We start from the raw sequence: 57,671 nt of genomic DNA, 5'->3' as shown, positions 1-57,671 counted from the left end.
AAGGGTTTGGAGCGCCTCCGTGGCAAGGCGATTTTCCACTCCGGCAGCAAAGCTTTGTGTTCCCCGAGGTGGGGAAAAATTCGTGGTCTGTGATGGGGGAGGATTTTGTGGTGGGGAGGAATCCGCAGGGCGCTTGGGGCTGCTGGGTGAATGTCGTGAATTGCCACGGGAGTGGGGAGGGGAAGGCGCTGGGGTATCCAGGGAAATCGTGGATGGCCATTCCGTGTGCCCCTCATTCCGCGGCCAGGGGCCGGGAATATCGAGCACAGGCACGGGGGCTATCGTCACAACTCCGTCCACACGACGCTCCACTCGGGCAAAATGACAAAATCCAGAGGCGTAAATTGTTACCCAGCGGGGGAGGGCGCACGGCACAAGTCATCCCGGCGAAGTCGCATCGCCGCACGCACTTGGCCCCCCCTCTCCGGAATGAGGCAAAACCGTGAAAAATGCGCGTTTGGCGGAATTTTTCACAAGTCAAAAATCACACCATAAGATACCAGATTTGAGAGGCCAAGATAAGCCATCCCACTGGAAAAAAGTGGACTAAAATCCCGCGTAAACCAGCGATTTTTAGGGTACGAGAGCGAGTCTTTCGTTTTCCTTCGATCATCGCTGATCAAAAGTCTGTCCGCCGGGAAAAATAACAGTAATTACTTTACAATAAAAGCACTCAATCCTCCTCACATCCGTTCCACCACTTCGATCCCCAATAATTCCAACCCCTGGCGCAGCACCCGCGCCGTTAAGGCGCACAGCGCTAGTCGCGTCGCCAGTTGCGTCGGCGTGTCCGCCTGCAGCACGGGGCAAACCTCATAAAACGCGCTAAACTGATTAGCCAGTTCAAACAAATACGTTGTGAGCTGGTGGGGGCGATAGTCCGCCAGCACCAGTGCGATCGCCTCGGGAAAGCGCAAAGCCGCCAAGGCCAGCGCCCGTTCCGCCGGATGCTCCAGTCGTAACTCCCCCTGACCTAAGATCTCTCCCGCTTGGTCCAAACTCCCCCGCCCCCCGCGCTCAAATATACTTTTTACCCGCGCATAGGCGTATTGCATGTACGCCGCGGTGTTTCCCTTTAACGCGCACATCTTGTCAAAGTCAAACTGGTAATCGCTTTCGCGGTTCTGGCACAAATCGGCGTATTTGACCGCGCTCAGGCCCACGATCCGGGCAATACCGTCTTGCTGAGCGGTTATTGGGCTTTCGGCGGCTGGGTCGGGTGTGATCTGTTCCCGGCGGGAGGCTAGTTCCCGCGCCGCCCGCTCGATGGCCTCATCCAACAGCGCGTCCAGCCCCTCGGCCTTTCCTTCGCGGGTTTTGTACGGTTTGCCATCCTGGCCGAGGACCGTTCCAAATTTGATATGCCGCAAGCGCACATGATCGAGATTCCAGCAGCGCCGTGCTGCGGCAAACAGTTGTTCAAAGTGCAAGCTTTGCCGATGATCCACCACGTACAAGATTTCTTCTGGCTGATATTGGTCCAGCCGGTATTGAATGGTTGCCAGGTCGCTGGTGGCGTACAGGTACGCGCCGTCCTGCTTGCGAATGAGCATCGGCGTGTCAAATCCGTCGAGAAACACGACCGTGGCCCCGTTGCTGGTCGTGGCGATCCCTTTTGCCAAAAGCTCCTCAACCAGCGGAGCTTGCCGCTCGTGGTAAAAACTTTCGCCCAACTGCGTGTCAAACTGGATATTCAGCCGCTGGTAAATGCGGTCGATTTCGGCCCGGCAGGCGGGTAAAAAGCGTTGCCAGAGAGCCACATTTTCCGCATCTCCCGCGTGTAGCTTGGCGGTTTCGGCCAAAACCGCGGCGCCGATGCCGGGATGCGCGGCGGCTAGTTGGCTTAGCTCGGCGGATTCTGACACCGTGGCGATCCGCTTTTGCAGGCCGCGCACTTCCTCGCGCAGTTCCGCCAGCGATTCGCTTTGCTGGCGTATCGCCTTCTCTTGTTGCTTCGCCGTTTTTGGATCGGGACTAACCTCGGCTTTTTGCCGCGCAAGTGCCGCCTCGCGCTGGGCCAGTACCTCTTGCTGCTTAGGCAGGTTGATTACGGCGGCATGGTAATCGACCAGTTGCCGGACCAGTTTGTACAACCGGGCCAGTTCCTGCACCGGTTGCCGCTCGAGCGCCGCGGCATCCACAAAATGCTTGTACCCGTACAAGATCATGCCAAACTGCGTTCCCCAGTCCCCCACATGATTGTCGCCAACCACTCGATGGCCCAAAAACCGTAATGTCCGCGCCAGGGCGTCCCCAATCACGGTCGATCGTATATGGCCCACGTGCATCGGTTTGGCCACGTTTGGGCCTGAATAGTCAATGACAAAAGTCCGAGCGGGGGATTCCCGCGGCACGCCCAAGCGTGGGTCGGACAGATTGGCGGCGACGTGGCGGGCCAGGACCTCATCTCGCAGGCGGATATTGATAAACCCCGGTCCGGCTATTTCCGGTGGGTGGCACAGCGCGGCAAAATTGGGATTTTTTTGCAAGCTGGCGGCAATTTGCGTCGCCACCTCACGCGGGGATTTGCCCAGTGTTTTGGCCAGGGACATGGCGCAATTGGCCTGATAATCGCCAAATTTGGGATCACCGGCGGGGCGCAGCGTTTCCAGTAACTCGGGGGTGGAGCCTCCGCAGTCGGCTAACGCGGCAGCTAATGAATTTCGTAGTTCAACCAAAATGTTCATAGTCACGCATCATAACTGTTAACCGCCGCGGCGAAAATGCACACTGGGCTAACCAGAGCCATGAAGAAGTATGGTTGCTCTGTAAATATTTGCCAAATAATGCTTTAGAATGAATAATCGAATAACGCGGGGCGATTATGCGGAATATGTGTATTGGGGGATGTTAATGGCCGAAAAAGCAGATCCTAAAAGAGCAACTTGCCAAAAAAACGTTCGCTACCCGGGTTGGTAAATTGTTAAAATGGGATAGTTGGGATGTTTGTGATTCTAGGCCACTTATATGTTAACGCTACTCGGGGAAGTTCCATGAACTCGATCAAAAACTGGCACTTTTTTCCCTTGGCTTGGGTCGTGTGTTGTGCGTTGGCGTTTCCAGTAGCCGCGCGGGCGCAATTTGAAGAGGAGAAGCCCGAGCAGTCGGACGCGGCACCCAAGCTGGATCAAAAATTGGTGCAACGGCTCAAAGTGGGGGCCAAGGTCGTGGCCAATGGCGGTCCCTGCGCGGGGTTGCGAATCACCACGCCGGTGCCCATCGATTGGCCCGAGCAAAAAGTAAAAGTGGTCGAGGAAAAAGCGACGCCGAATGTGCGGAACGTGACCTTTATCAATAATATCGCTGGCGGGGTGCGGCAAATGGTGATCACCATCCCCAGTCTCAAGGCCAACGAAATCGCCGAGGCCTATACGATCTATGAAATCGAGCGGCATTCACTGGTACCGCCAGAAAAGACTGACGAGCTAAAGATACCCCCCAAGCCTAGCAATGAGTTAAAAAAATACCTTGGCACCAGTCCGCTGATTGAATTGGGCGACCGGGAGATTATCAAATTGACTAAGGAACTCCCCGCCGAGGCGACCGGTTGGGCCCGGGTGGAAGCGATCTATGATTTGACGCGCGATAAGGTGCAATACAAGGAAGGCCCGATCAAGGGAGCGGCCAAGGCGGTACGGGACGGCACCGGCGACTGCGAGGAACTGACGTCACTCTTTATCGCCCTATGCCGATTGCAAAAAATTCCCGCCCGCACGGTCTGGGTGCCGGGACATTGCTATCCCGAGTTTTATTTGGAGGACGCCGCAGGAAAGGGAAATTGGTATCCATGCCAGGCGGCGGGGTCGCGGGCGTTCGGCGGGATTCCGGAACATCGCCCGATTTTGCAAAAAGGGGATAACTTTAATGATCCGGACCGGCCCAAGGAGCGGCTGCGGTATGTGTCGGAGTTTATGAAAGGGTCGGCGATTAAGGGGGGAGGCAAGCCGCAAGTGGACTTTGTGCGGGAGGTGTTGGCGCAATAGGTGGCCACTCATGGTGTAGGGCATATTGCTGATGTTTTCAAAAGTAGTCATGCACCAGTGATGACTTTCGTCGGAAGATTATTGTACTTATTGGCTTTGTAAATTTTTGAATTATTAACCAATTCCGCTGGCCAAAGGCCTGATTCATCTGTTTTAAATTAACAATTTGATAGCATTCGCATTTCCCATTTGTTGCTGCTAGATTGAATTGACAAGCAGTGACTCTATTATTTCATTCTTAATACACTCTTCGTTTCCATCATTATTATTTATGGTACGCTTTTTGCAAATTTTCCTGCTGTTTTGGTATGGTGCTTTGGCTTGGACAGTGAACTCATCCGCCGCCGAATTTCAGGCCGGCTTTGCCACGGCGGATATCACTCCTCCCGTGGGTTGGCGACGGGCCGGCAATTACACCGAACTGATCAGTACGGGCGTGACCGACCCGCTCTATGCTAAAGTGTTGGTCTTGGCCCAGGGAAAAACAAAAATTGTCATCATTGGCAATGATTTGACCTCGGTCCCGCGCGATTTGACCGCCGCTACCCGCAAATTAGCCGCTGAAAAGACCGGCATTCCCGCGGAACATATCGCCATCACCGCCACCCACACGCATGGCGGGCCAGAGTATTACGGCCCCCTGCGCGAGGCCCTGCACGCGCGGGCGCTGGCCGAGCACAATGGCACCGACCCGCGCGAACCGTTTGATTATCCGGCCAAACTGCGCGACACCTGGGTGGACCTGATCGCGCGGGCCAATGCCTCTTTGCAGCCGGTAAAGCTGTCGTTATCGGTGCCGCAGCAATTGAACATGGCGTACAATCGCCGCTTTTTGATGAAGGATGGGAGCACGGGTTGGAATTCGGGTCATTTTAATCCCGACATTTTGCGCCCATTAGGCCCGGTGGATCCCGACCTGCCGTTTGTGTTGGTGCGGGATGTCAATGATAAACCCTTGGGCGGATTGACGGTCTTTGCCATGCACACGGCCATTTATGGCGGTCCGCAATTTGGAGCGTGCTATCCCGGGCATTTGCAGATAGGCCTACGCGAACAATTGCAGTCGCCGGAGTTTATCTCGATCTTTGGGCAGGGGTGCGCGGGGGATGTCAATCATCTGGATGTCCGCGAGGGACGCGACCGCCAAGAAAACTATCACGCCTCCGTGGGGCAAACACTGGCAAAAACGATCGGCCAGGCGGTCCCTTTTGCCCGATCCGTCGCGCCGGATCTGTTAGCGATGAAAAGCAAGACAATCACCGTGCCGGTCCTCCCGATTACCGAGGTGGAACGCATGGAGGCGGAAAATATCATTAATACCCTTGATCGCAATGGCAAGCCGTTTTTGACAGTCGTGGATGCCTACCGCAAAATGTTTCAAATCGCGCATTGGCGGGATTATGGTGAAAATGTCCCCAAGGAAGTCCAGGCGATTCGGCTGGATCGGGACACGGCGATCGTCACCTTGCCGCACGAAGTCTTTGTGGAATTGGGCATTGCGATCAAGGCGGGTTCCCCCTTTAAAAATACGATTGTGATTAGCCTTACCAACGATGTGGATTATTACGTGCCGACGCGGCGGGCGTTCCAGGAGGGAAATTACGAGCCGACAACCTGTCCATTAGTGCCTGGTTGTGGAGAAAAGCTGGTGGCCGCGGCGCTGGAGTTATTAAATGAAATGGCGGAGTAGGGGGGAGCTGTATAGAAAGTCCCATCCACTTTTAGCTGATCCAACGAATCAAATAATGGCAAAAAGCGTTTCAGTAGAGTGTCTATTGAGTCTTAGACTGTGGGCCAACGGCCCAACCTGCGACAGCCAGGGCCGTTGGCCCACGGTACTATTGCCAGCAGAAGATGCGGATCCAGCGCGAGACATCATTTAGTTCAAACTTCGCCTTGACTAAAGCACCCCACCCTAGCTCACCGTCGGCCAATACTGATTTTCCGGCTTGTGAAAGTCCAAAATCTGTTGCCACGCCTGCTCGGGGTTGTCGGCGTAGCTAATCAGGTCCAAATGCTCGTCGGCAATGACCCCCTCATCCGCCAAATACTGAAAATCGATCACGTTTTTCCAGTATTCCGTGCCGTAAAGGATGATCGGAATCGCCTGCATCCGCCGGACTTGCCGCAAGGTCAAGGCGTCGGTCAGTTCATCCAACGTGCCGTATCCGCCGGGAAAAGTGACCAGCGCCTTGGCCCGGAGCAAAAAATGAAACTTGCGAATGGCAAAGTACTGAAATTGAAAGCAGAGCTCCGGCGTAATGTAGGGATTGGGGGCCTGTTCCTCGGGCAGGGTTATGTTTAGTCCGACGGACTTGGCTCCCACGTCGTGCGCGCCGCGATTGGCCGCCTCCATGATGCCCGGCCCGCCGCCAGTCACCACCACATAATCGCATGTTCCGTCAACCTGGCACGTTCCGGACACCAACCGGCTAAACCGCCGCGCCTCGTCATAGTAATGCGCATTGCCCAGTTGCCGCCGGGCCCGCGCCACTCGCCGCAACAGCTGCGGATTTTCAGGATCGGCGGCCAGGGAAGTTTCCAGCGCGGCCACGCGCTGCTCCGCCGCGGATTGTTCGATAATTTGCGTTCCTCCAAACACCACGATGGTCGACCGGATGCGCTGTTCCTTAAAGGCGACTTCCGGCTTGAGCAATTCCAATTGAAACCGCACCGCCCGCATGTCCTGTCGTTGCAAAAAACCCAAATCCTGATCCACGCGCAAATAACTGGCAGAGTCCAAAATCGCTTGCTGCAGCTTATGCAAATCAACGGGATCGGGTTGCATGCGGGGAATTGAACGGCAAAAGTTGGGGGGCGCTGGTGTGGTATAACGCGGCGAACAAAGTGATTGCAAACCCGGATCGCAAGTGGTTTAGAGGAGGCCGTACTGCGCCAGGGTCAGACGCAATTTTCCCTCGGTCGCCGAATCCAGCGGGGTCATTGGCAGTCGCAATTCCCCCGTATCCCGGCCGAGCAGCTTCATCGCCGCTTTGATGGGAATGGGATTCGTGGCCAGGCCCAGCAGATCGCGGCAAAGAAAAAACAGTTTGCGGTGCCATTCGCGCGCCGAGGTCACATTGCCCGCTTGCCAGGCCGCCAGCAGTTTGAGCATATCTCCGGGGACGATATTGCCCACGACACTGATCACTCCCTCCCCGCCAATGCTGAGCAGCGGGAGTGTCAGACTGTCATCACCGCTCAGCAGGGTTAAATCGGTCAGTGCGGCGATTTGCGACGCTTGGTCCAGGGAGCCGGTCGCTTCCTTGACCATTTGTATATTCTTGCTTTCGGCCATGCGGGCGATGGTTTCCGGCTCGATATTCTTGCCCGTCCGTCCCGGAATGTTATACACGCACAGCGGGAGCGCGGTCTCTTCCGCCAATGCCCGAAAATGTTGGTAAAATCCCTCTTGGGTCGGTTTATTATAATAGGGAGCCACAATGAGGGCGGCGTCGGCCCCTTGTTTGGCCGCCCATTTCGTCAGCCGCAGCGCCTCCCGGGTGCTATTGGAGCCGGTGCCGGGCATGACCTTGACCCGTCCCGCGGCATGTTGAATCACTTCTGCGATGACGCGCTCGTGCTCTTCGTGCGAGACCGTGGGGGACTCGCCGGTGGTGCCCACCGGCACCAGGCAATTCACCCCGGCGGCAATCTGAAAATCAATTTGAGTTCTGAGGGTGGCGTAATCGACTTCCCCATTGCGAAAGGGAGTGGTGATCGCCACGGACAGCCCGGCAAACGCGGCACCGCGGGTAGACATAAAAATAAATGAAAAAGATGATGATGTAAGAGGATTCCGTCTAGCGCGGGTGAGCCGCGCCCCGCCCCTACGAAGATACAGGCGTGCCTAAAGTTCACCCACATCTTAAAACTTTTTGTAACTGCTGATAAGGCGTGGCAAGTTGTTGACCATGGTTCTTGGTATGAACACAGAGCAAGTAGACTATTAAATCCGTTTTGCGTTAAACCGCAAAAAAATAACCACCAAACGCCAAGAAAGCCTGTCAGACAAGAAGCTAAACCAGCACAATATGAGTTTGGCACGGCTTTTGCAATTAATTAGTTCAACTCGATTGGGGCCAGCACAGAGAAGAGGCAAACGACTCTGTTACATGGGCCGGTTGAGTTGAGAGGCGCAGTTTTAGCTTTCGAAAACCAGTGTTTTGCTTGTGGGTACTGGGATTAACAGTCCAAAAGCCCTCGGAGAACAAGCCAAGCACCGTGGTTTTCGCACCACAACAAGGCGAGCCAAAATACCCCCCCAGTATTTTGGCTCGCCTGTTGCATTTTGTGTGTGCCTTTTTGCAACACATGTTCTTTTTTGCGGCATGCCTTAGAGGGATTTTCTAGCATGCAAACGTCGTTTTTGCTCAGAATGCGAATTTTCTTAAAAATATTTTAGTTTGACCAAATACAGAGCTTCCGCCGCGCGTCAAATGCAATAAGGCCCCCATTTTTTGCGAATATCTCAGTATGAACCGGCTAGGCTAGCTTTTGAAAGTGAGTTGCCCAGGCAAAATGGGGGGGCAATTTGTGGTCGGTCATCCGGTCTTTTGCGGAATTAAGAATTTGGGTCCTTTCGCTGGCCCGCTCGTTTTACCTTACCAAAAGGGATCCATGTTCCCTTTTGCAAGGGGAGATGGAAAGCTCTGGAAAACCGCAATTTGACCACTGGCAGAATGGTTATTTATCATAAATCATTGCCGTTTATAGTTTTGTGAGGTTGGCTCAGTTGCCGCCACAACGATTTGTTTGAATCACAAGGGTTATCAGCAGTGATGAAATCTTCCCGTCGAGCTTTACAACCGCGTTTGTTATTTAAAGGCGGCATGCTGCTGTTGGTGGCTGTTTGGGGTTTGGGCATGTTAAGTAACCCCCGCGAGCATGATCTCCTTGCGGAAGAGGTTTCCACCAAACCCGCCGCTTCTCTGATTAAAACGACATCAACCACCGGGGATTCTCCGGATACGGTGCCAGCGGCCCCCGCGGCAAAGGGGGAGAGTACCACAGAAAATCGTCCCAATCAAAGCAAGCAGCAGGGTTATGGAATTCCCCAAGTTGCCTACATCAACGAAATGATTCGCAAGGGTTGGGTAGATAATCAGGTTACTCCCTCTCCTTATGCGACCGATGGCGAATGGCTGCGCCGGGTTTACTTGGACGTATTGGGCCGCATCCCCACGGCGGATGAGGCTCGAGTGTTTCTGAAGGAACGTTCCGCTGATAAGCGGCTCAAACTGGTCAATCGACTGCTTTCCCCCGAATATCAAGAAGAGTACGCCCGTAATTGGGAAGCAATTTGGGAAGTCATGTTAATCGGCCGTCCCTCGCGCGAGGAAGACCAGCAGCGCAGCATGGTCAACCGCGAGGCGATGAAGCAGTATTTGCGATTGTCGTTCCTCAAAAATAAGACCTATGACACCTTAGTGTACGAGTTGGTCAGCGCCACCGGCAGCAACACCCCGGGGGAGGCCAACTCCAACGGCGCGGTGAATTTTCTTTCGGGCAAAATGGAAGAAAACGGCGTCCAGGCCACGGCCAAAACCGCACAACTTTTCCTGGGGATGCAGGTCCAATGCACGCAGTGCCACAATCACCCTTTTAATGAGTACAAGCAAAACCAGTTTTGGGAGCTTAACGCGTTCTTTCGCCAGACCAAAACCAAAGTCGACCGCGCTGCCCGCCGGATGGTGGAAAGCGTCACACTCGTCAATGAGGATTTTCGCGGCGAGGGGAACAGTCCCGAAAAAGCCGAACTGTACTACGAACTGCGCAATGGCGTGGTCAGCGTGGCTTATCCGATCTTTGTCGATGGCAAAACCGAAATTAACAAAAACGGCATGGTCAGTCAGGTCGACCGTCGGACCGAATTAGCGAAAATCATCGTTAATTCCCCCGAAATGCCCAAGGCCATGGTCAACCGCATGTGGGGGCACTTTTTGGGATATGGTTTTACCAAGCCCATTGACGACATGGGTCCGCATAACGCCCCCACGCATCCCGAATTGTTGGATCGCTTGGCGGCGGATTTTCGCAAGCACAGCTTTAACACCAAGGAACTGATCCGCTGGATCGTCCTCAGCGAACCGTATGCCTTATCCAGCGTGGGGACCGGCAAAAACAAGCTAGACGACCCCAGCCTGGGCGAAAAGCCCAAATTTAGCCGGTTTTACCTCCGGCAAATGCGGGCCGAGGAACTGTATAACTCGCTCATGACGGCCACCCAGGCGTACAAGGGTTCCGCGGACGAACAACAAAAAGCGCAGACCGATTGGCTGCGTCAGTTCACGGTGGCCTTTGGCACGGACGAGGGGGACGACGCGACGACCTTTAACGGCACGATTCCGCAGGTGCTGATGATGTTTAACGGCGATTTGATTCGCCAGGCGACAAACACGCGGGATGGCAGCTTTTTGGCCCGTGTCGCGCAGGATAGCAGTCTGAATGCCAAGGAAAAGGTGAACTATTTGTATTTGGCGGCCCTGACGCGGTATCCCACCAATGCCGAACTAAACGGCTGCAACCAAGTGTTGGCCTATCACAAAGGAAATGTCGTGACTGCCCTGCAGGATATTTGGTGGGCACTGCTCAACACCAACGAATTCATCCTCAACCACTAAAGCTGATTTCTTACTGCACAGTACACTTCAGTATCCACTGACCACGATCCACTCTTCTCTCTTCACCATCCACTCCCCACTTTCCACTTTTCCACCATGTTCAATGCCATTCCCGCGGGCATGTCCCGCCGTCACTTTATGAGCCATGTGGCGGGCGCTTCGGCGCTGATGGCCGCGCCGGCGATCAACTTTACCAACACCCTCATGGTCAATGCGCAGGATATGCGGCAAAAGCACAAGGCCGCGATCTTGTTATGGATGGGGGGCGGCCCCTCCACGATCGACCTGTGGGATCTCAAGCCCGGCGCACCCACCGGTGGCCAGTTCAAGCCCATCGCCACCAGCGCCGATGGCGTGCAAATTTGCGAACATCTGCCCGAAATGGCCAAGCTGATGAAGCATATGTCCATCGTCCGCAGTATGAGCACCCGCGAGGCGGACCATGGCCGCGGCCGCTACTACATGCACACCGGTTACGTCCCCAATCCCAATATCGAACATCCCGGCTATGGGTCGGTCATCGCCCATGAATTGGTCGATCAGGTTCCATATTTAGAGATTCCCCCCTTTGTGTCGGTTGGCGGCGGCAGCGTTGGCCCGGGCTTCTTGGGCATGACCTGGGCGCCCTTTGTGGTGAATGCCAATGGCGACGTGCGGGATCTCAATATGGGCCTGAATGGCAAGCAACTGGCCTTGCGGCGGGCGATGCTGGATTCCATGGAAAGCAATTTTATCGCCCAAAATCGCGGCCCGGCGGCGCTGGACCATCTGAACGTCCAAAAGAAAACCTGGAACCTGATGACCAGCAAGCAAATGGACGCGTTCCGCGTCAATAACGAACCGCAGGCCGTGCGCGACCGCTATGGCATGACCGGTTTTGGCCGTAGTTGCCTGATGGCCCGTCGTCTGGTTGAAGTCGGCGTCCCCTTTGTCGAAGTCGATCTGGGGGGATGGGATAATCACAACAATATTTTCCCGACGCTGCAGAATCAAAAATTGCCCGAAATGGATAAGGCCATGAGCGCCCTGGTGGGCGATCTGGTTGAACGGGGGATGTGGCAGGACACCGTGGTGATTTGGATGGGCGAGTTTGGCCGCACCCCGCGTATCAATGGCGCGGCGGGACGCGACCACTGGGCCCGTAGTTGGAGCGTGGTCGTTGGGGGCGGCGGGTTCAAGCAAGGCTTGGCCGTCGGTCAAACCAACTCCGACGGGACAGAGGTCACCAGCGAGGCCTACACCTCGCAGGACCTGATGGCCAGCGTGCTCAAGGCGTTGGATATTTCCCTGGAAACCACCTTTACCAGCAAGAACGGCCGCCCCATGAAAATCGCCAATAGCGGCAAGGTCATCAAGGAATTGTTTGCCTAGGGTTGACGGTAGCAGAACTCGCCAGAGTTCTAGGCAAATAGGCAAGTCTAGGAACTCGCCGCTGTTCTGATGTGGATTGCGTGTTTTTCGGAATTCTGGTGAATTCCGCTACGGGGTAATGACACGTCGAATTCCGCTACTTCACAGAGAATCATTCGCGCGGGACGCGAGGATTGCGGTTGGGGGAGTGGGGGGGCTTGACCAAAATCGCCCCCAGCAGGGCTTGGCTGTGAGTTTCGAAGGAAAGGTACTATAAGTGGCATGCGCGGAATTGAATGGCTGACCGTTGTTGCCGTGGCATTCGCCAGCCCGTTTTGCAAACCGCTTCCCTCCGCCGGAAAGGTCGCTGAACAGATGGAGTTCCAGTTGGTGGACTATCCTTTGGCAACCACTGTGCCAAAGATGGTTCGTAGGATTTTTGAATTGTTATAAATCGCTTTGCCATTGCGATTTAAAATAAATTATGAGCCTGCTCAACAGCACTGTTAAAATACCCTAGTCCTGGCATTGCATATTTCGCAGGCAAGCGTTGGCCATGTGGTCATGCAGGCTCAACAGCGTCAGTGTGCAAAAAACTGGCAGGCTGCGCGAAATCCTGTCAGGCATAGAATAAATCTCATAAGTGGTGATTTATCATGGACTTAGAGATGTCTAACTTTTGAGGATTTTTTTGATGGATTGAATCGTGGTGGTACGAAGATAATCCAAGCCTGCAAGATTTACCCGCCTGCCTTCTGTTCCCGCCTGATTTTTTGAAAACCCGCCGGCTATGTCCCGGCAGGGTTTTATGAATGCTTTTTGTTCAAGGATTGAACAATGTCGCCACTGGCTCGTTTACGTAGGATTGCCTTGTGCGCCGCGATTGGATTTTTCGCCCCGGAATTTAGCCAGGGTCAACAAGAGGTGGAGCAAAACGCCCGGCCCGTGGCCAGCGCGCCCCGTTTGGCCCCCTTGCCTGAGCCCTCCTTGTCTGTGGGGGAAGCTTTTGACATGGGGGATGTGGAGAGTTCGAAGGAGGGGGCGGTTGCGTTAGATACCGAATTGAATGCCGGGACCGAGGAGGAACTAGTAGAACCGGCCAGCAATCTGGAAGCACTGGATCATCTGGAAAATTTGGACGCGATGGCCCCCCAGGGAGTCGCGAATCCCACCGCTGGCGGCAGTGCAGAAGCAGAAAAACCCCCCGCTAAGAAGAAGCCCACTCCCCCGCCCCCTCCGCCATTTAAAGGGGTGTTCTATGACAATGACTTTGAGCAATTATCGCAGGACAAATTTTATGGACATCGGCTAAAGCGGTGGCAGCTCGGGGATTGCACTTATCTGGACTTTGGTGGCGAGTACCGCGCGCGGTATCACAACGAAAGCAATTTGCGCGGAACTAACTTTAGCAACACCAGCGATGAGTTTTTGTTGCATCGCGTGCGGTTGTATGCCAATGCCGAGATCGGCGAGCTGGTCCGGCTGTACGCCGAAGCCCTGGACGCACAAAGCAACTACGAGGACTTCCCCCCGCGCGTCATCGAGGAAAACCGCTTTGACGCGCAAAATCTCTTTGGCGATTTGTTGCTGTACAATAATGGCGAGGGAAAATACAAGGCCCGCGTCGGCCGCCAGGAACTCATCTATGGCGAACAGCGGTTGATCTCTCCCCTGGACTGGGCGAATACTCGGCGGACATTTGACGGGGCGAAGATTTGGTACGCCAGCAAGGAATGGAACATGGACGGATTTTGGGTGAGGCCGGTCCCGGCGTCCCAGCACGTTAATGGGGATCGCAACTTTGACAGCGCGGACGACAGCCAGGAGTTCATCGGGTTGTATACGACCTACAAAGGCAAAAAAGACCAGACCTATGATTTTTACTTTTTACGCTTTGCCGAATATGAAGGGCCCGGCACGCAGTTCTTTCCGGTGGATTATGATCCGATGCTGTTTGCCATGCGGTGGTCGGGGAAGCAGCTAGATTACTTTGGCGACGGGTCGCTGTTTTGGGACTGCGAGGGGGGGTATCAGTTTGGAGACTTTGGCCAGCAAACACAGTCCGCCGGTTTTGCCACCGCCGGCCTGGGACGCGACTGGAGCAAACGTCAATACAAACCCAAACTCATGCTGTACTACGACTACGCCTCGGGTGACCAAGACCCCAATGATGCAGTGCATGGGACGTTCTTTCAGTATTTTGGCCTGGTACACAGATACTTTGGTTTTATGGATTTGGTCGCGCGGCAAAACATCCACGATATAAACCTGCAGTTAACGCTGGCCACCGGCAAAAAGAGCACGTTCCTGATTTGGCACCATATCTTTTTCCTGGATTCACCGCGGGACGCGCTGTATAACGCGGGCGGCACGCCGATTTTATTTGACCCCACGGGCAATGCGGGCAGCTATGTTGGCCAAGAGCTGGATCTGACGTGGCAGTACAATTTTAACCCCAACACCGATGTGCTATTTGGCTACAGCCACTTCTTTGCCGGGGACTTTGTCAAGAACCTGCGGCCGGTGGGAAACGAACTTGACTTTACGTATGTCCAGTTCACAGTCAGGTTTTAGGATGAAAATACAAATTTCAAGACAGGCTCGATCACGGCCACCCAGGTTGGCTTGCCAAAACCAAAAACCAGCATCCAAAAACCACTTTTCCTGTCCGCTCTTGCCCATGGCCCTCGCCTAGAGTTTCAGACAGGACAAACGCCTCAGACAGAAAAGTCCGCGGGATAAAAAAACATTTCCAGGGCGACCAAATGACAATTTCTGTCAAAATGGCAGGCTGACCAACTACCTATCCACGTCGTGGGCCCCGCTAGCGGTGTTAAGAGCACCCCTAACATCACGGACCGGGATAGATACTATATGACCCTCAAACGCAATCACGCCACCGAGAGTTATCTCTGGTGGCGTGCTGTGTTGTTACAAGAGTGAAATATGCTCGGTTACTGCCATGCCCCAAAAGTGGGCGTCTGGGGAATTTGCCCAATTTAGGCGGAAGGCCGACGATAATGCTGGTAAGCCAGGATGACTTCGTATAAATCCGTGCTAATGGTCACTCCGTCATTGGCAAAATCCACTAGCCAGGTCCGACGGCTTTGAACCGCGTCCGCCAGCATTGGCAGAATTTCGCCCAGGGGAACCGTCACGGAATGGGGGTGGTCACATAGGGACAGCCGGTTATCGGCGGAATCCTCCGGCCCACAGTAGACTTTGAGCGCGCTTCGCACCATAGATAGACGCATCCTTACGTCGACAGGGTTGTTTGTAAATTGCCGGAATTCACAGCATTCTGTGCGGGCACCCGCTATCGCAATCCTTTGCTTTGCGAGTGCAATTCCAGCCTGTGGGCGTATTCATCGGCGCTTATGAGGCGAAATATGAGGGAAAATTCCGAAATTTGCCATTTTAACAGCAAAAGGCTGCCAGCAACTAACAAATGGGATGCAATTTTTTCCCGGAGAGGGGGGATGGGACGCGCTGTTTGTGGGTAAACATTTCCCCTGCTTGACAATGCTAGCCTAAAAAGAATAGATTGCGGGACGATTTCGTAGGTAGAAATAATCCAAATTTGGCGTACTGCGCTTGGGACGTGGTCGTCGGGACAGTCGTCCCCACCTGATGACCCCCCATTTTGTTGTAATTCGGTGATCTCTCCCGATGAGCTTGACCACCACGATTGATCTGGCCCCTGTGGCCCATGGTCTTGGCCTGTCGTTACACAGTGTCGAGAATGTCGTTCGCTTACTGGATGATGGCAACACCATCCCCTTTATCACCCGTTACCGCAAGGATCAAACCGGCGGTCTGGACGAAGAACAGATTCGTCAAATCGAAGACCGGGTGACGAAGTTGCGTTTGCTGGCCGAGCGAAAGCAAACAATCCTCCGCTCGATCGACTCCCAGGGCAAATTAACGCCCGAGTTAGCCGCCGCTATCAGCGGAGCCGAAAATATCAAGCGACTGGAAGATCTGTATCTTCCCTACAAGCCCAAGAAGCAAACGCTGGCCACGCTGGCCCGCGAACGGCAGCTAGAGCCGCTGGCCCTGGAGATTCTTACCGGGGCGGAAGCGGCCCTGAATCTAGATCTGCGGGCGGCGGATTTTATCAATTCCGATAAGCAGCTTCCCACCGTGGCGGATGTGCTGCTGGGCGTGGGACACATTCTGGCGGAGGACTTTAGCGAACGGGCCGACCTGCGTGAAAAACTGCGCCGGGTGTTCAAAAAGTCGGGCGTATTGGTCAGCACCCGGATCGAGACGGACAAAAAGTCGGAAACCCCCAAGGAAAACTCCACGATCCCGCCATCTGGCGGAGACGCGCCCGAGAGTATCGATCAGGCCACGGGTGAACAGGCTAGCTCAGGGATAGCCAGTGCGGAATTGGCGAATGCGGAACAGGTCAACACCGCAGTGGCCGGTTCCGATTTGGATCAAACTCTGGCAACGGATCATCATGAGACGGGTCATCAGGCGATGGCAAGCGACGGGAATGATGCCGCGTCAGCCAAAGAAGTTGCGCCCGCGGCGGGGGATAGCGCAATTGCCCCTGATGTAACGGCACAAATCGATCAGGCCGTGGCATCCGTGGAGACGGCGGAGCAGGTCTTTGCCGATCTAGCGGCGGCGGTGCCGGTGTTGAACTCGGCACCCCTTGCATCCGCACCAACTGAACTGGCTCCCGAAACCGCAGTTACCGAAATTGCACCGACTGATCCGGCCGTCCATGATTTGACTGCCAGTGAGCCTATTGCCGGACAGGATGGAGCCGCCGCGATTGTGGCTGGTGAAACGCCGACAGAGGTCGCAGCCGCTGATCCCGCGGGTGGCACCGCCACAAACGCAGAGAGCGTGCCGGGCGCTGTTCCGGTGGGGAACGCGACGGAAAGTGGCGCAAAAAAAGGATCAGACAAAAAACCCGCTGGCAAGCGAGCGGATAGTAAAAAAGCCGACAAAAAGCCGGAAAATCCCCTCGAGCAGGAATTTCGGGATTACTTTGAGTATCAAGAGCAGCTTTCGCGCATCCCGCCGCATCGAATCTTGGCCCTTAACCGTGGGGAACGGGCCAAAATTTTACGCGTCCGCGTGGATGCCGACTTTGAAGCTTTGCACAAACTGGCCGAAAACCTGCTGGTTCCGCCCGAACATCCCCACGCGGACTTTTTACGCGCCTGTGCCAAGGACGCTCTCGCCAGGCTGGTCATACCCAGTCTGGAACGCGAAGTACGCCGCGAACTGACCGACTTTGCCGAAACGCACGCGGTTGATGTCTTTGCCAAAAATCTGCGCAACTTGCTGCTCCAGGCCCCGGTCCGCGCGCGGCGGGTCTTGGCGCTGGACCCGGGCTTTAAAAGTGGGTGCAAGATCGCCGTCCTGGACGAATTTGGCAATTTGCTGGACCATGGCGTGATCCATATCATTGGCAAGGCCGAACGCAAGGCCGAGGGGCGCGCCAAACTGGTCGAATGGATCAAGCAACATAACGTCAACGCCCTGGCCATTGGCAACGGCACCGCTTGCCGCGAGACCGAGGAATTTGTCGCCGAGATCCTGGCCGAAGAGCTTAAGGACGAACCACTGGCCTACATGATCGTCAATGAGGCCGGAGCCAGCGTCTATTCCACTAGCCAACTGGGCCGTGAAGAGTTTCCCAACTACGACGCCACGCTGCGCGGGGCGATCTCTATCGGTCGACGCATGCTCGACCCCCTCAGCGAACTGGTCAAGATCGACCCCGCCAACCTGGGCGTCGGCCTCTACCAGCACGATGTTAAGGCCAAGCACCTGCGGGCGTCGCTGGACGCCGTGGTCGAATCCTGTGTGAATTACGTCGGCGTGGACCTGAACACCGCCAGCCCCGCCCTTTTACGGTACGTGTCGGGGTTAAATCAACTCAAGGCCCGGCAGATTTATGAATACCGCACCCAGCAGGGGCCGTTTAAGTCGCGCGAGCAATTAAAATCCGTGCCCGGCTTTGGCGAAGCCAGCTTTGTGCAGGCGGCTGGTTTTTTGAAAATTGTTGATGGCGAACACGCCCTGGACGCCACTTGGATCCATCCCGAAAGTTATGCAGCTGCCCGGGAAGTCCTCTCGCGCCTGAGCTATGCCGAGGCCGACCTGGCCAAAAAAGAAACTGCCGCCGAATTATCCGAAAAAGTCAAATCGCTGGATGCCGTGGCGCTGGCCAGCGAACTGCATGTGGGCCAGCTCTCTTTAGCGGATATCTTTACCCAACTGACCCGCCCGGGACGCGACCCGCGCGAGGACCTTCCCCCGCCGATCTTTAAACGGGGCATTCTCAAGCTGGACGACCTGTCCGTCGGCATGGAACTGACCGGCTCGGTCCTGAATGTCGTTGATTTTGGCGCATTTGTGGATATCGGCCTGCACGATAGCGGTCTGGTCCATGTCAGCCAACTGGCCAACCGCTTTGTCCGCGATCCGCATGAGTTGGTCTCCGTCGGCGATATTGTCAAAGTCTGGGTGTTAGAAATTGATAAAAACCGCCGGCGTGTCTCCCTGACCATGATTGCGCCGGGGACAAAGCGATTTGACCCCCGTGCCCCGCGCCAACGTGAAGGCGGCCAGCGTGAAGGCGCCGGTGGTGAGGGAGCTCCCCGCGGAGAACGACCCCCGCGCGGACCACGTCCCCAGGGGGACCGGCCCCCACGTGGGGATCGTCCCCCCCGCCAGCCAGGAGATCGCCCCCAACCCGCCGGAGCAGAGGCTGGCGGACCCGGTGGAGAAAACCGCCCGCCGCGCGGCCCCCGCCCAGACGGAAATCGTCCCGGTGGTGATCGTTCGCGCGGACCACGTCCCGCGACGGCGGGACCTGGTGGCACAGGAGGGCCGGGAGGCGATGCTGGGTCTGGTGCACGGGGACGTGGTGGGAATCCTCAAACAGATAACGCCCCCCGCCAGCGGAACATGCTGGGCCCCCCTATTGAACAATTTCAAAAGAAATTTGGGGGGGGTAAAGGAAAATTTGGCAATAAATTTGGCAGCCGTCCGGGAGGCCCGCGCTCCGATGCTCCTGCCGCACCCCCCGTGGGCGAAGGGACCGCGGCAGAGGCTCCCCCCGGCGGAGATACTCGGCAGGAAAATCGCGGTGGACCGGATAACCGAGGTGGCATGGGCAATCGCGGGGGTCAGGGAGGATATCGCGGCGGTGATCGTGGTCAAGCGGGCGATCGGGGGCAATTTGGGGGACGTGGCGGCGGTGGTGGCAGGCGCTTTGACAAAGGTGGCCAGCGGGGAGGAGGCGAGCCGCGCACTTACGAGGCTCGATCGAATAAGCCCGTGGTCCCCCTGAGCGAAAAAATGAAGCAAGGGAAGGAACCGCTGCGGACTTTTGGGGATTTGCTCCAATTTGCCAAACTGCAAACGACGGAGGATGCCCCCGCCCCGCAAACGCCGCCAACAAACATACCGACACCCCCGTCCGCTTCTTCCGCCAGCGAACAAGCCGCGGTCCTTCAACCGGCGGATTCCGCGGGGACAGTCACCCCCGCGTCGGCGGAAGTCAATTCCGCCAACGCCGGAGAACCCCCCTCGCAAACCTAGGGGCCTGTATGAGCGACTTTGAATCCCGCCTGTCCCAGGCTATTCAGCGTGGCCGCCAATCGGCCCAAGCAAGCAAAGCCGCCGCGCAGCGCGCCGCCTTGACTGAGGAGCAGTTGCGGCGGTTGCATTCGCAATATCGGTTGGAACTGGCGGAACACATCGAAAGTTGCCTGAGCAAAATGGGGGATCATTTTCCCGGTTTTCGGCTGGAATCGGTCGTGGGGGACCGGGGGTGGGGGGCGGCCGCCGCCCGGGATGATGTGCAAATGGCCTCCGGTAAGGCCAGCACCGTTTTCAGCCGGATCGAGGTGACGGTGCGGCCTTATTCGACCGCCCAGGTGTTGGAGATTGGCGTGCGGGGGACGATCCGCAATAAGGAAGTCTTGCAGCGGTCACTCTATCATCCGCTGACCGACGCGCAAGTGGCGCGACTCATTGACCAGATCGATCTATGGCTGGTCGAATACGCGGAATTGTACGCCGCGCGGGGGTGAGGTGGCGGGGAAAGTCAGAAGTTTGAATGCAGAATTTAGAAGGGCAGGCAATTCAATTCCGCATTCTGCGTTCATCATTTTGCATTTGATTAGTTGTGCAGGATCGAGCCTAAGCGAGCATTACCGGGGGAAAGCTGGGTGCCATGTGCCGCCGCTGGCTTGTTATCATGCGCGGCTGTTCATAGAGGCTTGGTTAGAAGTTATCGTCTCTGCACCACGCAGTGGTGACGGAATGTAGCCGTGGGCGTCAGCCCACGGAATGCTTCTTTTCAAAATTTTGCCGCTGCCCGATGGGTACTCGATTTTAGGGTCAACTGAGTTGTTCTTGCACAATTTCCCAATGCCAATATGATTTTTTCGCGCCGCAAATGCACGTTTGATATGAAGAACTACTTCAGCGAGTACACAGACATTTGGACGTTTGGCACCAAAGAGCACTACAACGCTTTTGTTACTCAACTCGACAGTCATGTATCTGGAAGTACCTCGCACACTCAACTCGTAGCGGATGACCTTACGCCCAGCATGGACGTGCTTTAACTACCGACTTGTAAAGAAGCCATTCACCCCTTTCTACTACTTCAAAAGCGCTTGGTTTATCAACGAAAACGATTCAATATGGAATTGATGATAGGGGGCACCTCGGAAGGCTTCGCGTTCTTAAGAGACAAGTTCACGGAGCTCATCTCTACAGCAGGCGCAGATCCCAGCGACCACATTCACATCGACGACAGGTCCGAATTGCTTGCGTCTCCCTCCGTCTTTCTAAATATTCGCTCTCCAGTAAGCGTCTGGTCGGAAGAGCACCTAGGTCCATATTGGAAATACTGTGTCATGCCGGGAAGTCCCGATTGCATCCCATCCCTAGCGAGCCAATATTCTCCAGAAACTCGCGGTTACAAACTTTTCGATTATGGGGACCTCTACGGCAGATTACCAATTAAACGAAAAGCCTAAATAGTTCCCCGGGAAATTAACTCCTCAGCCCGACTAAGGCGAAAAAATAATTTGCCTATCAATTTACTTCGCCCCCTTGGGGCTGCTTAATTCTTTTATAAGGCTTCCGTGGGCTCTCGCCCACGGCTAGGATACTTCACCGCTACGCGGTGATGCCGATTCTGCCGATTTGACTACCCTGCCGCGTGACCTATATTTTTCCAGCTTTCCGCGGCCAGGCGCGGAGCGTCTCGATTTTTCTTGTCCAACCGGGATCGGCGGCTGTGAATCGCGAATGCGGCGGAATCAGGCGGAATTTGGCTTCCCTCGGTCTCGCGCTCCCCGGCGCGGCCGCGGCGATTTTCCCCTTGCGCCGGCGGCACATCTTGCACCGTGCCTGCTGGGCGATTGGCATCGGATTAATCCTGGCGGTCATTTCGCCCGTCGCGGGGCAGTCCCCGCCACCCACGGAGTTGAATAACGCCGCATCCGCGCTGGAAACCGCCGCGCGCGACTATCGGATCGAAATCTATAACGCCTTTCGCCATCAGCGCGGGGAATACAATCGCCGCCGCCAGATCGGGGCGGACTTACTAGCCGCTTGGGCGGCCGCCGGCCAGCCGGCGGACCGGGTGGACGAACTGCGCAATTGGTTTGAGCAGGCTCGCGTGGCGTCGAGCGCGGGGCGGGAATTGCCTCCCGTCCCCCAGATTCAACCTGATAAAACCACACAACCGCCAGCCACTCCTCCCCCGCCCCCTCCCTTGCCCCTGCCGCTTCCCGAGGCTCATCCCCGCCCCTCGCCCGCGGGCACAACCGCCGACCGGCTGGTTTTTCGCGGTAGTAGCCTGCCACGGCAGTTTGTTGGGCCTTCCTGGAGCCAGGCCGCCCGCACCTTGTTTTCGGCCATTCCCCTCGTCGCGCCAGAACCTGACGCGAACATTTTCCACACGCGGCCGAATTTTTTTCCGTCATGGCCCGGTTCGATTTTTCGAGATGCACATAACGATTCCCCGCCGCGAATTCGGGATTTGGATCGCGGAAAAAAATTGGTGGCCAAAATTTGGCTGACGCCGCTGGAGCTTCCCGCGTTGCCGGAGGCCACCGCGCCGGCCGCCGCAACCGCCGGGATCACGTTACCCGCATTAAATCCGGGAACTCCAGTCCAGTCGGATACAGTCGCCGCGCAGCTCAATGTGGCGGAATTAGCCGCGCGGATCACCGCCTATCACAAAGGGTGCCGGGGCGTGCAGTTGGACCTGTTGGAGCGGGGGGAATGGACTCCTGAACGGATCGAAGCCCTGTCTGAGATATTGACTGATTTGCAGCGGACGTATGACAACTTGCGGCTTTATTCTAAGTTAGCTCCGCCGGATTTGGCGGGAGATTTGGCGGCGTTGCGGCCACCCACGGCCCAGTGGCAGGCCCTGGCCGCCCAATGTCAGGCCGCCGTGGATCGCTTGCGAGCGACCACCAGGCTATCGGAAGGGGATCGCGCGGCGCTGGACCGGTTGCTTTTATTGCAAACCACCCTCGGGGAAAGGGGCCCTGAGTGAGACGAAAAGTGAGGGGCGCAAGACTATTTTAAAAAAATTGTATTGGCAAATAGTTGCGAGTTTTAATTTGTGATGATCCAACCCTGGCCATCCACCCCATCCGCGACCAAAATCTTAAAACTCCCGCAAGAGACCCGACCAGAAATCCAGCAAATTTAAGTATGGAAGAATCCATAGAATCGCAAAAAAAAGCACCCCGGATGACGATTCTCCGCATGCCCGCCAGCACGATCGGAGGCGGATTTTCAGAGAGGTAGAAATTGATCGCGGGACATTTACCGGCCGATCTCGGCATCGCTAAAGATTGTCGCATCACTCCGATTGCCGATTTGCTTAAAGACTTGAGGGCTAATGCTTAAGTCCAGCGATTGCGTCGTGGTGTCACAAAACGTGACATTGATCCCCGACGGATGAGCCGATCCAAACCGTGACTGGGCGTTGGAAGGAGTGGAGTTTGCCTGATCCCGTTCTGGTGGAAAATCGGTCGTGCGGACAATGGAGCTGCCATAGCCGGAGAGCGCGGGATAACGGTCCCCCGCGCCGTCCCCTGTTTCATACCGCGGAATGTCCAGGTATTTTTCGGCGGCAAAGAGGACTTTCCCCTCGCCATCCTCGATTTGGCCCCGCAAAAAACTTTGCCGCGGGGCGACAATCCCGGGAAAACCTGCGATCGGCGGCCAATTGTTGAACGTGTTGGCGGCGGTAAAGGAATTGGGAAATTGATTATCGGTAAGCTCGGTCACGACTGGGTTGCCAGCTAAATTTGCCCCGGCGTTGGCTGCGTAGTCAGACCGGCCCGCCACGGTGCTCCCCGGAGCGGCCTCAAAAAATCCGGTAACCAACAGGGGATAGGCCTCGGCCCGGCGGCGCGAGGGGCAATACAACCCGGCCACCACTTTTTCGATGCGCAGTTTTGTTCCCTGGGGAATGTTGTCGGCCATCGCCTTATACAGGGGTTCTTCCTCCATGTACGGCAGCAGTTGATAAATCCAGCCCCCCGGCTGTTTTTCTTGTAAAAAACCGGGACGGCCAATCCACAGATGCCCCCAACCCCCCGAAGGCATCCGCCCATTCCAGGCGGTGCTGTAGGTCTTTGCGGCTGTCGCCAGCTGCCGCAGGTTGTTTTTGCAATTGGTGGAGCGGGCGGTCTCGCGCGCGGAATTAATCGCCGGTAGCAACAGCGACATGAGCACCCCGATGATCGAGATCACCACCAGCAGTTCCACAATGGTAAAACCACGGTGAGTCCCGCAGCCGATACCTCCCTGGGTGGCGCGGCGCGCGGGAGTTGCTAGCAAAAGTGTATACGAACGCATGCGGTGCTGCTCTTTCCGGTCCTGCCAAGTTCGCCCCAGCCAGGGAGCGATGGGATAAGCCTTGCTCTTTTATTAGTTGTACCTAAGAATTTGTCATAGGGCAAGAAACCGGCCTGTTCCGCTTTTTCCACCAGGGAAGGGTTTGACCAGCCGGATCAACCCCCGTTTTACCAGGATCCGCCCATTCCTCGACAAACTCGTCTTCCCCGTGACAGGGTTAGAACCGCCCCCCTGCTGCACCGGCCCCCGCCGTTGACGAATCGTCCCAAATCCGCCAAGCTGTCTGCTAGAGCAAGGCACTCATGCGCGAAAGCCCCCTGATGGTTGGGTTGTCGCCGGGGCGGGAGGCGGGGCTTGTGAAAAAGTGGGCGGTTTTTGGTAAATCCTTTGCCGCGTATGGCTTACAGCAAGATTTAATTTAGAAAGGCCCGAACATGAATGTGACCAACACCCCGCCTGCGCTTGTGAACGCGGCGTACCGCGACTACCAGCGTCAGCGGCAGATGACGATTGGCGATTTGCTTTTGGAAAATCGGATTATTTTTTTGCAGGGAGAGATTTTTGACGGCAATGCCAACGAGCTGGTGATGAAGCTGTTGTATTTGCAAAGCGAAAATCGCAAAAAGGATATTCACTTTTACATCAATTCCCCCGGAGGAAGTGTCACGGCGACCTTGGCCATTTATGACACGATGCAAATTTTATCCTGTCCGGTGGCGACGTATTGCATTGGCATTGCCGCCAGCGGCGGGGCGGTGCTGCTAGCGGGAGGGACCAAGGGAAAACGCTTTGCCTTGCCCCATTCCAAGGTCATGATCCACCAACCCTACGGCCAAGTGGGGGGCCAGGTGACCGACATCGAAATTCAAGCCAACGAGATTTTGCGCAATCGCGAGGAGCTCAACCGCATCCTCTCGATGCATACCGGGCGCGATTACGATGTGATCGCCCGCGCGACCGACCGGGATAAATACTACACCGCGCTCGATGCCAAGGAATTTGGGCTGGTGGACGACATTCTGACCCGGCCCCCCCTGAGCGGCGGCGAGGAAGACGAATCCTAAGCCGGCTCCCGCGCGTCGTCGTTAAATCAACTTGGAACACATTTTTTCATTGAGAGCGATTTTATGCCCTTGATTCCTTTTGTCATTGAAAAAAGCGGCCGCGAAGAGCGGGCGATGGACATTTACAGCCGGTTGCTTAAAGACCGGATCATTTTCCTAGGCTCGCAGGTGAATGACGAGTCGGCCAATATCATTGTCGCGCAATTGCTGTTTTTGCAGTCGGAAGACCCCCGTTCGGACATTCATTTGTACATTAACTCTCCCGGAGGGAGCGTGACCGCGGGGATGGCCATCTATGATACGATGCAATTTGTCACGTGCGACGTGGCGACCTACTGCATCGGTCAGTGTGCCAGCATGGGGGCGGTGCTCTTGGCCGCCGGAGCCGCGGGGAAGCGCCGCGCGCTCCCGAATTCGCGAATCATGATCCATCAGCCGCTAGCGGGCATGGAAGGGACCGCCGAGGATATCATGATCCACGCCAAGGAATTCAAAAAGATCAAGGACAAGCTGAACCGCATTTTGATCAAGCACACCGGCCAACCGCTGGACAAGATCGAATCCGACACGGACCGCGACCGCTTTATGAGCGCGGAGGAAGCGCTGGAATACCGCCTGATCGACCAGGTCATCGAACACATGACCCCTCCGGGTGACAAGCTGGTCACGGCGTGAGAGAGGTTGGAAGAATGGGGATTGGAGAAGTGGAGGCTGGAGGAATGGAGTTTGCTAAGCCGCGACGCGCGTCCCGTAGGGGTTAGTTTTACTCGCCGATTTGCCCGTAGTGGCGACGTTTCGTCGCCGTTCTGGTGGAGCGGCTAGTTTTACTCGCCAAACTGGTCTTTGGTTCAATTCCCCTCCGACCGCGATCCGGTTACCGGACTAATCCCCGGTTCGCACGGCGCACCTTGGATCCTCCCAATGTCCTCATCACACTCCGTGTGATGTATTCTGGTAATGAAAACCGCTTTCCGCCGTGGCCGCATGGTGTGATTTGTGCCGTGTTTGGTGACACGGGCAACCCTCCGGAGGCGCGCTTCAGGGGGGCAATAAATGATAGAAAAACCACCTAGTGAAAGCCGAGGCGGACCTGCCCAGGGACGCTTTGTCGTCGGTGATCCGCCCCACTGGCCGGACATACTGAGGGTTTATCAGGGCTCAATCGCGTACTCCAGGATTGCTTTCATCCGCTGCGCGGCCCGGCCCGGGAATAAGTTTCTGAGGCAGCCGAGTGTCTCTTAGTTGCCAATGGGGAGTAACCCGTCAATCGCACCGACTCTTCTTTGATCAAAAACGGGGTTGACTCTGCCTCATTTTGCGCTTTTCAGCATATTCACAGCAACTTTTGCTCATAAATATCAAGCATTGGCAGCTTGGGTAAAATGCGCGGTTTGCCTAGTTGATAAAAACACTGCATTTTATGTAACCGTTAAAGTCCAGCATCAATGGGAAGCGATAGATGTGAGGGTGGAATTTATGGAATTAAGGGAGGGTAGCGCAATCATGAAATCAGCCGATATTTTGCTAGCAATCAGCTTAGCGCTAGTCCCTTTCGGCTCTCTCCGTTTAGCCGCGCAAATCAATGATACACAAATAGCGGAGCCGGCGGAATTTTCCCCGTCTCTCGCCCCCGCAGACCAGGTAACCGTCTCCACTCCTGTAACTTATGCGGCACTGGCGTCAAGCCAACAAGCGGGAGATGGTTATTCGGTTTCCCTGCTAAATGGCACTAGCCAGTTAAAACTTTTAGGGTCTTTCTCGGCATTGACGATTTTTAGCACGGATCGTCCCTTTGCTCCCGGACTACCGTTGTTTCTGTTGCCGGAATCTCCCTTTGGCCTGGAAACAAATACCTTTGACATTCACGCCCGTCAATCCAACATCGGAGCGATTTTCACGGGTCCCCCGGCGGGCGCATTCACCCCTTCGGCCACTTTTCTCGCATTTATTGCCAATGATTCGTTAACCGGCGACAGTTATGGGTTTCTCCCGTATAACGCTTATGGGGAGTTAAAGAACGAGGATTGGCGCTTTGCGGCTGGTTTGCAAAACGATGTTTTTAATCCGCGCAAGCCGACCTCGGTATCATTGGCTGTTATGTTTACCTCGGGAAACACCGGGTCATTCCGCAGCCAGGCAAGAATTGAACGTCAGTATGGCAGCGCTACGACGAATGCGCTGCAATTTCAATTTGCCATCAGCGATCCGATCCAATCGGTGATCGTGACTCGTGATACCAGAATTCAAGAAGACAACGGCTGGCCCAACATCGAAGGCAGAGTCAACGCGGGATTAGGGCCAATGGAGCAGCTCGTCGGGAATCGCACGGCACGCCCCCTCGAATTGGGAGTTTCGGGCTTTGTCGGACAATTACGAACGACGCGTTCCATTCTTTCGCCTCCTGATCCGCAAAGCCCGATCCGGGAAATCGCCGATTGTTGGGGACTGGGGATTGATACAGCCTTAAACCTTACCGATGCCATCGGTCTGCAGGGTGAACTTTTTACAGGCGCGGGTCTGGGCGAATATAACGGCGGCATCGGCCAAACCTACGATTCCGCCGCCATGCGGTCGATTCGTTCCAGCGGCGGTTGGGGGGAATTTTTTGTGTATCTTAACCCCCAGTTGCATCTCCATACCGGATACGGGATTGATGCTCCCCTTCGTCGTTCCGGAGATTCCTATTTGATAACAGAGAATCAAACTTGGTACGCCAACCTGGTCTGGAACTGTACCAAGAACGTACAAATTAGCAACCAAATCGATTTTCGCAGCACCCACTACCGCGATCCCTTATTGGATGCGAAGGGGGTGATTTTTTATACCGAGTTTTTATGGAGGTTTTAGATTTCAGTTGCTTACCTGGTCAAATGGAATTCGATCAAGCCGCCGAATTGGCGGGAAAGTGTACACGAACAACCCGGTTGGCAGCTTGTGTACCCAGAATTCAGGTTAATTCTCTTTTCAAGCGTATTTTTTCCGCCAGCGGTTTCTCTACGTTGCAAACTCTCCCAATAGAGCGAGTTTTGCCGCCGCACATTTTGCAGCTCTAGTTGCAAAGCAACTTGTGTTTGGTCATCCGCGGCCGGATGCTTGCTGATGGTTTCATCATTTACCCGCTTGATTGCGCCCTGATTGGGAGAGGCGGCATTGAAGTGTTCCGAGGACTTTACCGGTTGAACACGCCCTTCCAGCATGGTTCCCCAGACACGAATTTCATGAATCGATTCGGGTTTGACATCGAGGGGGTTTTGATTCAGTATGGTCAAATTCGCATTTTTCCCCACTTCGATCGAGCCGATTTCCTTGTCAAGTTGGATTGAATAAGCGGCATCGATTGTAATAGCGCGGAGGGCTTCGGCCACGGGAACTCGGTGCTCTGGCCCAGCCACATTCTGTTCGTAAGTTAACCTATTGGACGCCGCCCATATCAACTGCAGCGGCTTGGCTGGAGCCATTGGCATATCGGAGTGAAAGGAAAGGGAGCCTTTATGTCGCCGGACGTAAGCGTGCGGCACCATGTTTTGGGCCCATTGTTCCGTCATTCCCAGTTTGCCATAGCGTCCCGCCAAAGCCGTTACGTAATACGGATTGGAACTCACTATTCCGCCGAGACGAATCCACTTTTCAACTTGCTCGGGACGGGCAAACCCAAAATGGACCAAGACTGTCCGGTGGTCGCTGCGCGGATGGCGCTCCATGGCCTTCGCTAACTCCCCAATTAAAACATCCAGCCCGGCATCTCCGTTGTTATGCACATGGATTTGGTATCCGGCATCCCAGTAATTTTGAAAAGCATAACTAAAAACGGGAGGGTCCATGATCCATGCCCCCTTGTGTCCGTCCGTGTACTGATCCGTCATCATCATAAGCTGGCTAAAGATTGCCCCATCGGTGAGTAGTTTTACCTGTTTTGGCAGGTAGCGGGCGCGTCCATTTCCCCAGTCAAGTACTTTTTCGCTTTCTGCCAGCATGGTTAAGGGTTGGCCGGGGTTTGCCGCTGCCAGGCTTTTGCCGTCAGCCATAAAATAATGATTAAAGGGAGTGGTAGGCGCGCTATAGACGCTGTTAATCAAGTCCTGAATTGGCTTGGAAGGAAATCCACCTGGTTCGCAACAAGTTGTGATGCCGTTGCGGTGATAGTATTCCACGGTGAATTGCAGTCCCTTCATAAATTGATCCTTAGATGCCAGAATCGGAGCTATTTTTGACAGAATTGCCAGCGCGCCCTGCTCAAAAAAATGACCCCGCTCAAGATTTGATTGCTCCTTGGCGCTGTTTGGCATCCCGTTGTAATACAACTCATCGATTCCCGCGAGCCGCAATGCTGCGTCGTTGAAGTAGAATTCATGGCAGGAGCGGTGCCAGATAATGACGGGAAAGTCCGGTGCTAACTCACTGAGCAGCTTTCGCGATATTTCCCCATGCATGTAATGATGGTAACCCCAACTAATAAATGGCTGTGACAAATCGCCGCTTTCGCGATGATTCTTGAGCGCCAGTTGTAATCGTCGGCGATACTCTACTGGATCGCGAACAGCCGGAGAGAAACCGGATATTGTCTCCCAATCCTCGATCGAGATAACAATGGTGGCCATCGTTAATGCGGCTAGTACTGGATGAACGTGCTGCTCGACAAACCCCGCCGTCACAACCTTGTCGGCAAAGCTGCGATCCACTTTTGCATCCTTTTCGACAGCCGCCTGAACTTCCGTTAAGGATCCCACAGCGGTGAACTTGCCCTGCTTTATAGCCACTGCCTCGGCTTTGGGTTTTTGGGGATCCATCGTGATAAACTCGCGCGAGACATAAATGGTTGTGCCTTCGAATGGCGGCGGGACCACCTCTTTGGCTATGTCTTGCAGCGAATTTGTTTGGGCGCACACCCTGATGATTGATAGCCCAAATAAGACGATAGCCTGTGCGATGCAATATTTCATGGAAGTTAATCCGTAAGTGGGTCGCCTGGTTTACCGATTGATGGAATGAAAGGTGCGTTAACTACTGATATCCGCCGCTATTCCGCGGATTGAAAGGTGGCGACCACCTCACCATCGCTAAGCAGGTGGAGTTGCCCCCCATGCACATGAAACCCGTTGACAAGGCGCAGCGCCTTGGCGAATTCCTGCTCCACTTGCATCAATTCCGGGGGACCCGCCTTGCGCGTGGAAATCAATTCGCCCAGGATGACGCTTTCTCCCACCAGGGCATAGGAGCCGCGTAATTGGTTGACACCGCCAAAAATCGACAATTTTCCCTGGGCAAACTTCATCGTGGGAGGCGGGGCCGTGGCGATATCCTTTCCTTGCAGGGTTACGAGCGTCCATTCCCGGTTTGCCGCCTGGTTGACTTCCGCCATGTCGCAGACATGGGCGCGCCACTGGTACTTCTTTGCCGTGTCATTGATGACGGGGGCAAGCGGCTTATCAAGGTCCGCCGGCGCCGGAAAGATGGTCACTCCTTCTTTGATTGTTTCCACCACTTTAATATCCTTGATTGCCAGGGGCTCGACTTTTAAGGGATTTCGATCCAGGATCACCAGGTCCGCCAGTTTGCCCGCCTCCAAGGAACCCTTGCGGTCGGCTTCGCCGTATTGTTCGGCGGCCCAAATGGTCATGCACTTGAGGCCCTCGGCGGGGGTCACCCGCTGGTCGGAACCGACAGTTGTCCCGGCTCGCGACACGCGATTGACGGCGGACCACAGCATCATCATTTGGTCGAGCGGGGCCACGACAAAGTCCGTATGGTTGGTCGGCCGCAACCCCGCATCGATCGCGTCGCGCATGGGACTGATGTAGTTCGCTTGGTCCTGGCCGCGATTCGCCAAATGCGCATCGGCAAAGTAAAAGGTATGCAAGGTATAAAATGACGGGCGAATTTTGTACCGGACAAATTTTGGAATTTGATCCTTGCGCAGGAATTGCGTGTGAATCGTCGTGACGTTCCACGGCCGGCTAAAATCCCCCGCCCGGGCTAATTCATACGCCGACAAAAACGAATCAATCGCGGCGTCTCCGTTGCAATGCAAAATTAACGGAACATTCATATCGTAGACTTTTTTTACCATCTTGTTGGCCAAGTCCTGGGGAAAAGTTGGTTCCCCCCGCCAGTTTTTCTCTCCCCCCGGACCGCCGGTCAGATAAGGCGTGGTAAAGAAAGCCGTTCTGCCCTGGGGCGAGCCATCCAAGGTAATTTTGACGCCGCCGACTTTGAGTCGGTTCTTGTATTTGGTCCATTCAGCCACGGGCAAATCAGCGACAATTTTGTCAACGTCCGTGATAAAGGGGAAGCAAACCACGTCAATCAGATTGGCCTTCGCTTCGCCCGCCCGCTTCATCGTCATGTACTGCGGGTAATGCGTTGCCCCCTCGTGCGCTGTGGTCACTCCCGCGGCGGCGTAGAGCATTTGTCCCGCCCGCGTCCATTCGATTTCCTGTTGGCCGGTTAAAGGTTCGGACTGCTCAAAGATGGGCAAAAATGCGGTTTCCATGATCAATCCCCAGGGTTCGTCGGAGCCTGGCTTGCGGACGATCACGCCCCCCGGAGGCGTCTTTGTCGCCGCGGAAACTCCGTACTTTTTTAATGCCTGACTATTGAGCACCCCCCCATGCATGGAAACATGATCCACGCGCACGGGATTGTCCGGAAAGGCGGCATCCAGATCGTCGCGATTCAGTAATCGGCCCGCTGGCATGACAGTGTCGTCGTAGCCGTAACCTATGATTAACTCCCCTTTGCCAATCCGGCGAGCGGCGGCAAATCGCTTTAACTCGGCAATGATGCTGGGTACGTCCTTGCCGGGACCGGAAGGGGGAGCGTACAGCTTACACTGGTTCGCCACTAATAAGGAATTAATGTAATGCGAATGGGCGTCCAACAAGCCGGGAAGCAGGGTTTGCCCCCCCAGATCGACCAGTTTTGTGTCATTCCCCCGTAGTTTGAGCAAATCGGTCTTGCTCCCTACAGCTAGGATTAGTCCGTCTTTGACCGCCACGGCCTCGGCCGTGGGGTTTTCATCGTTCATCGTTACGATGTCCCCGCCATGAAAAATGATGTCCGCGGTCTGGGCGGTGACGGAACTTGCAAAAATCAAACAGCTCGATAGCAGGCATCCTAACAAACAAAGCTTCACGTGTTCCCCCTTTGTGGCCGATCCATTAAACATGTGACAATAGTACGATCAAAAAAATCGCCATGATGTTCCACAAGTTTACAACAATCGCTTTAGCAACTTCAATGGCATTCATCGGAAAAACAACGACCTCCAGATCTCCACCGGCACTCGGCTACCTCGTTAATCTGTTCCCCGCCGGCGAAGCCGCCAGAGAAATGCAGGCAACCACAAAAGAAATACAGCCAGCCAGCACTAACCCAGGCGGCCGCACAAGAAACGAAAGAGTAAAAAAGCTCTAAGTAAAAAGAATTACAAGCCGTTCGCTAGCCCCTCGGGTTGCTGTACAATAAGGATAAGTTGTGCCAATGGGTAATCCCCCCTCACGGCCGAGGAACAAGTTCCTAAGGTTGCGGTTTGCCGAATGATTTGTGGGGCTATCCGCTGAGAGACGAAACTAATTCAAACAAAAGTTAACACTCAGGGACAGTTATTGGCAAACTGTTCAGCACGCCCTACCGCGGGTTCCCCCATCAATTGCCATGAAACACGAGTCCGAAGCAGACAATCCGTACTCGCGGCGACCGAAAAAGTTATTTCCGGGGGCGTTGCCGATCATCAGCGCGTCCGCGCAACAACCCGAGTACCAAACTTTTCAAGCAGCCCTGTTCGCAAATATAAAACCCGCGGCGTACACAGGGTTGCTCGTGGGAATTATAACTTTTGGAATTACCAGCGTAATACTGTTATTGGTGTTGACGGTCTCTTTTTTTGAAAGTGATTTGCACTTAAGATACGCTCATATTTATTGGAGTATTGGCGCGTTAGTTCTCGGTTTTACGTTTTTCGGTCTATTCTTGTGCCTTGGCGTGGCAATCTGCTACCGGATCATCCGGAATATTCCGCAAGCAATCCGGTTCCTATTACAGAATCGAAAGTCGCCGGATATATAGTTTGCATACAGCACTCTGCTTTCTCGCCCTTTTAATTATAAAAATGGGAACCGCCATAGGGAGAAAGAGCTTGATTTATCCACCCTTACATCTAAGAATTACTTCCCGGCTGGCGTTTCTGGAACGCGGGTTGCCTGATAATGTTTTACTCTCTCCTCAACCACCGCCTCTAGCTCGAGTTGCATCCGCAGTCGGTGCTTGAGCGCGATCGCCTCGCGTTCAAAACCGTCCAGCGGTCCACGCAGGCGATGCAATATCGCTTTTCCCTCTGGATTTTCCAGCAATTTCAAAGCCTCCGCCGGCGTGCCCGCGGCGACCTGATACCGCACGCCGTCGATCACCACCTCGTACTTGCCATTTTGCGCGTGGATCTCGCTGGGCGTCACCATACCGATCGCGGGCGAAGGCGGAGCGTTCCAGATCGAGTCCCGCCCATAGGTTGAGATTTTGACCACGGGCACATCGATACGAGCGCCGCCGATGGTTTCGGAAAATGATTTTGGTTCCCCGCGGGGGGGGACCGTGGCCAGTTTTTGCCGCTCTTCCGTGGACAGTTGCTGGCGTTGGAGGATTTCACCCCGCAATCGCGTCGTGGGCGAGTCTTCACCCAAGGGAATCCACCGTACCGGGGTTAAAATGCAGGCTCCGTAGCCCACGTTATTTTCCACGGGCGTCAGCCAATAGACGTGAAACACCTCAATTTGCAGGGGATTGGCGGGGGGGGACAAGGGGGCCTCGGAGCAGCAAAACGACAATAGCAGAGAAATCCAAGTATACATGATGCATCAGTCCTAAGTTGGTCAATAGAAAATCCGACGATCGACAATCATCGGATTATAACCGTCAGCCTCAGTTGGGCTTGTCACGAGTTTGTAAAAGCAGAATGATTCAAAGTTAAATAGATTTTAATATGCTTTCTAGCCAAATATAGCGCAGCTAGCATTTTGTGGTGACGTGAACTTTTGCTAATAAATTACGGCATGACGCAACCGCGTTGCGGTAGATGGGGTACCGCAACGCGGTTCTGGATCATAGCCCACGGGTTGGAGCGCAGCGAACAACCCTGGGTCAGTAAAATAAACTAAGGTTCCCGTACTCCAACGGAGTTCCGTAAACTCTAGTTAAACTGGGTAAAAGCCGCGCTAGGATTAATTGCGATTGGTATAACTTACTCAAGCGATTCACCACCATCCACCATCCCCTCTCTCCTATCGATACGGCTTCCACATGGGCCGCTCCACCGGGCGGGTGGCGGTGCGCGCGGCGGGAGGTGAGCCACCCGATCCAGGATAAGCGGGGGCCTGATCGCCGCTATGGAGCGCGCTGGGGCTAAATGGTTGGGCGTACTGCGGCACGGCGGGTAAATTGTCCGGAGCGGCGGTGGCAGGGCGGCCCGGTTGCAGCGGCACAATGACAAAGCCATCGGGGACGACATTGGCATTGTTGTTTGTCGGCGGCACGACCGGCGGGGGGACAACCGGCTGAGCCGTGGTGTTTCCCGGCTGCGGAACTGTACTTCCTGGTTGGGGCACGGCTTCACGGGGAGGAGCGCCAAACCATTTGCGCCAGTTCCAGCCCGGTTGTTGACCATCAGGCGAATTATTGCTCGGCGACAGGCCCACGCTGGAACTTTGACCATCCGGCAGCGCGGCACCACCCCTCCCGCTGGATCCTTCCCCGGCCAAGCGCATGTTCATCAACCTGCGCCGTTCGGCCAGGCGTTCTTGCAGCGGCGGACGCGCGCCAGCAAGCTGATGCGGGCTGGGAATTTGTGTTCCCCCCTGGGTGGGGTCTTCCAGTTGAATATTAACTTCCGCGGGGGGAGTTTCAGTTAGGTTTTGGTCCGCGGGATAAAAGTTTTCCATTGGCCCAGGGGGCAGGGTGGCGTCGGGATTTTGCAGATTTGTGAATTCGCGGGAGGGGGCCGGGGGGGCGTTTTTTGCCGGGGCGGTGCGCCATTGATCGCGATTGGCGACCAGTGGTTGTTGTGGCTGACGGTCGCGCGCTGCCGGGCGGTCACGGGGGGGTTGGCGGTTGTCGATGCGGATGCGCCGCTTGGTTTCCAGTTGGCGGCCATCGCCCAGCGACATCCGCACGTACAAATCTTGCACCGGATTGGCGGGGGGTTGGTTGGGCCAGCGTAATTCCAAATGGTATGCTTCGCCGCCGATAAGGGATTGTTGAAAGAACGTCGCGGATTCCGCCGTGGAAAAATCCCAGCGGGCGGTGCGGGCGTTTTGCGTGGGATCGACCAGCACGACGGAAATTTCCCCCGGCACGTTCAGTTGCGCCCCCGAGGAGCCGGTTGGCGAAACCACGACCATGATCCCCTCGTCGCCGGGACGCTGGTCCACATTATGCCCCCCCGTCAACCGGGGATTTAACGTGATCCGTTCGACCGCCGCGGGATCAGCGACCGCCGCGCGGGGCAAGTTCATGCTTTCGTACAAGGTCGGCGGAGGAGCGGAAGGTTGGTCCGGGTTGGAAAAATCGCCTTGCTGAAAATTTTCGCTTTGAAAGTCCTCGACCGCGGGAGGGGGATCGCCAGCCTCCGCGGGAGAGTGATACGCCGTGCGGCGTATCGTACCCGTTGCCGCTGGCGTGGGTCGCGCGGATTCATAGCCAGTGAGTTCGCCATCCGCCGGAGCCAACCGCAGCGAGGAGGATGTGCCGTTGGGAGGAAATGTCGCGCCAGGCGTGGACGGCATATCCCCGGAATTCACGTTGGGAGCGGGACTATTGGGCAGCGCGGGGGCTTCGATGACCGGTTCGGATGGTTCAACATTGCGGGAATTCCCTCCTGGGCGCGGGCGGTTGTTATTTCCGCCATGACCCATTGCGTCATTCGCCCCCCCACTCCCCGCCAATTCCCGCCGCAGGGCGGTATTCTCGCGATGGCAGGCATCCAGCATCCGTTCGCGCTCGTTAAGCTCCGCCTCCAGCGCGTAAAGCTCATCTTCTAGCAACCGCTGCTCATTGTGCATGAGTTCGCGGTCGGTATCGCGCGTGCTGCGGCAACCAGGGGCAATCGCCAGGGAGAAACTCACAAGCAGGACCAACCCGCCAGGCCAATCCAGCCGCGGCGCGCGCGGGGAACTTCGCTTTGCGCCTGGGGCGAAAGGCGTGTGCCGCGAACTAAATCGCTGAATCAGGCTCGGTTCCACCACAAATTCCAAAAATTGATAACAGTGCGGAGCCATCGACTGCTTCCCCACCGGAGAGGGAGTGCGCCATGCCGCAAAAAAATAAACCGGCGGATTGTAACAGCGGAGTGGGATTTGCGAAAAGAGCGATCTGCGGAAAGGAACAGGGGATAGGGAACAGGGAATAGAAGTTAGGGGATGGAAATATTCCAATGCTAGCTGGGGTATTGTGAAAAATGTAACATGCTAGCTACAGAAATGGTCGCCCCATTGGCAATAATGTTGTTTTGCTAGAGCCTATTGCCAGTAGATTTCCCCTTTGTCGATCCCCTGAGTCCCCGTATGGCCAAGTCGCGTTCCACCGTTGCCAATGTTCCGCCCACAATTTTGCGTGAACTGAATGCCGGGACGCGGGCAACGCGGAATCTGGTCGAAGGGCTGGCGATTGACTTTCGGCTATTAATACAATCGCTGCATCAAGATTGGCCTCCGCGTGAACTGGCCCGATTAGCCCCGGGAATCCCGATCACCCGTCGCATGGCGGCGGCGGCGGAATTGCTGCTCGCTTGTCCGGAGTGGGACGCCTTTGACCAGTGGCGAAACCATCCGTCCGACACCGTGCGAGGTTGGATTTGCTTTGTCGTGGGGCAGTTACCCCGATTGACCCTGCGGCAGCGACTAGTAAAAATCCGCCCCCTGGCCGATGATAGCCACTTTGGCGTGCGCGAATGGGCGTGGCTGGCGGTGCGGGGGCATCTGGCGGCGGAGGTGACGGCGGCGATCCGGCTGCTGACCCCCTGGACCGAGTCTAAAAGCGAAAATCTACGGCGATTTGCCTGCGAGGCGCTCCGTCCGCGCGGCGTCTGGTGCGCGCATTTGGAGGAGTTGAAGGCCGAGCCAGAGTTAGCCCTGCCAATCTTGGAACCGCTACGAGCCGACGCCAGCTGTTATGTGCAAAACTCCGTCGGCAACTGGCTAAATGACGCTGGCAAAACCCAACCCCACTGGGTGCGCGACCTGTGCCGCCGCTGGCAACGCGAAAGTCCCGGCCCCCCCACTGATTACATTTGTCGCCGGGGCCTGAGGAATGTGGGGATGGAATAGTGGTTAGTGGAAGGGTGAGAAAGTTACTGTTGCCCCCGCCACCCGACGGGATGAATTAAAAATTATGAATTAAAAATGAAGAATGGGAGAGCAGTCATTCAGCCTTCTGCATTCCTGCTTCTGACTTTCCACGGGGGCAAAAGCCATCTTGCCCCCGCCACCTGCGCCTCTCGCCCCTCTCTTCCTAGACCCCTAGTCCCTGTCCCCTGACCCCTAATGAACCTACCGTGCCCAACTGCCGTTACCACAGCCGCAATTCTTCAAGTCGCCGTCATTGGTGTTGGCCGCATTCGCCTCCGCCCAAAGCCAGCCAGCCAAGAGATCATCCGTCAGCCACTCGGTCTGGTCGCTAAAGAGCGGACTGACGCCGGATTCATCCCCCAGGGCCGTGACTCCCGTGGAGAGCGGATTTCCCACACCAGAGCCAAAGTTACTGTCAATGGGCAGGTAATCCGCCGCATCGACCATGCCGCTAAAGTCGCCGTCCCCAAAAATCCAGCCAGACAGGCCACCCGCGGTACTGGTGCCAATGTTGGAATCGACCACTACATAGTCCGAGGCATCCACCTGGCCGTCCAGGTTATAATCGCCGGGGTAGGTGAATTTGATGAGGACCTGATTAAAGCCGGGGTTGGCCATGTTGGTGGAATCACCCAGGATTTCACCGTTAAACGGCGAGCCGTTGACATCCCCAAACTGACCGGCGGTATTATCCAGGGCCACCAGCAGCCGTTGGCCTCCCGTGCTGGTATAAAACGCGCTGGTGACCCGGGGGGCAAAGGATTCGTTATTGATGCCGTTGATGATGTAGGACTGCACCAGGCTGGTGAGCGCGGGATTTGGCCCCGGGGCGACATAGGTCAAGATCAGGTCGTTATCGTTCAGTTCCAGGGTGCCATCCAGGCCGATGCTTAGCGCGTCCAGCTTGACCAAGCCCGCCGCTCCCCCATGGGGTAAAATCGTGACCAACCCGCCATTGCCGGAACTATCGCTGGCGATCGTGAGCGAGCGTTGTTTGATGGAGCTGGTGGTGAGTTGCGCGTCGTAATCAACCGTGGTGTCGAGAGTGCCGCCGACGGCCGTGGTTTCGACCCGCGCGGCTTTGGCCGCCATATTTAGGGTATTCGTGCCGCCCCCCGCGTTAAAGGTGATGATCCGTCCGGCGGCGAGGGTGTTTTGTCCGATGACGGTCAGCGTGTCGTCGTCGGCTTCGCCATTGATGATCAGCCCTCCCGTGGGGATCGGGTTGCCAAACGTCATATCGACGATGATCTGGTCGTTCCCCGCCCCAGCGTTAACGGTCAGCGTGCCCAAGGCCGCTAAGGGAGCGGAAAAGAACGGCGTGCCGGTGGCGGCGGCATTGTCAAACACCTGCACGATGCCCGCCGTGGCGGCGGTACGAATTAAAATGACATCCCCCGCCGTCGTTCCCGGTATGATCGGTAGTCGTTCAATATCGACAAAGTTGATTTTGTTGTTTTGCGCGGTCGGTCCGCTGGTCAGTGTCAACCGTCCGTCCAGCACCGTCACATCGCGGGTACCTTCGTAAAAGCGAGTGACCTCGTTGGGCGTTCCCTGGACAAAAGTGGTCCCTTCGGCCTGTAAATCATAACTGCCGTCAAAGTTACTGGGATCGCCGGTGACGGCGAACACGCGATACACCCCGCGCGGCAAGCCAATTTCCCAACTGGCGGTGGGATTGGTGGGCTTTTGCATGTGATTCAGCGTGTCATACCGCTGGTCGGGATTCACCTCGCGGTCGCGGGTTTCATTATTTGTGGCATTCCAGCCATAGAAATAGCCGTTTCCACGATTGCCATACACGATTCCGGTATCGGCGATATAGCCATTGGGCACGGGAACCGTGGCGGGTTGAAAGTTCACCTTGACGGTGCCAATGATCTGATCCGGCGTGGTGGCGCTGGCGGTGTTGGTATACGCTGAATTGCCGCCGGCGTTATACGCCCGGGCGCGGTAATAGTAGGTTCCCCCCCCTAGCACGGTGGTGTCGGCAAAGCTGGTAATGCCCGCATTGGTGTTGCCCACTTCGGTCCAGCCACTGCTGCCATCCGGGGAACGTTCGATGCGAAAGCCGCTTTCGTTGCTGGAATTGTCCGTCCAATTTACAGTGATCTGCGTCGCGGTGTTGGCCGTGGCTGACAACCCGCTGGGGGCGCTCGGGGCCATGACCGGCGTGGTCAACAGCGCCGCTCCCGCCCAGTCGCCATGGTCGGAGCCATTGCCGTCCCCGGCGTCGTTGATGACCAGGCGCAACTGGTTATAACCCACGACGCTGACATCGACACTTTCCGACGCGGAACTGCCATTGAGCACATTGCTTTGAAAGAGCAGCGTGTTGTCCCCATACACCTGAAATACCACGGTGCCATTGGGGCCAGTCTCGTCATCGACGCCGACATCGCTGACAAAGCGGTCGTAGCCCCCCCCCGCCAGACTAATTATGACTTCGCCATTGGAATGCACGCCTAGCCCCTTGGCATAGGTCCGGCCGTTAAGCGTGATTGTGTTGCCGTCCGTCGCGCCGGTTTCGCCATTGCTGCGATCCCGTTCGACCGGGCCCCAGCCATTCGTGGGCGTGCCGACAAACGGCAAATCGCTGACAAAGACCACGGTGGTGGCGGCGTAATTGGCGGTGTAGGTGGTGTTATCCACCGGGGTGGTGATGGTCTGGGACTGGGACCCTCCGTTGGACCAATTGACAAACTGGTACGCCTGATTGCCGATAAACTGCAGCGATGGGGCAAACAACGTGCGCTGAATTCCCTCGACGCCGGTGACCGTCAGTGGCAAAGTCCGGGGAGCGCCATCCAGGTTGATTGTCAAACCCGGAATATTGGTATTGAACGTCATGTCGCTTTTGCGCGGCAGCACGTCGATATAGGTGCTCCCCTGCAGGCCGATGGAATCCGTCACCGACAAAAACACGCGATACCAGACATTGTCGGATGTCTCGCCCGTATTCGGTATGGTAAAGGATCCGCCGGTGACGCCGCTGGTCGTGGGATAAAACGGATGGCTGTGATCATCATGGTGAAAATCGATCCGCCAGGTAAATGCGCTGGCGGGGAGGTTGCCATCCTCGTTATCCGTGCCAATCCCGCTAAAATTGAACATGTCCCCGCCGGAATACAGCGTGCCATTGGACGGGAGCGTGATCGTGGGGACCGGCGGTTGATTGCTGGTCACCGTCAACGTGGCGGGATTGCTGGTCGCCATGCCAAAGGCATTGGTGACAATCACGCGGAACTGGGCGCCATTGTCGGCCAGCGTGGTGTTGCTAATGACCACGCCGCTGGCGGTCGCGCCGGGAATGTCATTCCAGGTCGCGCCGTTGTCATTGGACCGCTGCCACTGATGCGTCAGGGGAAGCGTGCCGCTGCTGGTCACGCTAAACGTGGCCGCAAATCCGACCGACGCCAGTTGGTTGGTTGGATGTTGCACGATATATGCCGGAACATTGGCCACGTATTGAATTTTGCCAATGCTACCGGTCCCCACCCCCGGAGCTCCCCCGGCCCCCGCCCCGCGCGAAATATAGTACATCGACCCATCGGGACCGACCTGCACATCCAGCGGAAAATTCATATTCGAGGCAAATGCCTGCGGCGGCGCCGTGGGATTCAGCGGATCAATCACCCGCATCCAGCCGCTGCAGAACTCTTGGACAAAATACTTGCCCCGATATTGGGCGGGAAACTGCAACGCATTTTGCGGGTAGAAGACCCCTCCGGTCACCGAGCACCCCTCGCCATGCGAATAGGCATAGATCGGGCGGGTAAAATTGGGGAATGTCGCCTGGTTAAAGTTCCCCTCGGTAGTCGGCCAGCCAAAATTTGCGCCAGCCACGCTAGCGTTGACTTCTTCCCAAGAGCCGGCTCCCACGTCGTTGATATAGAGCAACCCCGTTTCGGGCTGAATGGCCGCGCGAAACGGATTGCGCAGTCCGGTGTTATAAATTGCCCGGTTGATTCCCGTGGTTTGGTTATAAAACGGATTATCCGTCGGAATGCTGCCATCTGGATTGACGCGCAAAATCTTGCCAAACGGGCTGTTCAGGCTTTGCGGCAAGCTGGTGTTTTGGTGATCACCCACGGCGATGTAAATCTTATCGTCCACGGGGTTGTAGTGGACCGCCCCCCCCATGTGCCAAATGGGATTCCCCACGGTTGAGAGATTTGGCAGGTCCAACAGGATTTGCTCGCTCCCGGGGAGCATTTCGTTCCCGACGGCGGTGATCCGGCTTAGCCGGTTATGGCTGGCGGGAGTGCTGGCCGTATAATAGACATAGATGTGGCCATTGGTGGCAAAGTCCGGATCCAGCGTCAGGCCCAGCATGCCCCGTTCGCCACTCCCATCTGTCGCCAGGGTGGCAAAGGGGGTCGCCAACATGACGTCATTTTGCATGACGCGGATCGTCCCATTTTGGAACGCCACAAAGACCCGCCCATCGGGCGCGATCGTCAGCGCGGTAGGGCTGGTCAGCCCCGTGACCAGCGTGCTATCGGTAAAGCCTGTCGGCACCGTGGCTAACGCCCAGCGGTCCTCCAGCTTTTCAATGAGGGATTGGCGTTTGCGGTCCCGGGCAGGTGCTTTTCGGTTGGGTGGAAAGGTACAGGATTTTCGTTTGATGCGATTTGCCAAAATACTCAATAAGTTCATGGTGTGCGTATCCTCAAGGCAAAAAATGCAAAATCCCCCGCTAGCTAGCCCTTCCCTCCAACGCGCGATCCACTGTTAGGCCCATGGGAAAGCGCATTGACTCCGGTTGCAAAAATGCCGGAGATAGTGCAAGCAAATAAGACAAGTCTGCCCGCTTCACAAAAACGGAATATACCATTATCTTCATCCAAGCACCCCAATATAGCAATCATTTCGGACGAGATTGTGAAAAATATTCCTGGCTGATAAGAATGAATACCAAGCCTATTTACCCCTTTCCGGCTGACGACCTGCGGGGCCGCCCCGCATCATGCAAAATTACCCCCGTCGATCTGGAATTTTCCCCAAGTTAAACAGTCATGGCTCAAAACGACATGGACAACGGCAACGCGCTTCCCGATTTGATTAAAATCACAGAAATTTTTTTGATTCCTAGTAGTTTTTTAGTCGGTGCCTTGGGGACGGCGGATACAAATCCGCACCGGGCCGCGGTTTCAGCATTGGGCTTATTGATTAGTTTGCTTTGGCTGGTATGCGCCCGCGAATCCCTGGCCGAAGCCAAGCTATCCACTCGGGCCGAAGTTAACCCAAATCGACCGCTAAGGGTCATGATCCTCTTGCATTTATCAACTATCTTTGCAATTGGCTGGTTGATATCACTCGTGGCGCATCTGGCTTTGTGGAATCGCCCGCTAGGAAGCTAAGAACTGGCGGGATCGGTCCGAGGGGATTCGCGCCGGCTGAAAAACAGGAACCGGCGGGTTATGTCGTATCGGCACACGATTGAACTCCCCCCGGATTCTTGCGATAATGGCATATTAACTGCTATTTAGGATCGCCCGGAAACATACTTCCCCGGATGAAAATACTCCCCAGGAATATTCGGTTGTTGTTTGGCGGGTTTTTATCGGGAAGTTATTGATCGAGTGCCACTAGCGGTTTTCCCTAACACGTCATTTGTGATTTTTACATGCCGCCAGCCCCCGCCGAAAAACGGAGTTCCCTCCTCACCGAGTTGCTTCCCGAGCGGATCTTGATCATCGATGGCGCGATGGGCACCATGGTGCACGCCCGCCAGTTTGAAGAAGCCGACTATCGCGGCAGCCGGTTTCCTAATCCTAAAAAAGACCTCAAAAATCTGATCGATATCTTGGTCCTCACCCAGCCCGCGGCCATCCGCGACATTCACGCCGGCTATCTGGCGGCGGGGGCGGATATTATCGAGACCAACACGTTTGGCGCGTCGGCGCTGGGGCTGGCCGAATTTGAACTCCAGCCCCTCGTCCGCGAGCTAAACCTGGCGGCGGTCCGGCTGGCCCGCGACGCCGCCGACGAGGCGACCCGTGAAAATCCCCGGAGGCCACGGTTTGTCGCGGGGTCCATCGGCCCCACCAATAAGCAGCTTTCCATTGCGGGAAACGTCAACGATCCCGCCCATCGCGATGTCACTTTTGATCAAATGGTCGAAAATTACCGCGAACAGGTGGAGGTGCTGATCGAGGGGGGGGTGGATTTGCTGTTGCCGGAAACAGCGTTTGACACGTTGGTGCTTAAGGCCTGTTTGCAGGCGATTGAACAGGCCTTTGTGCGCAAGGGGATTCGCCTGCCGGTGATGGCCTCCTTTACGATTTTTGACGGGGGGCGGACGCTCTCCGCCCAGACGGTGGAGGCGGTTTGGAACTCGATCTCCAATCATGAACTGCTCAGCGCGGGAATCAACTGCGCCTTAGGCCCCGATAAAATTCGTCCATACCTCGAGGAACTCTCTCAGGTCACGCCCCGGTACGTCAGTTGTTATCCCAACGCCGGATTGCCCAACGCCTTTGGCGGCTTTGACGAAACGCCAGAGATGATGGCCGCGACCCTGGGCGAGTTTGCCGCGAATGGCTGGCTGAACATCGTCGGCGGCTGCTGCGGCACCACGCCCGAACATATCGCCGCCATTGCCGCGGCGGTCCGGCAGCATCCCCCGCGCCAGCCAGCAACGCCAGAGCCGTACCTGCGTTTGAGCGGGCTGGAACCGCTTACCCTGCGGCCCGAAAGCAATTTTTTGCTCATTGGCGAACGAACCAATGTGACCGGCTCGCGCAAGTTTGCCAAACTGATCCTGACGGAACAATACGAGGCGGCTGTCAGCGTGGCTCGCGAACAAGTCGAAAACGGCGCAAATGTCATCGACATCAACATGGACGAAGGGATGCTCGACGGCGAAGCGGCGATGACCCGCTTTCTTAACTTGATTGCCGCCGAGCCCGAAGTCGCCCGCGTCCCCATCATGGTCGATAGCTCCAAATGGAGCGTACTGACCGCGGGCCTAAAATGCCTGCAAGGAAAGGGGATCGTCAACTCGATCAGTCTCAAGGGGGGAGAGGCGGAATTTCTCGCCCAGGCGCGCACGGTGCGCGGCTACGGCGCGGCGGTGGTCGTGATGGCCTTTGATGAAGAAGGCCAGGCGGTGACGATCGAAGATAAAGTGCGCATTTGCCAGCGGGCGTATAAGCTCCTAACCGAACAGGTCGGCTTTCCCCCCACGGACATTATCTTTGACCCAAATATCCTGACCGTCGCGACCGGCATCGAGGAGCATAACCGCTACGCGATCAACTTTATCGAAGCGACCCGCCAGATTAAGGAACTCTGCCCCGGCGCAAGGATCTCTGGCGGCGTTAGCAATATCTCTTTCTCTTTTCGGGGCAATGACGTCGTTCGCGAGGCCATGCACTCGGCCTTTTTGTATCATGCCATCCGCGCCGGTATGGACATGGGCATTGTCAACGCCGGTCAACTAGCCGTGTACGAGGAAATCCCCGCCGAACTACGCGCGCGGGTGGAGGACGTGCTGTTTGACCGTCGGCCCGACGCCACCGAGCGTCTGGTCGAATACGCCGAAACGGTCAAAGCCCAGGGAAAAACCGCCGATCCCGCTGCCAGCACCTGGCGGGATGAACCACTCGAAGCGCGGTTGACTCACGCCCTGGTCAAGGGGATCGTCGATTACATCGAAACCGATGTCGAGGAGGCCCGGGGCCACTATCCCGGTTGCCTGGCGATTATCGAAGGGCCGCTCATGCGCGGGATGCAGGTCGTGGGGGACCTCTTTGGCGAGGGAAAAATGTTCCTGCCGCAGGTCGTCAAATCCGCCCGCGTCATGAAAAAAGCAGTCGCCTACCTGCTCCCCTTTATGGAAGCCGAAAAGGCCGCCGCCGGCACCACCGGCCAATCCCGCGGAAAAATCCTCTTGGCCACGGTCAAGGGGGATGTCCATGATATCGGCAAAAATATCGTCGGCGTCGTCCTGGCCTGCAATAACTACGAAGTTGTCGATCTGGGCGTGATGGTGCCGTGCGAAAAAATCCTGTCCACCGCCAGCGAATGTGGGGCCAATATCATCGGCCTAAGCGGACTTATCACGCCGAGCCTCGATGAAATGGTCCATGTGGCCAAGGAGATGCAGCGACAGGGATTTTCCGTGCCGCTGCTGATTGGCGGGGCCACGACCAGCGCCAAGCACACCGCGGTAAAAATTGCCCCGCAATACACCGCCAGCACGGTCCATGTACTAGATGCCAGTCGTTCCGCCCAGGTGGTCGAAAACCTGCTCAATCCGCAATTACGATCCGCCTATGACGAGCGTAACCGGGCGGAACAGGCGCAGTTGGCGGCCAGCTATCACCAGCGGCAAACTGTTAGCCTGGTCCCGTACGCGCAGGCGTGCGCGGGACGGTACACGTGCGACTGGCCGACGACGCGGATCGATACTCCGGCGTTTTTGGGTCGCCGGGAAGTCGCGCCGGAGTTGGCGGAGCTGATTCCCTACATTGACTGGTCGCCATTTTTTATGACCTGGGAGCTTAAAGGAAAGTACCCGGCGATCTTGAACGACCCGGTGGTCGGCGAGGAGGCCAAAAAGCTGTATGACGACGCGCGGGGTTTGCTGGACCGGATCGTGACGCACAAGTTGCTGACCGCCAAAGGCGTGTACGGCTTTTGGCCGGCGGCCAGCGATGGGGACGATATTGTGCTCTTTACCGATGAGAGCCGCGAACGGGAATTAACCCGCTTGCACACGCTCCGCCAACAGTGGGAGCGCAAGGGCCAAGAGACATTTTACGCCCTGGCTGATTTTATCGCTCCCCGCGCTAGCGGACGCCGCGATTATCTGGGGGCGTTTGCCGTCACCGCGGGTCTGGGTTGCGATGAACTGGCCCGCCGCTTTGACGCCGAGCATGACGATTATAACTCGATCATGGCCAAGGCCCTGGCCGACCGCCTGGCCGAGGCGTTCGCCGAATATCTGCACGCCGTCGCGCGGCGCGATTGGGGTTCCGGCCGCGAGGAACAATTGACCAATGACGACCTCATTGCCGAAAAATACCGCGGCATCCGCCCCGCGCCAGGCTACCCCGCCTGTCCCGACCACACCGAAAAGCGAACCATTTTTGACATCTTGGGCGCGGAACAGGCGAACGGCATGAAATTGACCGAATCGTACGCCATGTGGCCCGCCGCCAGTGTCAGCGGGTTGTACTTTGGACATCCGGACAGCCGCTATTTTACCGTGGACCGGATCACCCGGGACCAGGTGGAAAGCTACGCCGCGCGCAAGGGCATGACCGTGGCCGACGTGGAAAAATGGCTCGCCCCGAATTTGGGATACGGCAATTAATTACGAATTAAAAATTAACAATTAAGAATTGTGTAAAATCCGTAAACTGTTTATTTCATTCTTCATTTTTAATTCTTCATTCTTAATTGCAACGCCATGCCCGACACTGTCATCCTCTTATCCATTCCCGGCCTGCGTGAAAGCGATCTCGCGCGGATGCCACATTTGTCGCGGCTCACCAGCCATGGGGACCGGACCACGCTGGTTCCCAGTTTTCCCTGCGTCACCTGCGCGGTGCAGGTGAACATGACGACCGGCCAGCCGCCGCGCAAGCATGGCGTGGTGGGAAACGGCTTTTACTGGCGCGAGAAACAGCACCCGGAACTGTGGACCGCTTGGAACGACGTGATCGAGCAGCCGCAAATCTGGGATATCCTCAGCCAGCATGATGACAGCCTCACCAGCGCGGTCTGGTTTCCTTTGCTGAGCAAAGGGGCGGAGGCGGCGCTGGTTTGCACCCCCGCCCCAATCCATAATCCCGATGGCAGCGAATCGCTCTGGTGCTACACCAAACCGCAATCGCTGTATGGCGAGCTGCGCGACGCGATCGGGCATTTTCCCCTGCACCATTTTTGGGGACCGCTGGCCAATATCAAATCGACCTCGTGGATTGTCGATTCCGCCATCTGGGCCGCCCAGCGCGACACGCCCCACTTTTTTTATATCTACCTTCCCCACCTGGACTACGCCGCCCAAAAGTTCGGCCCCGACAGTCCCGAGGCGCACCGCGCCTGCGTCGATTTGGATGTGGTCCTGTCGCAGCTCACGCAGGGTCTGGATCGCGCGTACGAAAATATTCCCGACCAGGACCGCCTGCCGCCGCTGTACATCATTGCCAGTGAATATGTGATTTCGCCGGTCAACCATGTGACGTATCCCAACCGCGTGCTGCGGAACGCGGGACTATTAAATGTCCGCCCCGCGGCGGATGGCATTGGCGAAGAACTGGACCTGGCCGCCAGCGCGGCCTGGGCGATGGTCGATCACCAGTTTTCCCACGTTTTTGTGCAAAATGCCGATCCCGCCGTGCTCGAACGCGTCCGCGAGCTCTTTACCGGAACTGCGGGAATCGACGAGGTGCTGATCGGGGCCGAACGGGAAAAATACGACCTGGACCACCCCCGCGCGGGGGAGGCGATTCTGATTAGTACGCCCAACAGTTGGCAGGCGTATTACTGGTGGCACGATGACGCCCAAGCGCCCAGTTTTGCCCGCACGGTGGACATTCATCGCAAGCCGGGGTACGACCCGGTGGAACTGTGCTTTGATCCGGCGACCAAGAGTATCCCGCTGGACGCCACGCTGATCAAGGGTTCGCACGGCGCGCCGGCCCGGACCGAAGGTCAACGGGGAATAATCCTCACCAGTCAACCGGGCGTGCTGGAAGGCCCCCCGATGATGGATACCGACGTGTACGAACTGGTGCTAAGGCAGTTTGGGATTTGATTACCAGACCGTTTAGCCCGACGCACTTAGCCCGACGCGTTAGCAAGGGACTGGGGAGAAGATAATGGAGTTTGGAGTAATGGAGGAGTGGAGTTTGGTTAACCGCAACGCGCACAAAGCCGCCGATGGCATCGGCGGTCCGGAGGCGGGAGTCGCAAATACTTTGTTTAGTCGCGACGCGCAGCGGAGCGCGGGTTTTTGTTTACGGTAACTACCATCCCGCAGGGTTGACAGCCCTTAGCCGGTGTTTGAGCGCAGCGATACCACCGGAAAGCCATTCACACACGCTGCCCTTTTCTCTTTCTACCGTGAAGCGGTTGCATCCGCTAGCCCAGGTTCGCGCAGCGCACCATGGAAACTCAACCCGTAGCGGCTAGTTTTACTCGCCGAACTGGCGTTTGGCCTTTGATTAGCCCCGCCGCGCACAAAGCCGCTGATGGCATCGGCGGTCCGGAGGCGGGAGGTTTAGTCGCGCAGCGGAGCGCGGAGCAGAGAGATACATAGCACACAGATGAGCGGGATTCCGCGAGATTTGTACTGATTTTTCCCGGCGTGATCGTCACACGAAACTGGCAGATTGCGCCAACCGGCGGTATCCGGTTTGCATGGGAGATACCATTCACTATTCCTGCAAATTACGGTTGGGCGTGAACTTATCCCCTGGGTTAATCACTACCCAGAAAAAACGTTGCAATGTATGACAAGATTTATTATGGTAAATGTATCCAGCGATATAGCTTTTTTGGTTGATTGGATAACGTATTACTATGCGGCTAAAAAATGTCGTTACTCCGATCTCAACTTAAAGCCAAACTACTCGCGGGCATGTCGATGCCCACTGAGCAAAGCGCGCTGTTTGAATGGATCGAAACGAATCGAATGTTTGTTGACAACGATGGCGGGCGGATCGGCTTTCTCTACCCTGAGGTCGAACTCAAGGCTGGCTGGACTGATACCGAGCGTCCTGGTGGAAAGAACATTGAATACGGCGCTTCCGGAAACGCCTACGTTCACTATTGGTTTGGCCATAACCGCCCTGAAGTCGTCAATCGACTTTGCGTTTTTGCACAAACTGGAGCTGAAGGTTCAGTAGCCGCATTCTGGATCGACGACAATAGTGTGCAACGCATCATACACATGGGCTCTGGATCAGGCTCTGTCTTGTGTTATGTCCTGGCAAACAACGCACTTGATTTCCTTCGATTGCTTGCGATAGGCTATGATGAAATCTGCTGGAACGCAGAATATGAGTATCCACCTAACTCCCCAGAAAATGGGAATGAATTTTACGTTCCCCCAAACGCAAAATTTCAAGAATGGCTAATCGGAAAGTATGGCGTTACCATACCAAAACGTGCTTTGGAGATTGTTGAATACACTTCGGAAATCGGTGATCAAAAAACCCAAGATGATTTCTGCCGCTGAGTAAACGAGAACGCAGCATAGCAAAACCATCTACGCAGAGCACACGGTCGGCCCGTATTTATCATGGAATCCTTCGCGGCGCGTGCCGGGTGTTGGCGGTCGTTAGGAAAAATAGATGAGCGAACCAAAGACATCATGCAGAACCTGTGGTGTCGTGATATTGCAATCCACGGCGGATCGTACTGGAGGATTCTGCGCACCGTGTAAAAATGGAACAAAAAAGCAGGTAGTTCCCAAGAGACCGCCATTTGTATCTTGCGTAGTGACTTCAATGCTTCCAGAACACCCGCAGTTTCGAATGAATCCACAAGACCTTCTCACAGAACTTGAAACCACCCGACACATTGGCGATTCTTCTCATCCGAATAAACTCGAACTCGAGGCCCAAAGGGCTTTGTTACGACACGCGATCCGCCATCATTTAGATTGGCGACTGAACGACGATCATTGGGGGCGAACTGGTTTTGCTATACTTAAGCTCTTTGAAATTGGTCGAGCCACGATGCTATACAATCGAATAGAGTACCGATTTCACGATATCATAAAGGAAGAATGGAGCGACGTTTCTGGACCGCTTAGCGGTGAGGGTGGATTCGTGTATCGAACGAGAGATGGTGACGAGATTTTCCGGATCATGACATGGGTCTCATAATCCTTTTGCTCTTAACAATCCAATGCACCCGAGCTTCTGATCGTGCGGATTTTGAAATCAAAGTTTCTTGGCCTTAGCCGGGTTACATTGGTGTTAGGCCGCTGCATACGCCATGACTACTACTTGCCCAGTTTGTCAGACGGAGTTAGATTACGAGCCGTGGCGGGACGGCCGGGGTTCACAGGAGATATGCCCATCGTGTGGCATTCAGTTTGGCTACAACGACGCTCGCGAAGATTTGCGACAGCTCATTTATTCTTTGTGGCGAGAAGCATGGATAGATCACGGCAGACTTGCATTTCACGGCGAGGAGTGGCGTACCATCAGTGTTCGCATCGGGCAGAGAGTTCATGAGGACACGAATAACACCTAGCCATACACTGCAACGAACACGGCCAACGCGTCACTATTGTAATCCTTGCTTCTCACGGGTCTGGTCCCGGAGTTTGGGTCATTCGGAGAATTCGCATTTCATGAACAAAAATCCCACAGACTCTTGGCCATTTGACCAGCCTCGAAACTGCGCCACGCTTACGATGCGGCAGGTTTTGGATGGGACAGAGCCGATTCTTTTGGTAAGCCATGATGCCGACGATCATGGCTGGCAGTTTATAGGGATTTCCGACGCATCCTATGCCGACGGCAAGGTTGTGTGTCTGGAAGAGATAGTTCATCTCGATCCGACAGTTCTCGAAGTTGCGGACCTTCCCCCTGGATGGCGGGCTGTTCGAGAGCGTGTTGGCGGTGCATGGACACGACGGCAACGACCAGCGGACCTAGACGATGAGACAGAGTAACCATGCCCCCTATCCATGCATCGCAGCGATACCGGCCTGACGTCGGATGGTACATTACATTATTAAAAATGTGTGCAACTAGGCCGATGGTTTGATAGGTTATTAAATCCATGCACCTCATGTCAGTACACTATTTCAATTAATTTACACGCTAATCCTATGACATTCCCCGTCACAGAAACCTTTCCGTTTGGTGACATCGCAATGTCGTGTGTTTCTTCCCCATTTCTGGACAATGCCCTCGTTGTGCAACAAGTCGCATTTACGCCGAATCCCCCCGCTGGTATGGCTGTTGACCTAGTTGCCGCTTACCGAGACTCCTTCTGCGTACCATTCCCAATTCACGCTTTTTCGTTCGAATTGACACTTACTCAATGTGTAACAAAAGGCGGCCCTAATTCTGGTGAATCTCTCGATGCTCAATCATGGTCAATCGGCGACGGACTTTTGATGATCGGTACCGAAGATGGCGAAGCTCTAAAAAACCGAATGCCATGGCTCAAAATAGAAGGAGATAACTATCCAATTGAATATCTACGTCATGGATTAAGAATAGCAATTCCATATGTTGCACCCAATACGACTGTTGGATTCCACTTTGTGCTAGCATACAATCAAGTTGATTTGGGAACCTATTCTGAATGGTTTGCAGTAGATGTCCCATATCACCAATTACTAGAAGCCCCGGTTGTCAAATTCATCGCCGGGGCAATGAAGGGATAATAGTGCAGTCAACCGGACCTGTGGGCAATGTGGATTGTGGTAACAACGTTGGTTGGTTCTTGTCTGGCTAACCGTTTCGCTAATGTATCATCAAAAACTATGAATCAAATATCCTTGAATCTTGTTGTTCTGAGGTCCACAGACATAGCACGAGCGGCGGCGTTTTATTCACATCTCGGTTTGCGGTTCTCACAGCACAGACATGGTAACGGCCCTACACATTATGCCGCTCAGTTGCCGGGTGGTGAAGTTTTTGAGCTTTATCCCGTCGCATCTGATGGCAAATCCACGACGGGCATTCGCATCGGATTTCGTGTTCCTTCGTTAGATGCGGCTTTGGCCGCTTTAAGTGATAATCCTGCTGCAATCGTGACACAAGCGAGTGATTCCGAATGGGGACGCCGAGCGGTCGTCGCAGACCCGGACGGTCATCGAATTGAATTAATACAGTCGTAATGCCACCTACCCCGTAACATACCACACCCACAAATTTGCCAAAATTCACGTTTCAACGTAAAATAGATTATTCCTTTATATGCCTCTATTCATGAGACACTCCTCCGGAGCATTTTCCATGTCCGCAACCCAATCTCAAACACAAGCCAGTTGCAATGTCCACGCCGACCACCCGCATCAGCATGGGCCGGATTGTGGGCATACCGCCCTCCAGCATGACGGCCACACCGATTATCTGCACGACGGGCATTTGCACCACCCCCACGGCGACCATGTGGACGAGCATGTGATCGGCGTCTCCGCGGCCAATCCCGCCGCCTGCACCCCCCAGCATAACTGCGGGGCGCACGCCACGGACCATGTTCACGGTCCCGGTTGTGGGCACGAGGCCGTCCCCCACGGCGACCATGTGGATTATCTGGTCGATGGCCATTTGCATCATCCCCACGGCGATCATTGCGATGATCATGGGCCAGTAAGCTTGGCCGGCTAAAATGCTGGCACTGGACACATATTTGGCAAAACCAGGACTTTTCCGGCGGTTTTGGCTGAATAGGGGTGTCCCTCTCCCCGGCGTGTTGGTTTTGCGTTAAAATTCGGGCGATTGTCCCCTCTTTGGGGAAACTTTTGCACTGAATTTTAGCGGACGCAACGCCCATGCTTTTAGAATCACCCACTGTTCCAGAAACATCTTCCCGCTGGCACGATTTGGCCGCGCGGGTCTTGGCCGGAGAATCCGCCACCGGCGACGAAGCCCTGGCGATCCTCCAGTCCGCCGATGATGATCTCTTGGATCTAGTGGCGGCTGCGGCGCGGTTGCGGCGGCGGTATTTTGGCCAGACGGTGCAACTGTATTTCTTGATGAATGCCAAAAGCGGCTTGTGCGCCGAGGATTGCGGTTATTGCTCGCAATCAAAAGAGAGTGACGCCGAAATTCCCACGTACAACTTCCTCAGCGCCCCCCGCCTGTTGGAAGGAGCTCGCCGCGCCGCCGAACAGCGGGCCAAAACCTATTGCATTGTCATTAGCGGCCGCGCCCCGACCGACCGTGAATTGCGCCTGGTCACCGACCTGGTCCCGCAAATCAAACAGCAATTCGGCCTCAATATATGCGCCTGCCTGGGCCTGCTGGACGCCGACCAGGCCCGCCTTCTCAAGGAATGCGGCGTGGACAAGGTCAACCATAATCTCAACACCAGCGCCCGGTTTTACCCGGAGATATGCTCAACGCACACCCATGCCGACCGGCTGGAGACGTTGCGAAATGTCCGCAACGCGGGCCTGCAAATTTGCTCCGGCGGGATCATCGGCATGGGGGAGACCCTAGTCGACCGGGTGCAAATGGCCCTGGAGCTGCGGGAGTTACGGGCCGAATCGATCCCGCTGAATTTTTTGATCAATATCGAAGGGGCCCCCATCGGGCACAAGGACGAACTGACTCCGCGCGACTGCCTGCGGGCGCTGTGCATGATGCGGTTTGTGAATCCCGCCAGTGAGTTGCGGATTGCCGGCGGGCGGGAGCAGCACCTGGGGGCGTTGCAACCACTGGGCCTGCACGTGGCGAATTCGATCTTTATTGGCGATTATCTGACGACCAAAGGGCAAGCCGCCGCCGAGGATTATCGGATGATCCGCGAACTGGGATTTACCGTGACCGTGGCCGACGGCCAGCCGGTGGACCTGCCCGACCCCGCCCCCCGCGCCGCGGAATTTGGCATTGTGGACCGGCCAGCACAGGGGGTGTAGTAATTAAAATAGTTTGACTTACCTCATGAATTAGCGTAATAATATGAACATAAGATTCTACTACAATCCAGAGACAGACTTACCATATATCTACGAGCATAATGTCTTCGAGGATGAAGTTATTGGAATTCTCAAATCGCCAGGAGAAGACGAAGCTTGTGCTAATGGCACACGACAAGCTTTGAGCCAAACTGCGGCGGGTAGATATTTGCGTATAATTTATGTACCTGATGAAATTGGTGACGGCATATTTGTCATTACCGCGTATCAATTATCACCCATGCAACTTAAAGCTTTCCGTAGAAGGATGAAAAAACGAAGAAAATGAGTAACACTAATTTTTCACCGGGTTGGAATGAAGAACGGGTGCGTCAATTAATTGCCGAGTTGGATACTCGTACGGATGAACAATGGATTGCCGCCGATGAAGTCGCGTCGGAAGAAAGTGCGCAACAAACCGTAATCACGGTCCCCGCCGTGCTGCTTCCTGAAATACGCAACATGCTCGCTCGGCACAAGTCCGCTTAGATGAGTTACCTCGTCTGCGAATTGCCCTGCTTTTTCCGAGTCATTTCACCACCCCCCTTATTCCGGAATCCAGAGCGCGGACTTGCCTTCGCTTTTGGCGGCGCTCTCGGGGGTCCAAAGTTTCCCTTCTCCCGGACCGGTATCCGCCCCGACAATGACCGAGGATGATCCCGTCGGGGGGGGCAGGCCCACCAATTGGCCATCCGGTCCGATTAACCCCGCGCTTGCCAGCAATTGATACATTTGCTCCCCCACGCCCGGTTCTTGAGAGTGGGCCGCGCTAAGATGCTGGATCAATTGGGCGACCTCAGCTCCCTCGAGGCGGACCAAGCGTATGCGTAATTCTTCCAGGTCCCAGGGGGCGGTGCTGAATTTGAATTTTTCGGCCAATTTACGGCCGGTATCGATGTAGATAAGCGCTTGATCCAAATCTTCGCTGACGCGTACCATCACTTGATAAGCGGCGAGTTGCAATTCCGGCGGATCGATGTTTTGGCGGCGAATGGCTTCAAGGGCTAATCGCTTGGCCGCGGGCATAAATTGCGCGATGAGCGTCCGTTCCAGCGACTGCTGTAATTGCTCGGGCGAAAGCTGCTCCACATCCAAGTATAAGTATCGAAACAGCCGCTCTCCTGTAAAGTCAAATTCCGCGGGGGGAATGGGCTGGGGATGCGGCAGGCCCAGATGTTGTCGCAATTTGGCAAAAGTAGCGGGAGCGGCGTCGCTAGAATCGGTGGTTTCTAACAGCATGATCGCGGCTTGCAGGCGATCCCGCAGGTTCCAATCGGCGGCGGCTTCATTGGGCGTTAGGTTATCGAGCAGCGGCAGCTTGAGCTTGGGCCAGACCTCCAAAAGGACATGCTCTCGCTGTTCGGTTGTCAGCCGCACCCGCTCCCGCCAGCCGGTCTTATCCGGCAGCCGCCACTGCCAACTGAGCGCCAGTTCCAGGGCCGAGGCCGCTCCCGTCTGTTCTTCTTTTAACTCGTGGCCCAGGTTGGCCCCCGCCACGCTGCGCAGCATCGATAAAACCTGGTCTTTGTGGGTTTCCAGGACTTCAATTTCCAAGCGCGCGGGTTGATCGGTTTCCTTGCCAAAGAGAAACGCATTGGCCACGATCATGGGAATTTGTTCGCGGGCGATCTGGTTGGAACTTTCCGGCCGGGGACGGTCAAAGAGGGCATAGACCGCGCGGGGGGGAACTTGGTTTTGTTGGGTGAACTGCAGTGTGTCAAAGGGCCGTTTTTCGGCCAAACGGGTCCCGGCCAAGCCGCTTTCCAGGCCGTCAAAATCCAGGACGGGAATCGTTACCAAGAGATCCCGGACTTCGCCCTCGGCCTCGTCGCGGATCATAATTTGCGCCATCGCTTCGGCTTCGATTTCTTCCTCTTCGGAAATATCCAGATCGGCATAGGCGCGCCAGGCGGCGCGGGCCTCGGGGTAATTTCCCAAAAAACCATGCAAGATGGCCAGATTTTTCCCGATGGCCGGTTCTTCCGCATATTTATTGGCCAGGGTTTGCAGTTGCTTGGCGGCCAGCCGCCACGCGCCCCGCCCGGCGTTGCGCATGGCGGCGTCAAATTCCTGGCGGTATGGGGCATCGCGGGGGGCGTCACGAAACGACGGCATGTCCTTTAGCAGCACGGAAATTCGCTGCTCTTGCTCTAATCTCATGATGCGCTGGGCGCAGTTTTCATCTTGCCCTTTTGTCAAGATGGACATTAGCGTCAGGTAAGCCCGCGCGGGAATGACCTGTCCAAACCCCAATAATATTTCGCTGGCGATTTGCAGCGCGGTATAGACGCGGGCGTGGACTTCGGGTCCGCTATTTTCCAGGGCGTCCTGAAGGGCGTTTTGCGTCTCCAGCAGATCCCCTGTTTGCGCCGCTAAAATTGCCCGATATGCCAGCGCAACCGGGTTTTGCGGCTGCAGGGCTATAAATTGCTCGGCCGTTTTGGCAAAACCCTCATGATCGCGAGTTAATAATTCTAGCAGGCATTCGTAAGACAGCAGGCACGCCCGTTGGGGATACTTTTCGCACAGATGCCGCGTAGCGTCCAGCGCGGCGGATAACTGCTGCCCGGAAATCTGCTGCTCCAGCTTGCCTAGCTCATTTTGCAGGTCCTGGCAGCAAAATTTGATTTTTTTTCCGGTGCCACCGGGACATGTCGCATAAGGATCAATTGCCATAAAGCACTCTAAAGATAACGTGTGTGACGAGGATGTATTGGGTTGGAATGATGAAAAGGGCTAATGACGCTGGCCTGGCGACGATCATGTTACAGCTAAAACGGAAACCGCTCGTCCAGGGGAGCGGCGGAAAGCTCGACCAAAAATTGCGCCAGCCGCGGGGTCAGTCGTTCCAGCAGTTGCCGTCCCTTGTCCGCGCTGGCGGCGTGGGGGTCACCCGCGCCGCTGTTAGTCGTCAATAAATGCCAGGGACGCGTGATTCCCACCCAGCCGTTATTTACCGCCGCAAAACGGGTCGGTTGCACGGCTCCCGCATCCGCGGCCAATTTCCCCTGGCTGTCGCGCGCCACCAGCTCCGGGGCAACATGCAAAATGAGGGATGTTTCCATCTCCCCCGCGTGGTCGTCGGGCTTGGCAAAAATTTCGTCATAGCAATCCTTAAGCACGGTGTACCAGTTGCACAAGAAAACATGGGCCGGGGTTTGGCCGTAAAGTTCCCGCAACAGCGCCTTTAGGTCATTCCCCCCGTGGCTATTCAGGAGCACCACTTTGCGAATACCGCTTCCCGCCAATGTTTCCACCAAGTCGCCGATCACCCGAAACAGCGTCGTGGGCCGCAGGTTCATCGCCAAAGGAAACCGCCCCAGGTTGGATTCCGTCCCATAGGGAATGGTGGGTAGCAGCACCACCCGCGCTCCCTGCGCGTGGGCGGCGGCGCAGATGGTCTCTCCCACCAAATCCGCCTCCAGCACATCGGTGCCATAGGGAAGGTGCAGGTTATGAGGCTCGGTGGCGCCCAGGGGAAGGACGGCCACCTGATAATCGGCCGCGCGGACTTGCGCCAGGTTGGCCTCGAATAATTTCCAGGGGCGGGGACTCATGGCGTTCCCCCGCGAGCCTGATAAATCACCTCGTGGGTGGCGGTGGGGCTGGGGCCGATATGGGTTTGCCGCAGCAACCCGCTAATCACCACCACGGCCAGAATTAACGCAAGATTGACATTCAGCCAAAATGGGGCCTGGTCGCGAATTTTTTGTAATCCAGCCGACCGACCGGCCAGCGCGCTGGCAATAAAAAAGATGCCCAGAGCCAGCAAAAACTTTAGCCCAAACAAGCTGTGATAAAACAGCACATAGGTCCCTTTCCAGGTTTCGACCCAG

The 57,671-nt window shown here is 55.8% G+C and carries 37 protein-coding genes (1 of these 37 running past the window's edge); 22 read left to right on the top strand and 15 right to left on the bottom strand.

All coding sequences use genetic code 11. The features are described from left to right. A protein-coding gene (locus tag SFX18_00185) for a DnaA/Hda family protein (protein ID MDX1961534.1) crosses the window boundary here: on the bottom strand, nt 1-312 show its beginning. Its footprint begins 933 nt before the window's first position; only the first 312 of its 1,245 coding nucleotides appear in the window; it begins with the start codon at nt 310-312; its stop codon lies beyond the left edge, outside the window. Nucleotides 313-683: 371 nt separating this feature from the next. Continuing rightward, complete coding sequence (argS, locus tag SFX18_00180) at nt 684-2,687, bottom strand: arginine--tRNA ligase (GenBank protein ID MDX1961533.1); 2,004 nt, start codon at nt 2,685-2,687, stop codon at nt 684-686. 306 nt (nt 2,688-2,993) lie between these two features. On the opposite strand from argS, the gene SFX18_00175 reads away from it, so the two are divergent. Together SFX18_00175 and SFX18_00170 are read left to right on the top strand one after the other, a co-directional pair. After that, on the top strand, nt 2,994-3,983 hold the full coding sequence (locus SFX18_00175) for a transglutaminase family protein (GenBank protein MDX1961532.1): 990 nt from the start codon (nt 2,994-2,996) through the stop codon (nt 3,981-3,983). A 271-nt stretch (nt 3,984-4,254) separates the two neighbouring features. Next, nucleotides 4,255-5,673 (top strand): hypothetical protein, encoded by a 1,419-nt coding sequence (locus SFX18_00170; protein MDX1961531.1) that lies wholly within the window; start codon nt 4,255-4,257, stop codon nt 5,671-5,673. 225 nt (nt 5,674-5,898) lie between these two features. On the opposite strand, the gene SFX18_00165 is transcribed toward SFX18_00170, so the two are convergent. Together SFX18_00165 and dapA are read right to left on the bottom strand one after the other, a co-directional pair. Next, nucleotides 5,899-6,771 carry a TIGR00730 family Rossman fold protein gene (locus SFX18_00165; GenBank protein ID MDX1961530.1) on the bottom strand — a complete coding sequence of 291 codons (873 nt, stop codon included), beginning with the start codon at nt 6,769-6,771 and terminating at the stop codon, nt 5,899-5,901. An 87-nt stretch (nt 6,772-6,858) separates the two neighbouring features. After that, nucleotides 6,859-7,746: a 4-hydroxy-tetrahydrodipicolinate synthase gene (dapA, locus tag SFX18_00160; GenBank protein ID MDX1961529.1), complete on the bottom strand. Its 888-nt coding sequence runs from the start codon at nt 7,744-7,746 to the stop codon at nt 6,859-6,861. Between the two features lie 1,102 nt (nt 7,747-8,848). Here dapA and SFX18_00155 point away from each other — a divergent pair. The 3 genes from SFX18_00155 to SFX18_00145 all read left to right on the top strand — a co-directional run bounded on the left by SFX18_00155 (nt 8,849) and on the right by SFX18_00145 (nt 14,530). After that, nucleotides 8,849-10,606 (top strand): DUF1549 domain-containing protein, encoded by a 1,758-nt coding sequence (locus SFX18_00155; protein ID MDX1961528.1) that lies wholly within the window; start codon nt 8,849-8,851, stop codon nt 10,604-10,606. Nucleotides 10,607-10,702: 96 nt separating this feature from the next. After that, nucleotides 10,703-11,977, top strand: a complete 1,275-nt coding sequence (locus SFX18_00150; protein MDX1961527.1) for a DUF1501 domain-containing protein — start codon at nt 10,703-10,705, stop codon at nt 11,975-11,977. Nucleotides 11,978-12,793: 816 nt separating this feature from the next. Further along, nucleotides 12,794-14,530 carry an alginate export family protein gene (locus tag SFX18_00145; GenBank protein MDX1961526.1) on the top strand — a complete coding sequence of 579 codons (1,737 nt, stop codon included), beginning with the start codon at nt 12,794-12,796 and terminating at the stop codon, nt 14,528-14,530. Nucleotides 14,531-14,955: 425 nt separating this feature from the next. Here the strand turns inward: SFX18_00145 and SFX18_00140 are convergent, their stop codons facing one another. Then, nucleotides 14,956-15,210: a hypothetical protein gene (locus tag SFX18_00140; protein ID MDX1961525.1), complete on the bottom strand. Its 255-nt coding sequence runs from the start codon at nt 15,208-15,210 to the stop codon at nt 14,956-14,958. 415 nt (nt 15,211-15,625) lie between these two features. Between SFX18_00140 and SFX18_00135 the strand changes: the two genes are divergently transcribed. Further along, the gene (locus SFX18_00135; GenBank protein MDX1961524.1) at nt 15,626-19,528 is read left to right on the top strand and encodes a Tex-like N-terminal domain-containing protein; all 3,903 of its coding nucleotides are present in this window, start codon (nt 15,626-15,628) and stop codon (nt 19,526-19,528) included. Nucleotides 19,529-19,536: 8 nt separating this feature from the next. Beyond that, nucleotides 19,537-20,022 carry a hypothetical protein gene (locus SFX18_00130; GenBank protein MDX1961523.1) on the top strand — a complete coding sequence of 162 codons (486 nt, stop codon included), beginning with the start codon at nt 19,537-19,539 and terminating at the stop codon, nt 20,020-20,022. A gap of 165 nt (nt 20,023-20,187) precedes the next feature. Here SFX18_00130 and SFX18_00125 read toward each other — a convergent pair whose 3' ends face one another. Beyond that, nucleotides 20,188-20,493 (bottom strand): hypothetical protein, encoded by a 306-nt coding sequence (locus SFX18_00125; GenBank protein ID MDX1961522.1) that lies wholly within the window; start codon nt 20,491-20,493, stop codon nt 20,188-20,190. Between the two features lie 671 nt (nt 20,494-21,164). Here SFX18_00125 and SFX18_00120 point away from each other — a divergent pair. After that, nucleotides 21,165-22,514, top strand: a complete 1,350-nt coding sequence (locus SFX18_00120) for a hypothetical protein (protein ID MDX1961521.1) — start codon at nt 21,165-21,167, stop codon at nt 22,512-22,514. Between the two features lie 275 nt (nt 22,515-22,789). On the opposite strand, the gene SFX18_00115 is transcribed toward SFX18_00120, so the two are convergent. Continuing rightward, the gene (locus SFX18_00115) at nt 22,790-23,830 is read right to left on the bottom strand and encodes a DUF1559 domain-containing protein (protein ID MDX1961520.1); all 1,041 of its coding nucleotides are present in this window, start codon (nt 23,828-23,830) and stop codon (nt 22,790-22,792) included. 434 nt (nt 23,831-24,264) lie between these two features. Here SFX18_00115 and SFX18_00110 point away from each other — a divergent pair, with 434 nt between their 5' ends. The 3 genes from SFX18_00110 to SFX18_00100 all read left to right on the top strand — a co-directional run bounded on the left by SFX18_00110 (nt 24,265) and on the right by SFX18_00100 (nt 27,741). Then, the gene (locus tag SFX18_00110) at nt 24,265-24,894 is read left to right on the top strand and encodes an ATP-dependent Clp protease proteolytic subunit (protein MDX1961519.1); all 630 of its coding nucleotides are present in this window, start codon (nt 24,265-24,267) and stop codon (nt 24,892-24,894) included. A gap of 63 nt (nt 24,895-24,957) precedes the next feature. Continuing rightward, the gene (clpP, locus tag SFX18_00105; GenBank protein ID MDX1961518.1) at nt 24,958-25,569 is read left to right on the top strand and encodes an ATP-dependent Clp endopeptidase proteolytic subunit ClpP; all 612 of its coding nucleotides are present in this window, start codon (nt 24,958-24,960) and stop codon (nt 25,567-25,569) included. An 828-nt stretch (nt 25,570-26,397) separates the two neighbouring features. Continuing rightward, entirely contained in the window at nt 26,398-27,741 is a 1,344-nt protein-coding gene (locus SFX18_00100) for a hypothetical protein (GenBank protein MDX1961517.1), read from the top strand. Between the two features lie 11 nt (nt 27,742-27,752). Here the strand turns inward: SFX18_00100 and SFX18_00095 are convergent, their stop codons facing one another. The 4 genes from SFX18_00095 to SFX18_00080 form a co-directional block, all read right to left on the bottom strand. Further along, nucleotides 27,753-29,834 (bottom strand): amidohydrolase, encoded by a 2,082-nt coding sequence (locus SFX18_00095; GenBank protein ID MDX1961516.1) that lies wholly within the window; start codon nt 29,832-29,834, stop codon nt 27,753-27,755. Between the two features lie 77 nt (nt 29,835-29,911). After that, nucleotides 29,912-31,987, bottom strand: coding sequence for an amidohydrolase family protein (locus SFX18_00090; protein MDX1961515.1), 2,076 nt, complete (start codon nt 31,985-31,987; stop codon nt 29,912-29,914). A gap of 1,069 nt (nt 31,988-33,056) precedes the next feature. Then, nucleotides 33,057-33,737 (bottom strand): hypothetical protein, encoded by a 681-nt coding sequence (locus tag SFX18_00085; GenBank protein ID MDX1961514.1) that lies wholly within the window; start codon nt 33,735-33,737, stop codon nt 33,057-33,059. A 429-nt stretch (nt 33,738-34,166) separates the two neighbouring features. After that, nucleotides 34,167-36,158, bottom strand: coding sequence for a hypothetical protein (locus tag SFX18_00080; protein MDX1961513.1), 1,992 nt, complete (start codon nt 36,156-36,158; stop codon nt 34,167-34,169). A gap of 285 nt (nt 36,159-36,443) precedes the next feature. Between SFX18_00080 and SFX18_00075 the strand changes: the two genes are divergently transcribed. Further along, complete coding sequence (locus tag SFX18_00075; GenBank protein ID MDX1961512.1) at nt 36,444-37,205, top strand: DNA alkylation repair protein; 762 nt, start codon at nt 36,444-36,446, stop codon at nt 37,203-37,205. Nucleotides 37,206-37,427: 222 nt separating this feature from the next. On the opposite strand, the gene SFX18_00070 is transcribed toward SFX18_00075, so the two are convergent. Then, entirely contained in the window at nt 37,428-41,885 is a 4,458-nt protein-coding gene (locus SFX18_00070) for a PQQ-dependent sugar dehydrogenase (GenBank protein ID MDX1961511.1), read from the bottom strand. A 359-nt stretch (nt 41,886-42,244) separates the two neighbouring features. Here SFX18_00070 and SFX18_00065 point away from each other — a divergent pair, with 359 nt between their 5' ends. The 10 genes from SFX18_00065 to SFX18_00020 all read left to right on the top strand — a co-directional run bounded on the left by SFX18_00065 (nt 42,245) and on the right by SFX18_00020 (nt 54,324). Then, the gene (locus tag SFX18_00065; protein ID MDX1961510.1) at nt 42,245-42,589 is read left to right on the top strand and encodes a hypothetical protein; all 345 of its coding nucleotides are present in this window, start codon (nt 42,245-42,247) and stop codon (nt 42,587-42,589) included. Between the two features lie 266 nt (nt 42,590-42,855). After that, complete coding sequence (gene metH / locus SFX18_00060) at nt 42,856-46,551, top strand: methionine synthase (GenBank protein MDX1961509.1); 3,696 nt, start codon at nt 42,856-42,858, stop codon at nt 46,549-46,551. 96 nt (nt 46,552-46,647) lie between these two features. After that, complete coding sequence (locus tag SFX18_00055) at nt 46,648-47,997, top strand: alkaline phosphatase family protein (protein MDX1961508.1); 1,350 nt, start codon at nt 46,648-46,650, stop codon at nt 47,995-47,997. A 64-nt stretch (nt 47,998-48,061) separates the two neighbouring features. Further along, nucleotides 48,062-48,208, top strand: coding sequence for a hypothetical protein (locus SFX18_00050; GenBank protein MDX1961507.1), 147 nt, complete (start codon nt 48,062-48,064; stop codon nt 48,206-48,208). A 620-nt stretch (nt 48,209-48,828) separates the two neighbouring features. Then, a complete protein-coding gene (locus tag SFX18_00045) occupies nt 48,829-49,422 on the top strand; it encodes a hypothetical protein (protein MDX1961506.1) in 594 nt (197 codons plus the stop codon). Nucleotides 49,423-51,030: 1,608 nt separating this feature from the next. Next, the gene (locus SFX18_00040; GenBank protein ID MDX1961505.1) at nt 51,031-51,594 is read left to right on the top strand and encodes a hypothetical protein; all 564 of its coding nucleotides are present in this window, start codon (nt 51,031-51,033) and stop codon (nt 51,592-51,594) included. Between the two features lie 99 nt (nt 51,595-51,693). Then, nucleotides 51,694-52,050: a VOC family protein gene (locus SFX18_00035; GenBank protein ID MDX1961504.1), complete on the top strand. Its 357-nt coding sequence runs from the start codon at nt 51,694-51,696 to the stop codon at nt 52,048-52,050. Between the two features lie 118 nt (nt 52,051-52,168). Continuing rightward, nucleotides 52,169-52,543 (top strand): hypothetical protein, encoded by a 375-nt coding sequence (locus tag SFX18_00030; GenBank protein ID MDX1961503.1) that lies wholly within the window; start codon nt 52,169-52,171, stop codon nt 52,541-52,543. Nucleotides 52,544-52,707: 164 nt separating this feature from the next. After that, the gene (gene bioB / locus SFX18_00025) at nt 52,708-53,796 is read left to right on the top strand and encodes a biotin synthase BioB (GenBank protein ID MDX1961502.1); all 1,089 of its coding nucleotides are present in this window, start codon (nt 52,708-52,710) and stop codon (nt 53,794-53,796) included. A gap of 324 nt (nt 53,797-54,120) precedes the next feature. After that, nucleotides 54,121-54,324 carry a hypothetical protein gene (locus SFX18_00020; GenBank protein MDX1961501.1) on the top strand — a complete coding sequence of 68 codons (204 nt, stop codon included), beginning with the start codon at nt 54,121-54,123 and terminating at the stop codon, nt 54,322-54,324. 57 nt (nt 54,325-54,381) lie between these two features. Here the strand turns inward: SFX18_00020 and SFX18_00015 are convergent, their stop codons facing one another. From SFX18_00015 to SFX18_00005, 3 genes are all read right to left on the bottom strand, one after another. Then, complete coding sequence (locus SFX18_00015; protein MDX1961500.1) at nt 54,382-56,511, bottom strand: hypothetical protein; 2,130 nt, start codon at nt 56,509-56,511, stop codon at nt 54,382-54,384. 95 nt (nt 56,512-56,606) lie between these two features. After that, complete coding sequence (locus SFX18_00010; GenBank protein MDX1961499.1) at nt 56,607-57,392, bottom strand: creatininase family protein; 786 nt, start codon at nt 57,390-57,392, stop codon at nt 56,607-56,609. Next, the coding region (locus SFX18_00005) for a hypothetical protein (protein ID MDX1961498.1) at nt 57,389-57,671 on the bottom strand (283 nt) is incomplete at its 5' end. The genes SFX18_00010 and SFX18_00005, both read right to left, overlap by 4 nt.

This window comes from Pirellulales bacterium (genome assembly GCA_033762255.1).
Lineage (GTDB): Bacteria > Planctomycetota > Planctomycetia > Pirellulales > JALHPA01 > JANRLT01.
Note: the sequence above shows the minus strand (reverse complement) of the source record. Positions and strands in the feature narration are given on the sequence as shown.

Coding starts and splice junctions, on each gene's coding strand:
- argS (MDX1961533.1), bottom strand. CDS start 2,687: ATGAACATTTTGGTTGAACTACGAAATTCATTAGCTGCCGCGTTAGCC.
- SFX18_00175 (MDX1961532.1), top strand. CDS start 2,994: ATGAACTCGATCAAAAACTGGCACTTTTTTCCCTTGGCTTGGGTCGTG.
- SFX18_00170 (MDX1961531.1), top strand. CDS start 4,255: ATGGTACGCTTTTTGCAAATTTTCCTGCTGTTTTGGTATGGTGCTTTG.
- SFX18_00165 (MDX1961530.1), bottom strand. CDS start 6,771: ATGCAACCCGATCCCGTTGATTTGCATAAGCTGCAGCAAGCGATTTTG.
- dapA (MDX1961529.1), bottom strand. CDS start 7,746: ATGTCTACCCGCGGTGCCGCGTTTGCCGGGCTGTCCGTGGCGATCACC.
- SFX18_00155 (MDX1961528.1), top strand. CDS start 8,849: ATGTTAAGTAACCCCCGCGAGCATGATCTCCTTGCGGAAGAGGTTTCC.
- SFX18_00150 (MDX1961527.1), top strand. CDS start 10,703: ATGTTCAATGCCATTCCCGCGGGCATGTCCCGCCGTCACTTTATGAGC.
- SFX18_00145 (MDX1961526.1), top strand. CDS start 12,794: ATGTCGCCACTGGCTCGTTTACGTAGGATTGCCTTGTGCGCCGCGATT.
- SFX18_00140 (MDX1961525.1), bottom strand. CDS start 15,210: ATGCGTCTATCTATGGTGCGAAGCGCGCTCAAAGTCTACTGTGGGCCG.
- SFX18_00135 (MDX1961524.1), top strand. CDS start 15,626: ATGAGCTTGACCACCACGATTGATCTGGCCCCTGTGGCCCATGGTCTT.
- SFX18_00130 (MDX1961523.1), top strand. CDS start 19,537: ATGAGCGACTTTGAATCCCGCCTGTCCCAGGCTATTCAGCGTGGCCGC.
- SFX18_00125 (MDX1961522.1), bottom strand. CDS start 20,493: ATGACTGTCGAGTTGAGTAACAAAAGCGTTGTAGTGCTCTTTGGTGCC.
- SFX18_00115 (MDX1961520.1), bottom strand. CDS start 23,830: ATGCGTTCGTATACACTTTTGCTAGCAACTCCCGCGCGCCGCGCCACC.
- SFX18_00110 (MDX1961519.1), top strand. CDS start 24,265: ATGAATGTGACCAACACCCCGCCTGCGCTTGTGAACGCGGCGTACCGC.
- clpP (MDX1961518.1), top strand. CDS start 24,958: ATGCCCTTGATTCCTTTTGTCATTGAAAAAAGCGGCCGCGAAGAGCGG.
- SFX18_00100 (MDX1961517.1), top strand. CDS start 26,398: ATGAAATCAGCCGATATTTTGCTAGCAATCAGCTTAGCGCTAGTCCCT.
- SFX18_00095 (MDX1961516.1), bottom strand. CDS start 29,834: ATGAAATATTGCATCGCACAGGCTATCGTCTTATTTGGGCTATCAATC.
- SFX18_00085 (MDX1961514.1), bottom strand. CDS start 33,737: ATGTATACTTGGATTTCTCTGCTATTGTCGTTTTGCTGCTCCGAGGCC.
- SFX18_00080 (MDX1961513.1), bottom strand. CDS start 36,158: ATGGCTCCGCACTGTTATCAATTTTTGGAATTTGTGGTGGAACCGAGC.
- SFX18_00075 (MDX1961512.1), top strand. CDS start 36,444: ATGGCCAAGTCGCGTTCCACCGTTGCCAATGTTCCGCCCACAATTTTG.
- SFX18_00070 (MDX1961511.1), bottom strand. CDS start 41,885: ATGAACTTATTGAGTATTTTGGCAAATCGCATCAAACGAAAATCCTGT.
- SFX18_00065 (MDX1961510.1), top strand. CDS start 42,245: ATGGCTCAAAACGACATGGACAACGGCAACGCGCTTCCCGATTTGATT.
- metH (MDX1961509.1), top strand. CDS start 42,856: ATGCCGCCAGCCCCCGCCGAAAAACGGAGTTCCCTCCTCACCGAGTTG.
- SFX18_00055 (MDX1961508.1), top strand. CDS start 46,648: ATGCCCGACACTGTCATCCTCTTATCCATTCCCGGCCTGCGTGAAAGC.
- SFX18_00050 (MDX1961507.1), top strand. CDS start 48,062: ATGGAGTTTGGAGTAATGGAGGAGTGGAGTTTGGTTAACCGCAACGCG.
- SFX18_00045 (MDX1961506.1), top strand. CDS start 48,829: ATGCCCACTGAGCAAAGCGCGCTGTTTGAATGGATCGAAACGAATCGA.
- SFX18_00040 (MDX1961505.1), top strand. CDS start 51,031: ATGACATTCCCCGTCACAGAAACCTTTCCGTTTGGTGACATCGCAATG.
- SFX18_00035 (MDX1961504.1), top strand. CDS start 51,694: ATGAATCAAATATCCTTGAATCTTGTTGTTCTGAGGTCCACAGACATA.
- SFX18_00030 (MDX1961503.1), top strand. CDS start 52,169: ATGTCCGCAACCCAATCTCAAACACAAGCCAGTTGCAATGTCCACGCC.
- bioB (MDX1961502.1), top strand. CDS start 52,708: ATGCTTTTAGAATCACCCACTGTTCCAGAAACATCTTCCCGCTGGCAC.
- SFX18_00020 (MDX1961501.1), top strand. CDS start 54,121: ATGAGTAACACTAATTTTTCACCGGGTTGGAATGAAGAACGGGTGCGT.
- SFX18_00015 (MDX1961500.1), bottom strand. CDS start 56,511: ATGGCAATTGATCCTTATGCGACATGTCCCGGTGGCACCGGAAAAAAA.
- SFX18_00010 (MDX1961499.1), bottom strand. CDS start 57,392: ATGAGTCCCCGCCCCTGGAAATTATTCGAGGCCAACCTGGCGCAAGTC.